This window comes from Leptolyngbya sp. FACHB-671, assembly GCF_014695745.1.
GTDB lineage: Bacteria > Cyanobacteriota > Cyanobacteriia > Elainellales > Elainellaceae > JAAUTN01.
Window position 1 is genome coordinate 114019 of sequence record NZ_JACJOV010000164.1, and the last position, 57671, is coordinate 171689.

44 protein-coding genes and 1 pseudogene (2 of these 45 only partly in view) are annotated in these 57671 nt (G+C 48.5%); 25 read left to right on the top strand and 20 right to left on the bottom strand.

All coding sequences use genetic code 11. The features are described 5' to 3' along the window. Positions 1–1298, bottom strand: partial view of a phosphoenolpyruvate synthase gene (gene ppsA, locus H6F93_RS31310; protein ID WP_190689689.1) — the 5' portion only. It extends 1234 nt beyond the left edge of the window; 1298 of the gene's 2532 nt are visible here — the first part of the coding sequence; its start codon is at positions 1296–1298; its stop codon lies beyond the left edge, outside the window. Between the two features lie 580 nt (positions 1299–1878). Here ppsA and ptsP point away from each other — a divergent pair. From ptsP to H6F93_RS31325, 3 genes are read left to right on the top strand one after another with little or no spacing between them, the layout of a single operon-like run. Further along, on the top strand, positions 1879–4347 hold the full coding sequence (ptsP, locus tag H6F93_RS31315; RefSeq protein ID WP_190689692.1) for a phosphoenolpyruvate--protein phosphotransferase: 2469 nt from the start codon (positions 1879–1881) through the stop codon (positions 4345–4347). Positions 4348–4365: 18 nt separating this feature from the next. Next, positions 4366–5304, top strand: coding sequence for a 1-phosphofructokinase (gene pfkB / locus H6F93_RS31320; RefSeq protein WP_190689695.1), 939 nt, complete (start codon positions 4366–4368; stop codon positions 5302–5304). Between the two features lie 29 nt (positions 5305–5333). After that, the gene (locus H6F93_RS31325; RefSeq protein ID WP_199314236.1) at positions 5334–7178 is read left to right on the top strand and encodes a PTS fructose-like transporter subunit IIB; all 1845 of its coding nucleotides are present in this window, start codon (positions 5334–5336) and stop codon (positions 7176–7178) included. 70 nt (positions 7179–7248) lie between these two features. Here the strand turns inward: H6F93_RS31325 and H6F93_RS31330 are convergent, their stop codons facing one another. Together H6F93_RS31330 and H6F93_RS31335 are read right to left on the bottom strand one after the other, a co-directional pair. Next, a complete protein-coding gene (locus H6F93_RS31330) occupies positions 7249–8562 on the bottom strand; it encodes an FGGY-family carbohydrate kinase (protein ID WP_190689697.1) in 1314 nt (437 codons plus the stop codon). Then, entirely contained in the window at positions 8537–8746 is a 210-nt protein-coding gene (locus H6F93_RS31335) for a hypothetical protein (protein WP_190689700.1), read from the bottom strand. Before H6F93_RS31335 ends, H6F93_RS31330 begins: the two co-directional genes overlap by 26 nt. Positions 8747–8906: 160 nt before the next feature. On the opposite strand from H6F93_RS31335, the gene H6F93_RS31340 reads away from it, so the two are divergent. Genes H6F93_RS31340 through H6F93_RS31350 form a run of 3 tightly spaced genes read left to right on the top strand, consistent with a single transcriptional unit; the run spans position 8907 to position 11659 of the window. Beyond that, positions 8907–10010 (top strand): aliphatic sulfonate ABC transporter substrate-binding protein, encoded by a 1104-nt coding sequence (locus tag H6F93_RS31340; RefSeq protein ID WP_190689703.1) that lies wholly within the window; start codon positions 8907–8909, stop codon positions 10008–10010. Continuing rightward, the gene (locus tag H6F93_RS31345; protein WP_190642376.1) at positions 10007–10873 is read left to right on the top strand and encodes an ABC transporter permease; all 867 of its coding nucleotides are present in this window, start codon (positions 10007–10009) and stop codon (positions 10871–10873) included. The genes H6F93_RS31340 and H6F93_RS31345 overlap by 4 nt, the downstream gene beginning before the upstream one ends. Before the next feature lie 42 nt (positions 10874–10915). Continuing rightward, positions 10916–11659: an ABC transporter ATP-binding protein gene (locus H6F93_RS31350; RefSeq protein ID WP_190642375.1), complete on the top strand. Its 744-nt coding sequence runs from the start codon at positions 10916–10918 to the stop codon at positions 11657–11659. Positions 11660–11758: 99 nt separating this feature from the next. Here H6F93_RS31350 and H6F93_RS31355 read toward each other — a convergent pair whose 3' ends face one another. Continuing rightward, positions 11759–12319: an IS630 family transposase gene (locus tag H6F93_RS31355; protein ID WP_190689705.1), complete on the bottom strand. Its 561-nt coding sequence runs from the start codon at positions 12317–12319 to the stop codon at positions 11759–11761. Positions 12320–12330: 11 nt separating this feature from the next. Beyond that, a complete protein-coding gene (locus H6F93_RS31360) occupies positions 12331–12834 on the bottom strand; it encodes a helix-turn-helix domain-containing protein (RefSeq protein WP_190689709.1) in 504 nt (167 codons plus the stop codon). A 132-nt stretch (positions 12835–12966) separates the two neighbouring features. On the opposite strand from H6F93_RS31360, the pseudogene H6F93_RS31365 reads away from it, so the two are divergent. Continuing rightward, positions 12967–14155 (top strand): annotated as a pseudogene (locus H6F93_RS31365) (IS701 family transposase). Positions 14156–14612: 457 nt separating this feature from the next. Here H6F93_RS31365 and H6F93_RS31370 read toward each other — a convergent pair. The 8 genes from H6F93_RS31370 to H6F93_RS31405 all read right to left on the bottom strand — a co-directional run bounded on the left by H6F93_RS31370 (position 14613) and on the right by H6F93_RS31405 (position 21102). Further along, on the bottom strand, positions 14613–15269 hold the full coding sequence (locus H6F93_RS31370; RefSeq protein WP_190689713.1) for a methionine ABC transporter permease: 657 nt from the start codon (positions 15267–15269) through the stop codon (positions 14613–14615). Next, a complete protein-coding gene (locus H6F93_RS31375; RefSeq protein ID WP_190689716.1) occupies positions 15269–16252 on the bottom strand; it encodes an ATP-binding cassette domain-containing protein in 984 nt (327 codons plus the stop codon). The genes H6F93_RS31370 and H6F93_RS31375 overlap by 1 nt, the downstream gene beginning before the upstream one ends. A gap of 117 nt (positions 16253–16369) precedes the next feature. Then, on the bottom strand, positions 16370–17251 hold the full coding sequence (locus H6F93_RS31380; RefSeq protein WP_190689720.1) for a MetQ/NlpA family ABC transporter substrate-binding protein: 882 nt from the start codon (positions 17249–17251) through the stop codon (positions 16370–16372). A gap of 5 nt (positions 17252–17256) precedes the next feature. Next, positions 17257–17415, bottom strand: a complete 159-nt coding sequence (locus H6F93_RS31385) for a hypothetical protein (protein WP_190689723.1) — start codon at positions 17413–17415, stop codon at positions 17257–17259. A 22-nt stretch (positions 17416–17437) separates the two neighbouring features. Continuing rightward, a complete protein-coding gene (locus tag H6F93_RS31390; RefSeq protein ID WP_190689724.1) occupies positions 17438–18640 on the bottom strand; it encodes an acyl-CoA dehydrogenase family protein in 1203 nt (400 codons plus the stop codon). 120 nt (positions 18641–18760) lie between these two features. Then, the gene (locus H6F93_RS31395; protein WP_190689727.1) at positions 18761–19792 is read right to left on the bottom strand and encodes an NADP(H)-dependent aldo-keto reductase; all 1032 of its coding nucleotides are present in this window, start codon (positions 19790–19792) and stop codon (positions 18761–18763) included. Between the two features lie 150 nt (positions 19793–19942). Then, the gene (locus H6F93_RS31400; protein ID WP_190689731.1) at positions 19943–20389 is read right to left on the bottom strand and encodes a hypothetical protein; all 447 of its coding nucleotides are present in this window, start codon (positions 20387–20389) and stop codon (positions 19943–19945) included. A 98-nt stretch (positions 20390–20487) separates the two neighbouring features. Continuing rightward, positions 20488–21102, bottom strand: coding sequence for a peroxidase-related enzyme (locus tag H6F93_RS31405; RefSeq protein WP_190642366.1), 615 nt, complete (start codon positions 21100–21102; stop codon positions 20488–20490). A 303-nt stretch (positions 21103–21405) separates the two neighbouring features. On the opposite strand from H6F93_RS31405, the gene H6F93_RS35525 reads away from it, so the two are divergent. Together H6F93_RS35525 and H6F93_RS31415 are read left to right on the top strand one after the other, a co-directional pair. Next, complete coding sequence (locus tag H6F93_RS35525; RefSeq protein WP_190689734.1) at positions 21406–22398, top strand: isopenicillin N synthase family dioxygenase; 993 nt, start codon at positions 21406–21408, stop codon at positions 22396–22398. A gap of 17 nt (positions 22399–22415) precedes the next feature. Next, a complete protein-coding gene (locus H6F93_RS31415; RefSeq protein ID WP_190689738.1) occupies positions 22416–23351 on the top strand; it encodes a prohibitin family protein in 936 nt (311 codons plus the stop codon). On the opposite strand, the gene H6F93_RS31420 is transcribed toward H6F93_RS31415, so the two are convergent. Continuing rightward, positions 23252–24271 carry a LysR substrate-binding domain-containing protein gene (locus H6F93_RS31420; protein WP_190689740.1) on the bottom strand — a complete coding sequence of 340 codons (1020 nt, stop codon included), beginning with the start codon at positions 24269–24271 and terminating at the stop codon, positions 23252–23254. The genes H6F93_RS31415 and H6F93_RS31420 overlap by 100 nt on opposite strands. Positions 24272–24843: 572 nt before the next feature. Between H6F93_RS31420 and H6F93_RS31425 the strand changes: the two genes are divergently transcribed. The 6 genes from H6F93_RS31425 (at position 24844) to H6F93_RS31450 (ending at position 29859) form a co-directional block, all read left to right on the top strand. Beyond that, complete coding sequence (locus H6F93_RS31425; RefSeq protein ID WP_190689744.1) at positions 24844–26367, top strand: APC family permease; 1524 nt, start codon at positions 24844–24846, stop codon at positions 26365–26367. A 12-nt stretch (positions 26368–26379) separates the two neighbouring features. Next, the gene (locus H6F93_RS31430; RefSeq protein ID WP_190689747.1) at positions 26380–27105 is read left to right on the top strand and encodes a cadmium resistance transporter; all 726 of its coding nucleotides are present in this window, start codon (positions 26380–26382) and stop codon (positions 27103–27105) included. A gap of 29 nt (positions 27106–27134) precedes the next feature. Then, the gene (locus H6F93_RS31435; RefSeq protein WP_190689749.1) at positions 27135–27797 is read left to right on the top strand and encodes a cadmium resistance transporter; all 663 of its coding nucleotides are present in this window, start codon (positions 27135–27137) and stop codon (positions 27795–27797) included. Positions 27798–27821: 24 nt separating this feature from the next. Continuing rightward, entirely contained in the window at positions 27822–28439 is a 618-nt protein-coding gene (locus H6F93_RS31440; protein ID WP_190689753.1) for a hypothetical protein, read from the top strand. Between the two features lie 102 nt (positions 28440–28541). After that, positions 28542–29348 carry a sulfite exporter TauE/SafE family protein gene (locus H6F93_RS31445; protein WP_524538049.1) on the top strand — a complete coding sequence of 269 codons (807 nt, stop codon included), beginning with the start codon at positions 28542–28544 and terminating at the stop codon, positions 29346–29348. 1 nt (position 29349) lies between these two features. Then, on the top strand, positions 29350–29859 hold the full coding sequence (locus H6F93_RS31450) for a DUF1634 domain-containing protein (protein WP_190642358.1): 510 nt from the start codon (positions 29350–29352) through the stop codon (positions 29857–29859). 10 nt (positions 29860–29869) lie between these two features. Here the strand turns inward: H6F93_RS31450 and H6F93_RS31455 are convergent, their stop codons facing one another. The 3 genes from H6F93_RS31455 to H6F93_RS31465 all read right to left on the bottom strand — a co-directional run bounded on the left by H6F93_RS31455 (position 29870) and on the right by H6F93_RS31465 (position 32030). Then, entirely contained in the window at positions 29870–30664 is a 795-nt protein-coding gene (locus tag H6F93_RS31455; protein ID WP_190689755.1) for a sulfite exporter TauE/SafE family protein, read from the bottom strand. Between the two features lies 1 nt (position 30665). Next, positions 30666–31142: a DUF7980 family protein gene (locus H6F93_RS31460; protein WP_190689758.1), complete on the bottom strand. Its 477-nt coding sequence runs from the start codon at positions 31140–31142 to the stop codon at positions 30666–30668. A gap of 93 nt (positions 31143–31235) precedes the next feature. After that, positions 31236–32030, bottom strand: a complete 795-nt coding sequence (locus H6F93_RS31465; protein ID WP_190689761.1) for an SDR family NAD(P)-dependent oxidoreductase — start codon at positions 32028–32030, stop codon at positions 31236–31238. Between the two features lie 314 nt (positions 32031–32344). On the opposite strand from H6F93_RS31465, the gene H6F93_RS31470 reads away from it, so the two are divergent. From H6F93_RS31470 to H6F93_RS31485, 4 genes are all read left to right on the top strand, one after another. Beyond that, entirely contained in the window at positions 32345–33307 is a 963-nt protein-coding gene (locus H6F93_RS31470; protein WP_190689764.1) for a glycosyltransferase family 2 protein, read from the top strand. Continuing rightward, positions 33304–34722, top strand: coding sequence for a Coenzyme F420 hydrogenase/dehydrogenase, beta subunit C-terminal domain (locus H6F93_RS31475; protein WP_199314237.1), 1419 nt, complete (start codon positions 33304–33306; stop codon positions 34720–34722). The genes H6F93_RS31470 and H6F93_RS31475 overlap by 4 nt, the downstream gene beginning before the upstream one ends. A 113-nt stretch (positions 34723–34835) precedes the next feature. After that, positions 34836–36428 (top strand): hypothetical protein, encoded by a 1593-nt coding sequence (locus H6F93_RS31480; RefSeq protein WP_190689767.1) that lies wholly within the window; start codon positions 34836–34838, stop codon positions 36426–36428. Then, positions 36425–37417 carry a lysylphosphatidylglycerol synthase transmembrane domain-containing protein gene (locus H6F93_RS31485; protein ID WP_190689770.1) on the top strand — a complete coding sequence of 331 codons (993 nt, stop codon included), beginning with the start codon at positions 36425–36427 and terminating at the stop codon, positions 37415–37417. Before H6F93_RS31480 ends, H6F93_RS31485 begins: the two co-directional genes overlap by 4 nt. Positions 37418–37562: 145 nt before the next feature. Here H6F93_RS31485 and H6F93_RS31490 read toward each other — a convergent pair whose 3' ends face one another. Beyond that, positions 37563–37991, bottom strand: a complete 429-nt coding sequence (locus H6F93_RS31490) for a gamma-glutamylcyclotransferase family protein (RefSeq protein ID WP_190642351.1) — start codon at positions 37989–37991, stop codon at positions 37563–37565. Positions 37992–38187: 196 nt separating this feature from the next. Here H6F93_RS31490 and leuS point away from each other — a divergent pair, with 196 nt between their 5' ends. After that, on the top strand, positions 38188–40767 hold the full coding sequence (gene leuS / locus H6F93_RS31495; protein WP_190642350.1) for a leucine--tRNA ligase: 2580 nt from the start codon (positions 38188–38190) through the stop codon (positions 40765–40767). Positions 40768–40887: 120 nt separating this feature from the next. Further along, positions 40888–41571, top strand: coding sequence for a hypothetical protein (locus tag H6F93_RS31500; RefSeq protein ID WP_190689773.1), 684 nt, complete (start codon positions 40888–40890; stop codon positions 41569–41571). A gap of 87 nt (positions 41572–41658) precedes the next feature. Here the strand turns inward: H6F93_RS31500 and H6F93_RS31505 are convergent, their stop codons facing one another. Next, on the bottom strand, positions 41659–50556 hold the full coding sequence (locus H6F93_RS31505) for a beta strand repeat-containing protein (RefSeq protein ID WP_190689778.1): 8898 nt from the start codon (positions 50554–50556) through the stop codon (positions 41659–41661). Positions 50557–51313: 757 nt separating this feature from the next. On the opposite strand from H6F93_RS31505, the gene pcrA reads away from it, so the two are divergent. The 3 genes from pcrA to H6F93_RS31520 all read left to right on the top strand — a co-directional run bounded on the left by pcrA (position 51314) and on the right by H6F93_RS31520 (position 55964). Next, entirely contained in the window at positions 51314–53662 is a 2349-nt protein-coding gene (pcrA, locus tag H6F93_RS31510; protein WP_190689781.1) for a DNA helicase PcrA, read from the top strand. 123 nt (positions 53663–53785) lie between these two features. After that, positions 53786–55087 carry a glycoside hydrolase family 3 N-terminal domain-containing protein gene (locus H6F93_RS31515; protein WP_190689784.1) on the top strand — a complete coding sequence of 434 codons (1302 nt, stop codon included), beginning with the start codon at positions 53786–53788 and terminating at the stop codon, positions 55085–55087. A gap of 103 nt (positions 55088–55190) precedes the next feature. Beyond that, positions 55191–55964, top strand: a complete 774-nt coding sequence (locus H6F93_RS31520) for a TPM domain-containing protein (RefSeq protein WP_190689786.1) — start codon at positions 55191–55193, stop codon at positions 55962–55964. Between the two features lie 54 nt (positions 55965–56018). Here the strand turns inward: H6F93_RS31520 and H6F93_RS31525 are convergent, their stop codons facing one another. Then, positions 56019–56759, bottom strand: coding sequence for an SDR family oxidoreductase (locus tag H6F93_RS31525; protein WP_190689788.1), 741 nt, complete (start codon positions 56757–56759; stop codon positions 56019–56021). Positions 56760–57008: 249 nt separating this feature from the next. Between H6F93_RS31525 and H6F93_RS31530 the strand changes: the two genes are divergently transcribed. Continuing rightward, positions 57009–57671 carry the 5' portion of an AraC family transcriptional regulator gene (locus H6F93_RS31530; protein WP_190642343.1) on the top strand. The gene runs 306 nt beyond the window's last position, so 663 of the gene's 969 nt are visible here — the first part of the coding sequence; the start codon lies at positions 57009–57011; the stop codon falls past the right edge of the window.

The window sequence follows — 57671 nt, forward strand, 5'->3', positions numbered from 1 at the left end:
ACTTCTCCTTCCTGAAACTCATCTAGCTTACGGATATCAATAATGGTTCGTACCTTACCCTGACCAATCATTTCACCGACTGCACGACCTCTGAGCAACGGTTCTGCTTTTTGTTTTGCCGTGAGTTTATAGGTCTTTAAAACATTGTTTCCCTTTTGGGAGTGCACCGTTTCGGGACGAGCCTGCACGACAAACAGTTCACCTGTTGTGCCATCTTTTGCCCATTCCACATCCATTGGGCTGTATGCATCTCGCACGTTAGAGTAATGGTCTTCAATGATGCAAGCCCATTCTGCCAACTTCAGAATTTCATCATCTTCCAGAGCATATTTTCCCTGATCGACTTTAGGCACGGGCAGGTTTGTGGTGGGTCTGCTGCCACCAATGTCATACACCATTTTGATTTCTTTACTACCCAGACGCTTTTCTAGAATTGGGCGAAAACCTTGTTTCAACGTGGGTTTGAACACAATGTATTCATCTGGGTTAACCACTCCCTGCACCACGTTTTCACCTAATCCATAGGCAGCCGTGACAAGTGCCGCATTTTTAAAGCCACTTTCCGTATCGATTGAAAACATTACACCTGCCGATGCCAGGTCAGAGCGCACCATTTTTTGCACGCCAACGGATAGAGCAACCTCAAAATGGTCAAAGTTTTTAATTGTGCGATAAGAAATGGCGCGATCGGTAAACAGAGAGGCAAAACACATATGGCAGGCTTCTAAAACGCCATTAATGCCATTGATGTTGAGATAAGTGTCTTGCTGTCCGGCAAAGCTTGCATCCGGCAAATCTTCAGCAGTAGCACTGGAGCGGACAGCTACATCAACGCCACTGTAGCGACTGAGGCAAGCCTGTCGCTCTGCTCCATTCAATGCTTCACACATTTCGATATCGACGTCATATCGCGCTGAAAGCTGCACGTAGGCATCTACGATCGCCTCCTCTAGCTCCGATGGAAAGGGTGTGTCTAAAATCAACGTGCGGGCTTGTCGTCCTCGTTCCCGTAAGTTGTTGATGTTTTCTACATCTAGGTCAGCCAATAAACGTTGAAGCCGAGCTTTTAGCCCTGCTTTCTCCATGAAATAACGGAAGGCATGAGCCGTTGTGGCAAAGCCCGTTGGAACGTTCACTCCTTTGGGTGTGAGTTGCTGGATCATCTCTCCCAGAGATGCATTTTTGCCGCCTACTAGGGGTACATCACCAATGCCAACCTGCTCAAACCAAAGCACAAGTTCCTGTTCTTTTAGCTCTTGATTCAAGGGAGAAATATCTAGTTTTCTGGTTGTAATCATGTTATTTACTCCACAGAGTTCAGTAGAGAAGCAGCTATTTTGTTAATCAGATTTGTTAGCCAAAAGTAAAATTCTTGCCGATAAAAACTTATTTTTATCTAGCTTTTGAAAGGTGTAGGGAAGGAGATTAATGTAGTTTTTGCGGGTTGGGTTAATACTAGCGTAGCTCAACAAATGATGAGGTTGCCTTTTTCTGTTTAATCAACTTCACATAGCAATCCTAAATAGGTTATGGAAGGGTATGCCTCGCACAGTTCGATCCTTCTATAATCCACTTAGAATGGCGCTAACTTTACTGCCACGAGTCATAAAACAGGTGTTAAGGCGCTTAAAGTTTTATTTTGATCTATGAAGGGATCTCGCCTAGTCGAGGATATTTTCTGATTTAAGATTAAGAAATGAATTTATCAACACATTTTTGCGGCCATGTTTAGTAATGTATGTATCAATAATCTAATTGTTGTAAGCAACAGATATTCCTTCACATCCTCTTCCTAAAGATAGAAGAAATGAGGGGTTTTTCTCATTCTATTAAAAGCTTGCTTTGCTTAAATCGTTAATATCTGACTTTTGAAAAGACATGATTAACCTGAGCCAAAAAAGCATCAAGATAAAGGCCGAAGCTGTTAATAAAGCAGATGCAATTTCTCAAGCGGGGAAGCTGCTGATTGAGAATGGCAATATGCAGCCGGGATACATCAGCTCGATGATGGAACGAGAGAAGGTTGCTCATACCTATTTGGGAAACGGGATTGCGATTCCGCATGGGCTGCCCAAAGATCGAGATTTGATTTTAGAAACGGGCATTTCGGTCGTGCAAATTCCGGCTGGGGTGGAGTGGAATCCGGGGGAGCAGGTCTATCTCGTGGTAGGAATTGCGGCGAAGTCTGACGAACACCTGGAAATTCTCTCTAACCTGACTCATGTTTTGGATGATGAGCCAACAATTCAGCGGTTATCCAAAACGACAAATCCCGATGACATCATTGCTTGCCTGACCAATCAAACTTCTAATGGCAATGGGGCAAGTGCTACTGAGACGGATCTCGCGAAGAACGACTTTGCTAAGGCGGTAGATGTAACTATTCCTGGCAAAACAGGACTTCATGCCCGTCCAGCTACCGTTCTGGTGAATGCGGCGAAGGAATTTGAATCTGAAATTCAGATGCGCTATGGAAGTCAGACTGCTAATGCCAAAAGTTTGGTGTCGTTGCTGAAGCTGGGTGTGGAAGGAGGACAAACCGTTCGCCTAATGGCACAGGGCAAGGATGAGGATGCAGCACTGGCGTCCCTCAGGCGGGAGATTGAGGCAGGTTTGGGAGAGGAAGCGGAGGAAACCTCAACCGTTACTTTAGGACGAGCTTTAACCTTTGAGTCGCTTGCGGTTCCTGGGATTGCAGCTTCACCGGGGTTGGCGATCGCCCCCTTATTCCAATTCAAGCGCGGCAAGATCGTGTTTGAACATACGGCAAAAGATCCAGTGGTAGAAGAAACTCGACTGCGGCAAGCCGTTGAAACTGGCAAAGCACAACTGCAAGACCTGTATGAAGAGGTAAAAGCGCGATCGGGTGCGGGTAAAGCAGCTATCTTTTTAGCGCATCAGGAGTTTTTGGGTGATCCCGAACTCTTAGCGGATGTAGTGAATCACCTCAAAGACCAGCGCAGTGCAGCCTGGGCATGGCAACAGGTTTATGAGCAGCGGGCGAGTGCGCTAGAACAGCTTAAAGATCCATTGCTAGCGGGTCGAGCAGCCGATTTGCGCGATGTAGGGCGTCGAGTGCTGCGGCTGCTTGCCGATACGGTTGAAGATGAGCCTGTGTTGCCTTCTGCTCCGGTGATTTTGATTGCCGAAGACCTGACTCCATCAGATACGGCAGGACTTGATCCAACCCTTATTTTGGGTTTCTGCACAGCTTATGGTGGACCAACTTCACACAGTGCGATTATTGCGCGATCGCTTGATATTCCGGCGCTCGTTGGTGCAGGTCCAGCCGTCCTTGACTTAACTGATGGCACTCGCTGCATTCTAGATGGCGAAAGCGGCAACCTCTATCCCCGTCCGTCTGAAGTTGACCTGGGGACCGCCAGAGTCGCCCAGCAAGACTTGCAGGCATTACGCGAACAGGAACAGCTTGCTCGATTCCAGCCCGCTATTATGACCGATGGGCATCGGCTGGAAGTGGTGGCAAATATTGGTGCTGCTGTTGAAGCAGAACAGGCAGTGAATGCAGGCGCAGAAGGCGTTGGACTACTTCGCACCGAGTTTCTATTTTTGAATCGTTCGGAGCCTCCTTCAGAAGAGGAGCAGTTTGCTGCTTACACGCAAATGACTCAGGCGTTAAACGGTTTGCCACTAATTATTCGGACTTTGGATATTGGTGGCGATAAGTCTGTGCCTTATCTGAACCTGCCGTCTGAAGAAAATCCATTTTTGGGGGTGCGTGGGATTCGGCTGTGTTTGCAGCGTCCTGACCTGTTCCGTCCTCAACTGCGGGCAATCTATCGGGCTGCTCAAACGGGTTCGGTCAAGATCATGTTTCCCATGATCGCGACGCTAGAAGAACTTCAAGCAGCCAAGCAAATTGCGGAAGAAGTGCGGGTGGCGATCGGCGCACCGCCGGTAGACATCGGCATGATGATCGAAGTGCCTTCGGCAGTATTAATGGCAAATGAGTTTGCTCAAGAAGTTGATTTCTTCTCCATCGGTACTAATGATCTGACGCAATACGTTTTGGCGATGGATCGCGGTCATCCTGTCCTAGCAAAACAGGCAGATGGACTGCATCCAGCCGTGCTGCGAATGATTCACCAAACCGTACAGGCAGCAACGGCGGCAGGTAAATGGGTGGGAGTCTGCGGCGGCATGGCTGGTGACCCCAAAGGAGCGGCAATCTTGGCAGGGTTGGGCGTAGCGGAACTGAGCATCAGCATCCCCAGTGTGGCGGCTGTCAAAGCCAAACTTCGCAGCCTTTCTTTTTCTCAAACTCAGGACTTAGCAAAACGGGCGCTGAACTGCCGCAACGCCCAGGAAGTCCGCAATTTAGTGTAATTACCTTGTGCATCTCCTATGCATTCCAACATTGCTACTATTACTCTTAATCCGGCCGTTGACCAGACGGCTTCCATTTCCCATTTCAGGGCAGGTGAAGTGAATCGGGTGGAATGGGAGCAGGCAGACCCCGGCGGCAAAGGGGTAAATGTAGCCTCATTTCTCACCGATTTTGGCTTTTCGGTCAGCGTTTCTGGCTTTTTAGGGAAGGAAAATGCGGAGCTATTCGATCATTTCTTTACCCAAAAAGGTATTCAAAACCAATTTGTTACCATTCCTGGAAAAACTCGCGTCAATGTCAAGATTATTGATGCTGCTCAAAAACAAGTCACTGATATTAACTTCCCGGGACAGCCACCGACAGAAAGTGATATTGCTAAGCTGCGTCAGGCGATCGCCACTCTAACCCAAGACCACGACTGGTTTGTGCTATCGGGCAGCGTTCCCGCTGGGCTATCCAGCGATATCTACGGAAAACTGGTATCTGAGCTAAAAGCACAAAACAAAACCGTTGTATTAGATGCTAGTGGTGAGAGCTTGCGGCAGGCAATTCCCTTTGCGCCTTACGCAATTAAGCCCAATATTGATGAGTTACAGGAATTGGTCGGTTATCCGTTGGAAGGGGAAGAGGCGATCGCCCAGTCTGCCCAAACCCTCTTGGAGAAAGGAATTCACTCTGTCGTCGTCTCAATGGGAGCCCAAGGAGCCATTTTCGCAGAACAAGAGGCGATCGTGGTCGCCCGACCACCTCAAATTGAAGTGGTCAGCACCGTTGGTGCAGGCGATGCAATGGTATCTGGCTTTATCACTGGTAAGCTGCGCGGACTCACTTTAGCAGACTGTGCTCGACTTGCAACTGCTTTCTCCATTGGCGCACTTAGCCAGGTTGGACCACGGCTACCTCCACCCGAAACAGTTGAATCTTACATGAGTAAGGTTGATGTGCAGGTTCTGTAGGTTTCATCATTTAACAACTTCTAATAATCATGAAAACAATCAAAAGAATTGCGGCTGTCACAGCCTGTCCAACCGGAATTGCTCACACCTTTATGGCAGCCGAAGCGCTGCGAAAAACCGCCGAAGTGATGGGTTATGACATCAAAGTTGAAACTCAAGGATCTGAAGGAGTTAAAACACCGTTGTCGGCAGGTGATATCGCCGATGCAGATTTAGTCATTATTGGAGCTGATATTCACGTCGATCCGTCTCGCTTTGTCGGAAAACCTGTTTATGCGACTTCTACCAGTCGCACCATTCGCAGTACCAAAGCAGTGATTGAAGAGGCAGTTTCCGAAGCACAGCACGAGTCAGAAACACAGCAAGAATCAGAAGTGGATGTGCCTGCTCCTCCGGTTGCAGCAACCGTTTCATCTGCTGCTACTTCGGTTGCCTCAACCTCACCTTCTAATGGTTTAAAACATTTAGTGGGTATTACCTCTTGCCCAACTGGAATTGCTCATACCTTTATGGCGGCTGAGGCTTTACGCAAAGCAGCGGTGGAGTTGGGACATGAGATTAAGGTAGAAACACAGGGTTCTGTTGGGGCAAAAAATCAACTCACACCAGAAGATATCGCACAGGCGGATGCAGTGGTGATTGCGGCAGATACCTATGTGGATCTGACCCGGTTTAAGGGGAAGCGGGTCTATGAAACCTCAACAAAACAGGCTTTGAAGGCAGGTAAAGGAGTTATCAATGATGCTCTGACTTTGCCAGAACCCGAAGTCCAAGCTACGAGCGGAAATGGTAGAGATTATCTACAGTCAGTTCAGCAGGTAAAAGCAGACCGAAGTGCGAAGCGATCGGGTCCTTATCGTCACTTGTTAACAGGCGTATCTTACATGCTGCCTGTAATTGTGGCAGGTGGTTTGATCATTGCTTTGTCGTTTGTGTTTGGGCTGGAGCCGGAAGAGGGAAGTTTTGGCGCTGCTTTAATGCAAATTGGCGGTGAGTCTGCCTTTGCATTAATTGTTCCAGTTCTTTCTGGCTTCATTGCCTTTTCCATCGCCGATCGCCCCGGTTTAGCACCAGGACTAATTGGCGGCATGTTGGCGGCTAATCTCGGAATGGGTTTTTTAGGCGGCATTCTCTCTGGCTTTTTAGCAGGATATATTGCTTTACTGGTGCGCGATAAGATCAACTTGCCAGCTAATCTGGAAGGACTCAAACCTGTTCTGGTGATTCCTCTACTCTCCACTTTAGCGGTCGGATTACTGCTAGTTTATGTCTTTGGAGCGCCCGTCAAAGCAATTTTGGATGGACTCACCGCTTTTCTACAAAACATGGGTCAAACCAACGCGGTCATTCTCGGTTTAATTTTGGGCGGCATGATGGCAGTAGACATGGGCGGTCCAGTCAACAAAGCCGCTTATACCTTTGCAGTCGGTTTGTTAGCGAGCAGTGTGTTTGAGCCCATGGCAGCGGTGATGGCGGCGGGCATGACTCCTCCTTTGGGGCTAGCACTGGGAACTTTACTGGCGAAACGTCAGTTTACTGACGAGGAAAAGGATGCAGGCAAGGTTGCAACGGTACTGGGCATTGCGTTTATCACGGAAGGGGCAATTCCATTTGCGGCAAAAGATCCGGTTCGAGTGTTGCCTGCCTGCATTGCTGGGTCAGCCGTTACCGGGGCACTCTCGATGCTGTTTGGCTGCACCCTCCGCGCTCCTCATGGCGGCATCTTTGTACTGGCGATTCCCAATGCGGTGACTCAAGGTGGACTGTATGTGGTGGCGATCGCTGCTGGCACCTTAGTTACGGCAGTGGCGATCGCTCAACTTAAGCGCTGGCAGCCTAAAGCTAAAGCAGCCGTAGCTGAACCACAAAGCTAAAGATACATATCACTTATCGCTGAGTTCCTGGATCTCCAAATTCTCAAGGAATTTGGAGATTTTTAATATTTCACCTGTCCAGGTATGGCGTTTGCCTGCTTGCTAATAGTGCAGTTCCGTAGGCTGCTTCAGTTTGGGCAGAGGGAAGGACAGGTACCTGTAAGTGGCGCGATCGCATCTCAGCCCAAATCAGATTTTTTGCACCACCGCCCGCTGTATAGACTTGAGATAGCGGGGTTGCGCCTAATTCTTGCAGCAGCCGATAGCCCCTCGCTTCAATTCGAGCAATACCTTCTAGCAGACCGCGCAGAAATTCTACGGGGCGATCGGGTCGAGGGTCTAATCGAGGTTGAAGTTGGGGATCGTTAATCGGAAAGCGTTCGCCAGGTGTGAGCAGCGGGTAGTAATCAAGCGAACTGGCTTGCGCGGGTTGAATTTGCTCACTTAAATGCTTCAGTTCTGCATCGGTGAAGAACTGTTTTAGTACGGCTCCGCCTGTGTTGGATGCGCCACCCACTAGCCACAAATCTCCCAGACGATGGCTGTAAATGCCATATCGAGCATCGTCCACACGAGTTTCGCTGAGCAGCTTTAGCACCAGAGTAGAGCCGAGAGATGTGACGGCCTCACCAGGAAACTGAACTCCACTAGCAAGAAAGGCAGCAATGCTATCGGTCGTTCCTGCACACACTAAGCAGTCGGCAGGCAAATGGAATTGCGTGACAATTTCCCTTTTTACCACTCCAATCGGTGTTCCCGGAGCAATAACCTGCGGCAGCTTGAAAGAGGTTGGTAACTCTTGCATCCAGTCGGGATAACGTAACTCACCTACGTTATATCCTAATTTCAGGGCATTGTGATAGTCACTGATACCCAGTTGACCGTGCAACAGAAATGCAAGCCAATCTGCTTGATGTAGAAAATAGGCTTCAGAAGAAACACACAGCACCTCTGTGCAAGTAGCCCACCATAGCAGTTTAGCAAGGCTGGAGGTGGCGCTAATTACGGTGTGATTGGGCGGGGCGATCGTTTTCACCTGATCCATCACCGCCATTCCACGCGCATCGTTGTAGAGAATTGGCTGATCGAGCGGAATTCCCTGAGCATCACAAACTAGCACCGTGGAAGAGGTGCCATTGATGGCGATCGCCTTTAACTGTTGACGAATTTCTACAGGAAGCTGTTCAAGTAGGGTGAACAGTGCCGTTTGCCAGATCGTTGCCAAATCCTGATCATCTTCAAATCGAAAACTGGTTTGAGCCTGAATTTGGTTGTGGCTGTCAATGGCGATCGCCCGTGCGCCTGAAGTACCAAAATCGATGCCCAAATAAGAACCGAACACTCCAGGCGAGGTGCTATCAGAATGTGTGTAATCTAGTGCCATGAAACGCTAGAACCAGAAGTTGGAGAGAAATTAGGACTAGGGGTAAGCCTGTCAGTTCCAACAATGCCATACATCCGGCAATTTCCGTCAAGGTCGTCACGCCGCTACCGATCAACGCAACAGATTGCTCAACCTTTAAGCAAAATTTTGTCTCCATCTTGCCTGCGTCTACAAAAGTATGCAATGATTCTCCAAGAATTTACGGTAACTCGGTAGAGATACAGTAATTTTGAAATTCTATTCATTCTAATTTCTGGTGAAGCGGCTGAGCCTTTTCACTTCAAGCTTTGCGTTTTTTGTAAGGACTGTTCCCTGAATCGGTTTTATTTTTGAGGAAGTATCCCATGATTGCTAACAGCAGACGCACACTGATACCCCGTTGGGTGAGAGGCTTTAGAGCACTGAATCCAAGGCAGGTTCCTGGCTTTGCGTTCCTGTTCTCGCTAGTCTTCAGCCTAATTTTGGTAACGAGCAGTTGCAGTGCTCCCGCTGGAGACAATCCGGGCACGATCAAGCTCGATTTTGCTTACTACAATCCGGTTAGCCTGGTACTCAAGGAGAAGGGCTGGCTAGAAGAAGAGTTAGCTCAAGATAACGTCAGCGTTGAGTGGGTTCAGAGTTTGGGCAGCAACAAAGCCCTAGAATTGCTCAACAGCCGCAGTATTGATTTTGGCTCTACGGCTGGTGCTGCCGCCTTGCTGGGCAAAGCGAATGGCAATCCGATTAAGTCGGTTTACATTTACTCAAGGCCGGAGTGGACTGCCTTGGTAACAACGGCTGATTCTGATATCAACACGGTTGAAGACCTTCAGGGACGGAAAGTTGCGGTGACCCGAGGAACTGATCCTCACATTTTCTTACTGCGGGCACTGGATCAAGTCGGTTTATCAGAACAGGATATTGAGGTTGTCCAACTTCAGCATGCAGACGGCAAAACTGCACTGGAGCGAGGAGATGTTGATGCTTGGGCGGGGCTTGACCCTCACATGGCGCAAACTGAGTTAGAAAAGGGTTCTCGCTTATTTTTCCGCGATCCTGACTTAAATACCTATGGCTTTTTGAATGTGAGAGAAGCATTTGCCCAGCAATACCCCGATTATGTAGAACGGGTGCTGGCAGTGTATGAACGGGCAAGGCAGTGGTCTTTGGAAAATCCAAATGAGTTAAAAGCGATTTTGCAGAAGGAAGCGAAACTTAGCGATGCAGTTGCAACCAAGCAATTAGAACGAACAGATTTATCCAATGCGGTGATTGGTCAGGTGCATAAAGACACGATTGTTGCGGCAGGAGATGTGCTTAAGAGCAGTGGTGTCATTCCTGGCTCAATTGATGTCAATCAGGTTGCTGATGAACTGGTCGATCCACAGTTTGTTGAAAAGGTTGCTAGTCACCAGAGAGTTATCAGTCACCAGAAAGTTGTCCATCACCCGCAGCACTCACACTCATGAATTATCCGTCGCCTCCCAAACGCCTAAATTCTGCAACGCTTGCGCCTGTTCAGCGAACTCGATCTCAGTCCCGTCGGCGACGACTAGGTTTAAGAGGACACTGGACGCTGGGTTTCATTCTGCCTGTTGGGTTACTGGTTGTTTGGGAACTGTTGTCTCGAATCGGTGTGTTTCCTCCCAACCTGTTGCCTGCACCCTCTGCGATCGCCCTCACTTTGTGGACACTCACCCTCAGCGGTGAACTGTTGATTCACATTGGAATCACGCTCTATCGTGTTTTTCTAGGATTTCTCATTGGTGGAGTTCTCGCCACAATTCTGGGGGCATTGACTGGATACTCGCGTGTCGCAAATCAACTGCTCGATCCATTGTTTCAGGCATTGAGAAACATTCCATCACTAGCCTGGGTGCCCTTGTTTATTCTGTGGCTAGGAATTGCTGAAACATCCAAAATTGCTCTGATCGCCGTTGGTGTGTTTTTCCCCGTTTATCTGACGCTGATGGCGGGCATTCAGCAGGTCGACCGCAAACTGGTAGAGGTGGGGCGGGTCTATCGCTTTAGTCAAGCTCAGTTAATCTGGCGAGTCTTCTTGCCTGCCACATTACCTTCCTACATCGTGGGCTTGCGAAATGGCTTAGGTTTGGGCTGGATGTTTGTGGTGGCGGCTGAAATTATGGGAGCCAGTCGAGGGCTGGGCTTTCTCCTAATTGATGGTCAAACGACGGGTCGCCCAGACATCATCATTGCTAGCATTCTCCTGTTTGCCATCATGGGTAAGCTGACAGATACAGGATTGGTGGCGATCGGCAGACGGTTGGTGAGTTGGCAAGACTCCTACAGTTTGCAAGCCCAAAAGAATTAAGCAGAAAAAAGGTTGTGATATAAATCCGGGGAAGAACCAGGAATGTTGCGAGTCGAAAATGTCTACAAGCAATTTGACAACAGTTTTTTGGCGCTAGACGCAGTCAACTTAGAAGTTCATCCTGGGGAAATTGTCAGCCTGGTGGGAACAAGTGGCTGCGGCAAGAGTACGCTACTGCGAATCATATCAGGACTAGATTTTCCCAGTGAAGGGGATGTCTGGATTGACAATGAACCGATCGCCAATCCTCATCCTGAAGTAGGCATGATTTTTCAGGAACCCCGGTTAATGCCCTGGTTAACTGTAAAGGACAATGTCCGGTTTGGACTGGAGCAAGCAGCAGATAGTGAAGCAGCGATCGCCACAACGCTGGTAAAAGTAGGATTAGCTGACTTTGCGAATGCGCTGCCGCGCCAACTTTCAGGTGGCATGGCTCAGCGAGTGGCGATCGCTCGTGCCCTGATTACACAACCTTCAATCCTTCTATTAGATGAGCCGTTTAGTGCGCTCGATGCCTTTACCCGCACTAAATTGCAAGATCATCTGCTGCACATTTGGGAATACGACCGTCCGACGATGTTACTTGTTACCCATGATATCGAGGAAGCTCTGGTGTTAAGCGATCGCATTATTGTGATGAGAAGCAACCCAGGACGAATCCATCGAGAATTCGTTTTGGATCTCCCCCGTCCTCGCAAACGCACAGATACTCATCTACAACAGTGGAAAGAGCGACTGTTAAACGAGTTGGATTTGTCATTGGTGCGATCGCTCACAGGGGTATAGATAACGCACACCAAAGAGGAGAATTATGGGAGTTTTATCTGAGGTTTTAGCAGCAAACCAGATTTATGTTGAGAGCTGAATAACTGTTGTCATACCAATTTAAACAGTAGTCAGGGCAGATAAGGCATCGAGGATGAAGGGGTAACCTGTAATCGAAGCAATTGCATCAGGCGTTAATTGAGCCAGAAGTTGATCCACTTTGGCTTGCAGTTGATTGAGCGTCATGAACCTCGCCCACTTGAGGTCGGCTTTGAGGTGTTGCCACAAGCGCTCGATCGGATTTAGCTCTGGGCAGTACGGTGGCTGAAACAGCAAGATGATGTTTTCTGGCACAACCAAATCCTGACCACTGTGAAACCGTCCGTTATCGACTTGTAGGATGTTGAGACTGTCGGGGTATGCCTGAGAAAACTCATCCAAAAACCGTTGGTAGCACACGGTATCGACATGCGAAAACTGCAAGAAGAATGCTTCCCCTGTAGCAGGTTCAACTGCCCCATAAAGCCAAAAGGCTTTGAACAACCACTGCCATTGCCCAATTGGTTTGACTCCACAGGCGGTAATCAATCGTCCCGTCATCGTCTTGAGACCAAAGCGGCTCTCATCCTGAGCAAAGTAGCGTATCGGTCTTGGGTCTTGCCGCACTTGGCGACAATACAAGCTCAGTAAACTCAAGTCGTCCGCAAGGTTTGCTCAAAAGCCGTTCGCTGCCTGCTATCTTGCTTACAGTTCTGCGGACGAGCGACCTTCAGTTTTGCCTTCAGGCGATACCGGGTCATTTGATAGACCGCATGATACTCAGCTTCTACCCCCAATGTCTCGGCTAACCACTGCTGCACTTGCCCATAACTCTTGAACCCGTGATTTGGCTCTTGTAGCCGTTTTGCCAAGCTTTGTTCCGCCCACTGAGGAATCACGCGCACTCCGCCTGGTGATTTCTTGACCTGCAACATGTCCTCGATGCCGCCGCTTCGGTACAGCGACAACCAGGTTTGCAGCGTGTTGCGATGTTTGCCGATGGCTTTGGCAATCACACTGATACTCGGTGCATTCTCCTGTTTAAGCCAGTAGAGGACTTGCAAGCGTTCCTTCGCCGTTGAAGTTTCGGCTTGTCGCAACTGTTCGCTCAGATCATCCAAAGTTTCCTTCACCTCAATCGAGGTCACACCAGCCATTTTCTACAGTTGCAGATTGCGTAATACAGAGTTAGCGTGAACGTAAGTTGAGACAGACAAAGTCAGGAGGACTGTATGTCTGTACCTACCTCGCCTCATCTTTTGTGTCCTGATTCACCAACTCCAACTCACTTGAATGTTGATACTTCTCCCCGGTGGCAGGCTGAACTAGACCAACTCTGCCGCCGCATTAGCGGTCGCTTTGCTCGCGTCGAAGCTAAAGCCAGAGCGAGAGCTTACCTGGTCGGATTGCTGAGTGAAGTTGAACGCAAGAACGCCTGGCAACTTGCCGAAGAGCTAGGAGACACTCATCCCTACGGCATCCAGCATTTTCTCGGTCGCGCCCAGTGGGAGGCAGACTTAGTTCGAGATGACCTGCGGGCTTATGTGCTCTCTCGCTTAGCAGACCCTGAAGCCGTTTTAGTCATCGATGAAACTGGGTTTCTCAAAAAAGGCAACCATTCGGTCGGGGTACAACGACAATACTATGGCACCACTGGACAGATCGAGAATTGTCAAGTCGGAGTGTTTCTGGTCTATGCCACTCCTCGAAACTATACGTTTCTAGACCGAGCACTCTACTTACCCGAACGCTGGGCAAGCGATACTCAACGACGACAAGAAGTGGGCATTCCAGAGACAGTTCAATTTGCCACCAAAGCCCAACTCGCTCGGCAACTGTTGGAGCGCACTTTAGAGGCTGGGGTGAGCGCAGCCTGGGTCAGCGCAGATGAAGTATATGGGCATGACTACTCTTTGCGCCTGTGGTTGGAGCAATATCGCCAAGCTTATGTGCTGACCGTACCGACTAGTACACAGGTGTGGGTCGATGCCCTGAACTGCCGCATCGATGAGTTAGCTGCAAGTTGGCCCGAGGAAGAGTGGGTACGGCTCAGTTGCGGAGAGGGGTCGAAGGGTCCACGTGAGTATGAATGGATTGCCATGCCCCTCAGTGGTTCCCCTGCTCCAACTTGGCAACGATGGGATTGGTCAGACGCAAATGCAATCAACCTCAAGAACTAGACTATTTCCTGGTCTTTGCCCCAGCTAATACCACTTTGCAGGCAATGGTGGAGGGGGGGGGCGGCGCTGGACGATTGAAACCTGTTTTGAAACGGCCAAGGGGGAAGTGGGACTCGACCAGTATGAGGTGCGCTCTTGGCAGGGATGGTACCGTCACATCACGATGGCAATGCTGGCTCATGCTTATCTCACAGTTATGCAAGCTGATGAACCAACCCATCATCTGCAAAAAAGGGGGGCGTTATCCTCTCTACTTCCGCCTCGCCTCTCCAGCTACCCTTTACCCCAATTCGCTTGATTCCACTCACGCTGCCTGAGATCCGCCGCTTGCTTTGGCGCTTAGTTTTTCGGGTGTTGCCTTCCCTCAATCAGATTTTGCACTGGTCTTACTGGCGACGACGACATCAGGCCATCGCGCGGCTCTGTCATTATAAGCGCCGCTTATGCTCATCTCCTACATAAATACAACTGTAGAGCATTGGTAAAGTGCGCTAAATGACAAGGCTTAGTTTAGCGCATCTGCCCTATAGGCAATTTAAATTGGTATCAGTACAGCAACAAAGGCTAGGTTGGGTTCCGCTTTGCTTCACCCAACCTACAAGTTAGTCCCTTGCCACTCACCGATGCGAAGCACGTTCTGCCACAAATTCACAGACCTTTGCGGAGGGGGTGTGGGGGACGAGCACGTCCCCTGCTGGGGGGTTGGGGGAAACCCCCAAGGCTGTTTGGCTGTTCTCCAAGAAACTTCCCAAAAACTATTGCTTTCTCAAGCGAATAGCGAGGCGATCGCCTACATATTGAGCAATCTGCACCAAAATAATCAGTAATACTACCGTCACAACCATTACCGTCGTATCAAACCGTTGATACCCATAGCGAATTGCCAAATCGCCCAAACCTCCTCCCCCTACAACACCCGCCATTGCCGAATAGCTCAACAGGCTAATCACCATAATTGTGATCCCTAAGATTAAGCTAGGCAAAGCCTCAGGAATGAGTACTTTGAGGACAATCTGCCAGTGATTACAGCCCATTGCTTGTGCTGCTTCAATCAAGCCGCGATCGACTTCCAACAGTGCAGTTTCAGCGACTCTGGCGAAAAAAGGAATTGCTGCAATCGTGAGTGGCACCAGTGCCGCCGTGCTGCCGATGGTAGTACCCACAACCAGCCGAGTAAAGGGAATAATCGCCACTAATAAAATGATGAACGGGATCGATCGTCCCACGTTTACAATCGACCCCAGAACCTTCTGAATTGCAGAATTTGGCAGGATATGATTAGGAGCAGTAATCACAAGTAGTAGTCCTAGAGGTAAGCCAAACAGAACGGCTAACAGAGCTGAAATTCCTACCATGTAGAAAGTTTCGACCGTCGCTTGCCAAAGGCTTTCCATTAATACGGGATCAAGCATCAATGCACCTCATAGCTTAAATTTTGAGCCTGAAGATATTCCACCGCTGAGCTTACATCTTTGCCTGACAACTCAATGTGAAGCTGTCCAACTCGCTGACCACCGACAGTATCCACAGTGCCACTGATAATATTGGCATCGACATCAAATCGTTTTGCCAAATTAGAAATGAGTGGCTGATCTGCCGTCTCACCTCGAAAGGCGATCGTGACCAAGACGGATCCGGGACGAGGCTTAAACCCATTACGTTGAGGAAACAGTTCTCTAGCAATAAAGGAATCGGGCTGAGCTGCCAACTCACTTACGGTTCCCTGCTCTATCACTTTTCCGGCTTCAAGAATGGCAACGCGATCGCATATTTGTTTAACCACACCCATCTCATGGGTAATCAGCAAAATGGTTAAACCCATGTGGCGATTTAAGTCTCGCAGTAGCTCTAAAATAGAACGAGTTGTTTGTGGGTCTAGAGCCGAAGTGGCCTCATCGCAAAGCAATACATTGGGATTACCTGCTAGCGCTCTGGCGATGCCAACTCGTTGTTTTTGTCCACCCGATAGTTGAGCCGGATAGGCATCTCCTCTGCCTTCTAGCCCCACTAGTGCTAGCAGTTGTTCCACCCGTGCCCGTCGCTTTAAGCGGCTGTAGCTCATTAATTCCAGGGGAAATGCAATGTTTTCAGCAGCAGTACGAGAACTGAGCAAGTTAAAGTGCTGGAAGATCATGCCGATCCGCTGACGGGCTTTTCGCAACCTTGCACCCGATAGAGCAGTAATTTCCTCATTTCCAACCCATACTGAGCCTGAAGTGGGCTTTTCCAGACAATTGACACAGCGAATCAGAGTACTTTTGCCTGCACCACTCTGCCCTAAAACGCCGAATACCTCTCCTGCTTTTACCTCAAGGCTAATGCCATCCAGAGCGGTAATTTTTCCTTCTCCTCTCTGATAAGTGTAAATTTTGTATAGGTCGCGGATGCTAATCACGGGTGTAGGGTGTGGGGCTATTAGAAAACAGGGATGACAGCTCCGTCACATTTTTCTTCGATGAATTCGCGCACTTGGGGATCAACCAGAAGTTCGTTGAGGGTTTGAATACGATCTCTACAATGCAGGGATCACGGAACCTTGATATTTCTCCTCAATGAACTGTTTCACTTCTTCTGAAGTGAGTAATTCAGCTAGCTTTTGCACATTTGGATCTTGCTCCCGGTCAGGTAAAACGGTGAGTACATTAGAGTAGGGATTGTCCTCAGCAGTTTCTAGGGCAAGAGCATCTTCACCCGGGGACAAATTCGCTTGCAGAGCATAGTTGCCGTTGATAATCGCAAGTTCTACATCCTCCAGAGCACGAGGCAGTTGAGCAGCTTCTAGTTCCGCAAACTCAAGGTTTTTGGGGTTTTCTTCAATGTCTTGTATCGTGGCTTCTACGCCTGCACCTTCCCGCAAGATGAGTAGACCTTGATCTTCTAGTAGCTTGAGCGATCGCCCCAAGTTCGTTGCATCATTGGGAATGGCGATCGTTGCTCCATCAGGAACCTGTTCCAGGGATTCAATTTCATTCGAGTAAATGCCCAATGGCTCAATGTGAACGGGCGCGACAGCCACCATTTCAATTCCCCGTTCAGACCCAAAGTCTTCCATGTAGGGAACATGTTGGAAATAGTTAGCATCAATTTGCTCGTCGTTTAATGCCAAGTTAGGCTGCACGTAGTCTGAGAACTCCACGATTTCAATCTCTAAACCTGCTTCCTCTGCCAAATTGTCTTTGACATATTGCAAGATCTCAGCGTGGGGAACTGGACTCACGCCAATGGTTAGCGTTCCCCCTTCTGCTTGTTCTGCTGCGGGCGTTTCACTCCCAGCCGATTCACTCACTTCTTGAGAAGGAGCGCAGCTTGAAATGATAGTTGTAGCCGCGAAGGCACCTGCTGCAGCTAAAAGAAATCGACGGCTGAGTGGAAGACGGACATTCTGGATTTTCATGATGGTCATACCTCAACAGGCTGCCTCACAGTGGGCAGTTGTAAATGTTCTCGCAGTGTGGCGGTGGTGTATTCCGAGCGAAACAGTCCCCGGTGCTGTAGCTCTGGTACAACCCAATCAACAAATTCGGTAAACGTTCCGGGTAAGTGAGCCGGGGAAATCACAAATCTATCGGATGCAGTGTACTCATGAGTAATAGTCAGGCTTAGGAAGCTGTTGGTTAAGTGCCCAGTCACCCATCGCCCGAATCTTGTAATCTACCGGATCGTGTAAGGTAAACGTGCGAAGGTTGCGCCAGTAGCGATCGAACCTATATCTAGAAGCCGTTGAGCGAGTACCCATTACTTCAAAAATGCGGCTTGTCACATCCAGTCCAACTTTGGTCGCGAGAATCTTGGCAGAAGCGATCGCCACCGCACATTTCCCTCTTTCCTCTGCTGTAAGCTGATCACCTCGCTCCCAAGTCGCTTGCACCTGTTGATTTGCCTGATTAGTGAGAGCGATCGCCCCCTGCAAATTTACCCACATCTCACCGTAGTGATGTAACGTGTAAGGATCTTGCGTCGCCTGCTCAACCCCAGAAGTCAACCATGCTCTGCCCTGTGTCCGGGTATATTCTTGAGCCGCTTCCAAAGCTCCCAGCGCAATGCCGAGATAGATATTGGCAAAAGTGATTTGAGTCAAGCAAGAGCGAATGGTTTTAAACACACCGCTACTCAAATCAGGGCGTAAGATCTCCTCAGGCTGAACAAGTACATTATTAAAGGTGATGCTGCCACTATCGGTTTGCCGCTGTCCCATATTGTCCCAATCCCTATTTACCGTCACTCCCTCACGAGCAGTGGGGACAATGGCGATCGCAAACCCCTCCACTCCAGGCAACACAGCACTCACTGGAATCAGGTTGGAATCAACGGAACCCGAACAAAAACTCTTGATGCCATTTAACCGGAAGTGATCTGCCTCTGGGGTAAGTGAGACACGACGGTCAAGCGGATTAAACCCGTTACACCAGAACCAGTTATTCTCTGCCGTAAGTTTGTAATATCGCTCTTTTTGTTCTGCCGTTCCAAAAATGTGGGGAGCAGCCACCCCTAAATGGTGATAGGAAAACAGATGAGCAATGGAGCTATCTACTTTAGCAAAGTCTCGCGTAATCTGAAGAGCCGTTGTCCAGCGATCGCCAATTCCGCCATATTCCTGGGGAATCACCAGCCTGAGCAAACCGCTCTGCCGCAGCTTGTCGCGCTCGGTTTGGGGCGTGCCCCCCTTTGCATCCCGCTCAACGGCAGTTGCAGCAAACTCTTGAGCCAGTGATGTGGCGATCGCCCGGTAGTCCACTGCTTGAGAATTTTGAGAATTTACAGCTTGCTCGACTGCTAATGACATGCTTCCAATGTTATTCCGTGCAATGGACTGAATCTGTAGCTCCACGACAATCTACAGTAAATTGATAGATTTACCGTATTAATTCATCATGATTTCACAAGCACCGTCAAAAATCAAGCCTTACGGTGCTGGATTGGGATAGCGGTGATGTACTGCTTCAATTTCTACTAATATCTCATCACTCAGAATCACTTCCAGGCTGTCTAAATTTTCCTGCAACTGTTCCAAGGTGGTTGCGCCAATGACGGTACTGGTGACAAACCAACGGCTTTGCACGAAGGCGATCGCCAGTTGAGCCGGAGTAAGATTATAGCGCTGAGCAATGTCAACGTAGGCAACCACAGCTTCCTTTACATTCGTTTTGAGATAACGCTGTCCAAACCCTTTGAATTGTGTAATTCTGGCTTTCTCAGGTTGTTTAGAAAGGTACTTCCCAGACAGCATCCCAAACGCCAGCGGGCTGTAAGCCAACAGTCCTACGTTTTCATAGTGACAGGTTTCTGCTAGCGCCCAATCAAACACGCGATTGAGCAAATTGTAAGCGTTTTGAATTGACGCCACTTTAGGCAATCCTAATTTCTTTGCAGCATGACTGAACTCAGAGACTCCCCAAGGCGTTTCATTACTCAAGCCGACATAACGAATCTTGCCTGCTTGAATCAAATCTGCAAATACAGATAGCTGCTCGGCAATGGCTACCGTTTCCCTTTCCTGAGTGGGATCGTACACAGATTGCCCAAACAGTGGAACATAGCGATCGGGCCAGTGAATCTGATACAGGTCAATGTAGTCAGTCTGCAACCGCTTCAAACTATTATCAACCGATTGTTTGAGGTTCTCCCGGTCAATCGCTTTTGCTCCATTACGCACCCATTTCATGCCTCGACCCGGCCCCGCAATTTTGGTAGCAATAATCAGGCGATCGCGCTTCTGTTTCTTTAACCATTTACCGATGTAAGTTTCAGTTGCGCCATAGGTTTCAGCTCGGGGTGGTACGGGATACATCTCCGCTGTGTCGATGAAATTGATGCCCTGGGCGATCGCATAATCTAACTGTTGATGAGCCTCTTCAAGAGTATTTTGCTGTCCATAGGTCATCGTTCCCAGACAAACTTCAGAAACCTTGAGATCTCCCAACTCTCGGTATTGCATAGCTCCCCTCAAACTCCTCCAAAACTGTAAATGTACTTCCCTCTACTTCACTATTCCACTATCTCACCACTCTACTGCCCAGAAGAAGAGCTATGGCAATCCTATTTGATTGAAGTTTTTGAGATTGCAGGAGTTACGCAGAAGCAAGAGCTAATTCAACACAGTTTGTCTGGACAGGAGTTTCCATAACCAGGCTGTACCAATTCCCCACGTGCCGTTGATCAGTAGTGCCGTAATAATTGCGGTGGGATTTCCCCCAGCGGCGATGGGCTGCCCCTTGAGCGGAGCCACAATGAAGAAGGTAACAAGGGTGGGAACAATCGCGCCAAATAAGAATGTGGCAAACCAGAAGCGGCGATCGCCAGGTAAATAAGGAGAAATGGCAGCCAAAATCAATCCCCACACGCCACCCCAAAATGATAACGACCACACTTGAGGAATTCCGAAGGGCTGAGTTGGGTCAATAGAATAAGGCGCACGGGATGAGAAGTTTATACTATACAACAACGCTAATACACCTTGATGAAAAACTAACACTGCAATAAATCCAGCGGCAAAGGCAAACGCGAGTTGTAGTGACTGAGTTCTTTGAGCCATAGTATAGATACTCCAATGATTGATATATAGGAAAGGGTAAAGAACAAAAAACAGACGCACTGCTGCGCCTGTAACTTAGGAGAAACGGGAAACGGAAACTAATCTAGAATTTTGAGCTGACCCGGTTTTACCTTCCAACCAAATGCTTTAGACAAACGATTGGAAAGGCTGAATTGTCCAGCAACTTCACCCAATTCTAGAATTTCCTCATCGGATAATCCTTGATTGCGTAACAGTTCTAGGTCGTTGGGTGATAAGTCACTGTCTAACCGAGTGAGTTTTACGGCAAAGTCTAGAATGGCATGTTCGCGATCGGTTAAATGGGCTGTGCGATAGTCATTGGCAACGGCATTGGTGAGCGCGCGATCGCCCGTCACTGACAATAACTGAGCCTGGTGAGTCAACACGCAAGATTCACACCGATTGGTTGCAGAAACCACCACTGCAATCAACTCTCGCTCTCGATGGGATAACCCTCCAGCACTGTGTTGAATCGCATTGTAATAGTGCCACCACCGCAAGAAATGCTCAGGGTTAAGCGCATATCCATAGAAATAGGGATGGACAAATCCATAGGCATCGCGCTGTTGCTGAAATAGGGTTTTGATTTCATCCGGCAGCTTTGCTTCATCGGGCAATGCCAACCAGGATGCAGATGCATCATTCAGCTCTGTAGAAAGCTCCAAAACATTGACATCGCTGGAATTTGACATAGGAATTCCTTGAGGTTGTTAGAACAATTTTTCTCATTACCCGCGTTCAACGCTGACCCAATCGTGGCTATCAACAGCCATTAACAGTGCCAGAGCTGGAAAAACTTATGTCCAAAATACGATTAATAAAGTACGGCAAGTCAATCAAGATACCGTATTTACTTTGAAATATTCGCATACCTATTCAGAAAGCGCAAGCAGGCTGGCTGCTGTAAAATTAATCTACGGCAGTCTGATTGATGTACCGCGTTTTGCCCTAATGCCATCAATGTGGCTAATAGAACTTAAAGAGGTAGGTAGTCCGTGTCTCCGATTCCAGTCGTTAATATCCAACCCCTCATCACTGGAATTGGTGATCGCATTTTAGTTGCTGAGCAAATCCGGCAAGCCTGCCAAGACTGGGGCTTCTTCTACATTACGGAGCACGGAGTAGAAGAGCAGTTGCAACACGACTTAGAAGAACTCAGTCACCAATTTTTTGCTCAAGATTTCGACACCAAGATGCAAATCCGCATGGAGTTGGGCGGTCGAGCGTGGCGAGGCTATTTCCCGGTTGGGGATGAATTGACCTCTGGCAAACCCGACCAGAAAGAAGGGATTTATTTTGGGGCTGAGTTAGATGAGGCTCATCCGTTGGTCAGGGCAAGCACTCCGATGCATGGCGCAAACTTATTCCCGGATACGATTCCGCTGCTGCGTCAGACAGTGCTGGACTATATGAATGCCATGACTCAACTAGGGCATACCCTGATGACAGGAATTGCCCTCAGTCTAGAGTTAGAGGAAACTTATTTTAGCGATCGCTACACTTATGACCCGCTGATTCTATTTCGCATTTTTAACTATCCGTTCAACTCTTCAACTATTGATAAGCACTCCCTTTGGGGTGTTGGTGAACACACCGATTACGGCATTCTGACGATTCTCAAACAGGATAGCTGTGGTGGATTGCAAATCAAATCCAACGCTCAGTGGATCGATGCCCCCCCTCTCCCTAACACCTTTATTTGTAATACTGGCGATATGCTCGATCGTATGACGGGTGGTCTATATCGCTCTACACCACATCGAGTGTTGAATCAATCAGGGCGCGATCGCCTCTCCTTTCCTTTCTTTTTTGATCCAAACTTTAACGCCGAAGTTAAACCAATCCAACATCTTTCACTTCATCAAAACGACAATAAATATGAACGTTGGGATCAAGCCAGCGTTCATGAATTTCGTGGAACCTATGGAGATTACGTGTTAAACAAAGTGTCCAAAGTGTTCCCGATGCTGCGTCAAGCAGTGTTATAGATTGGCAAGGGGTAAAGATGGATTTAAAGACACTCAATAAGGTGAATACGTCTCAGCTCAGTCGCTCCTCAAAACGAGATCTTAGCGTTGCGAGTAAAGTATTTGCTACATTGATCATTTTAGTCCTGCTCTCCAGTTTTTTTGTGATTGTGAACGCGGGAGAACGAGGAGTTTTAATGCGGTTTGGGCAGGTTCAGCCGCAAGTGTTAGATGAAGGGCTGCACACGATTATTCCTATTGTAAATACGGTGCAGAAGTTGAGTGTTCGCGTGCAAAATCAGGAGATTTCAGCCGAAGCCTCTTCTAAGGATTTGCAGGAAGTTTACACCGATGTAGCGTTGAATTGGCATATTGTTCCAACAGAAGCAAACGTGATTTTTCAGGAAATTGGAGACAGACTTGCTATCGTCGAACGGATTATCAATCCTGCAGTTGAAGAAGTCCTTAAAGCGGTGATGGCGAAATATACTGCTGAGGAAATTGTGACTCGACGAAATGAGGTAAAAGCAGAGGTTGATGATTTATTGACAGAACGGTTAGCGGCTTATCACATTGCGGTAGATGACATTTCTTTGGTACATGTGCGTTTCTCAAATCGCTTTAGAGATGCGGTCGAGGCAAAACAAATTGCTGAACAAGAAGCCAAGCGGGCAGAATTTGTTGCCCTGAAAGCCAAACAGGAAGCAGAAGCACAGCTTAATTTGGCAAAAGGAGAAGCAGAAGCACAGCGCTTGTTGCGGGAAAATTTAACGCCAGAGATGCTGCAAAGACAGGCGATCGCCAAATGGAATGGCACCTTACCTCTCATTGTTGGCAGTGAAGGACCAAAACTTTTGGATTTGAATCGATTAATTCAACAAAGTGCCGGATTACCAACAGCTGGATCATCTAGTGTTGGATCACCTACTGCCGAGCCTTCTACCGCTGCGTCCTCCGCCGCTGCGTCCTCTTGAGCAGTTTGGTTCATTAACATTTGCTCAAAAGCGACTGCCGCTCGGCTTTGAAAGCGTTCTCGATGTTTGAGCTTCCACACGGGCTGAACAATGTCTAAAGTGGTCAGGCTTCCCTCTTGTTGAGTCACAGCGATCGCCCGTAGCGTTCCTAACTGCAATTCTTTCTGCACCATTAGGGCTGAAATTGCGGCGGCACCAATTCCCCCCTCAACAACAGATCTCACCATTTCACTGCTGGTTAAAACTAATACTACATTGAGTTGGAACGGCTTAATACCCAATCGCTCCAGGGTTTGCTCAAACACTTGCTGAACACCAGAACCCGGCTCTCGCATCACCCACTGCGTGGTGAGTAATTCCTCTACCTCAATTTTGCTGCGGCTGTACCAGGGATGAGTTTTTCCGACCACAATTTGGAGGCGATCGATCCCGACTTCCTCCTGCTCCAGCAAATTCCGCAACGTGGGTTTGACCTCTCCATTCACTAGCCCCAAATCAAACAGTCCTGATGCGGTTCCTTCACAAATTTCCTCGGCGTTGGCCAGGGTGCAATTGACCACAATCCCTGGATATTCTTGCTTGAATTGAGTAATTCGTTTTGGTAACCAGTAGTTCCCTACGGTGAGACTTGATCCCAGCCGCAACTCCCCTCGCTGCAAGCTGTTGAGTTCTCGCAATCCACGTTCAGTTAAAACTACCTGGTCGAGAATCTTTTGCGCTTCTGCTTCTAGCAGTTTTCCGGCTTCGGTAATTTCGATGTGTCGCCCAACGCGGTGAAACAGGCGTATTCCATACTCTTTTTCCAAAGTACTGATAGCGGCACTGACGGCAGGCTGAGTAATGTAGAGTTCTTCCGCAGCACGAGTAAAGTGTAAATGTTCTGCGACAGCCAGAAAAATTCGCAATTGCTCAAACGTCATCAATCTGTACGTGCCTTACTTTCTAAGCATTAAATCCGGTAAATCAATCGAAATTTAGTACTTTAAATAATGCCATAACCTTTCCTACAACGCAATCCTAGTAGCTTCAAAGCTTTCTCAAAAAATGGATGCCTTAATACCAACAGCAAAATTCTGAATTATTTTAATGTTTGAAAAATGTTTCCAAGCTACCTTTGATCTGAATTTGTAGTGCAAAAAAGAAGACGATCGCCACTATTTCTCAATAGAAATAGCGAACTATGCTTTTCACTTTTTCACTAAAAAAGAAAGATAAACCTATTTCCCTATGTAAAAATCGGAGAATTGAACACTGCTATGGAAAATTAACTTCACGCTGTTTGAGCTATTGTCAAACCTGCTCCAGGCAAGAGCTTTAAGCGTTCATAAATTACTTTTATCAATTCAAAAAGAAAGAGTATTTGATCCTATTCCTGCTTATCTCTACATTAGAGTTCATGCTCTTCGCAACGGATCCTTGCTGAGGCAAACCAATCAGTTTATGCAGAAGCGGTCGCGCTTTGTTTTTACATCAAACTACTGGAACTTGCCTAATGGTGAATCAATCAAACTCAAAGCCTACTCGCAGCACGCATGGCTTAAAGCCTGACTGTCTGCCATTTGGAGAGGTGCTGGCACAATCCTTTGCTGTAATTGCTCCGACTACAATTCCGGCATCCAACCTTGGGTTGATTGTTGCCTTGGCAGGAAGTGGAACCTGGCTTAGCCTTCTCATCGGCATGGTTGGGTTACTGTTTGTCAGCGTCAATATCAATCAGTTTGCCAGCCGTTCTGCATCACCGGGTTCGCTCTATTCCTACATTGCCAAGGGGCTGGGTCCAACTGCAGGCGTAGTATGTGGCTGGAGTCTGGTACTGGCTTACTTGTTTACAGGAATGTCGGTGCTGTGCGGCTTTGCTAACTTTAGCGACATGCTGCTGGGGCATTTAGGAATTCATTTCTCTGCAATTACCTGGCTAACTCTGGGAGCGGCGATCGCCTGGTATGCCGCCTACAAAGACATCCAGCTTTCAGCAATGGCGATGCTGTGGATGGAAGGCGCGTCTATCGTTTTGATTTTGGTTTTGGCGTTGATTATTTGGACACACACGGGTTTTGCCCTGGATTGGTCGCAGTTAACCTTGCACGATGCGACACCGGGCGGAGTGACGATGGGGTTAGTGCTAGTCCTGTTTGCCTTTTCTGGATTTGAAAGCGCCACTTCCCTAGGTGATGAAGCAAAAAATCCGCTGCGGAGCATTCCCAGGGCTGTGATAGGCAGCGCAATTATGGCAGGGCTATTCTTTATTGTGACTGCCTACATTGAAATCTTAGGATTTAGCAGCACAGGCACGTTAATCACCACCACAGAAGAACCTCTCGGTTTTCTTGCCCATCAAGTGGGTGTGGGGTTTTTGGGAGATCTGGTGGCATTTAGTGCGCTGTTTAGCTTTTTTGCCTGTGTGTTAGGCAGCATCAATCCAGCGGCACGAGTGTTTTTCACAATGGCGCGTCATGGGCTGTTTCCCTCAATGTTGGGTGAGGCACATAGTTTCAATCGCACTCCCCATGTGGCAATCTCACTGTGTTCGCTGCTGATGTTTTTGGTGCCTGCGGGGCTGTCACTCTTTCACATTCCCTTATTCGCAATGATGGGATATCTGGGGGCGATCGCCAGCTATGGCTTCTTAACGGTTTATATTTTGATTTCCGTTGCAGCTCCCGTCTATTTGACGCAGATCAACAAACTTCGTTCACGCGATGTGGTGTTTTCGGTGGTGGGCGTTGGCTTCATGAGTTTACCTGTGTTGGGCAGTGTAGGAATTCCGGGAAGCAATCTGTTCCCTGTTCCTGAAGCCCCCTACAACCTGTTTCCCTACTTATTTTTGCTCTACCTCGCTATCACCTGCGGTTCGTTCGTTGTTCAGCGCCTTCGCTCTCCTCGCACAGTTTTGATTATGGAGCGCAGTATCAATGAAATTCATGAACGATTTACTGCCTTCGAACCAGTCGTGGTGCCATCTTCAGGAACTGGTCCACTACCCTCTTCCCCGTTTCCCTTACCTCCCGATCATTGAGGACTATCATCTGTGAATGAGTTACTGAAAGCCATTTCAACTGGATTTACAGCATTTACTGCCACTAACCTGGATGACATTTTGATCCTGCTTCTGTTCTTTTCTCAAGTTAATTCAGTGTTTCGACGACGACACATTGTTGCAGGGCAATATTTAGGATTTGTGGCACTGGTTGCAATCAGTCTCCCCGGCTTCTTTAGCAGTATGGTGCTGCCTCGCCCCTGGATTGGCATGTTAGGAATTGTCCCGATTGTGATTGGGTTGAGCCGTTTAATCAATCCCGTTCAGGATGAGGATGAAGAAGCCGAAGCGCCACAGTCGCCTGAGCGTTCTTGGTACTCTAGCTTGCTCTCACCTCAAGCCTATGGCGTGGCGGCCGTGACGTTTGCGAATGGAGGTGACAATATCGGCATCTATGTCCCCCTATTTGCCAGCAGCAATGGACTCACTTTGTCAGTCATTTTGGCAGTTTTCTTTGTGCTGGTAGGAGTTTGGTGTTTTGCTGCCTATCGCCTAATGCAAGTGCCTGCGATCGCCAAATCGCTCACCGATTATGGTAATCAACTCGTTCCATTTGTGCTGATTGGCTTAGGAATTCTGATTTTGATTGATAGCCACACTCTAGAAAATCGTGGTCTAGCAGTGCTGACGCTAGTAATTAGTGGTCTGTTTGGGCTACACCTGTTTCGCAGTGCAGCACGTCCCAACGTTGCGGTGACCAATCTCAAGCAAAATTAAAGGAGTCACTATGAATACCTAAATACATCATGGGCTGGATCGTACAAGCCATCACGACAGGCATCGCTGCCTTTGCTGCCACTAACATTGACGACATCATCATCTTGATGCTCTTCTTTGCCCAGGTCAATGCAATCCTCCGCCCTTATCACATTGTTGCAGGTCAATATCTAGGGTTTTTGGTATTGATTTTGGCGAGCCTTCCTGGCTTTATAGGTGGATTATTGATTCCAAAAGCATGGATCGGGCTACTGGGAATTCTGCCAATCATCATTGGAGTGAGTCAGCTTCTCAATCGCGATAAACCAGATACCGATGTTCAGACCTTATCGCATCAGTCAGGCTCGACCTCAGAGCGATCGCCCTCATCTAAACTGGCAGCGCTACTCACCCCGCAAACCTACAGTGTGGCAGCCGTCACCCTCGCCAATGGAGGAGACAACATCGGCATCTATGTTCCCTTATTTGCCAGTTGTGATTTGCCCATGTTGCTGCTAATTCTTACCGTTTTTTTCGTGCTGATTGGAGTGTGGTGTTATGTTGCTTATCGCTTAGCCCGATTTCCGGCGATCGCCCATCTTCTAACCCGCTATGGACATGCGATCGTCCCGTTTGTGTTGATTGGTTTAGGGATGTTCATTTTACTTGAAAGCAAAACTTATCAACTGTTCACATCTGCCCCATTGTTTTAGTTCTAAACTCGAAGGAGATTGACCATGAAACTGTTCAAATTGCTGCTGATTGGATTGATGCTTTTCCTCAACATCGCCGTTGCTCAACCCGCTCTCGCCGATCCACCTCCTTTAGATCAAAATCCTGACTACGCTCAAATTACTGAGACGTTAGTCAACTTGACTCAAGCACAAGATACCGACACTCCCCCTGAAGGAATGACGATGGAGCAAGTGCAACAGCAAATTGCGGATTTGCAATACCAAAAATACATCATGGAAACGGGCGAAGACACGATATGCCGCAATGATACGGCTCAAGCGATCGCCGTCTATGGTGACAAGTCTAAAACATCAACTTCCACCTTTGATCAGGTCATGTACCTCCTGCCCGCAGGAGCAGAAACCGATGATGATTGGGCTTGCAAAGGAATCTACTTGCCTAATGATGTCAAAGTAGCAGGGTTGAATGTCGGCAGCGCAGCCGCTATTAAAGTTCTGCAAGGAACACAGTTGATCGCGACAGAAAATCCTGATACAGGAGCGATCGAGTTAAATCTTCCCGCAACCCAACTCTTCAAGTCTGGAGATTTGAATTGGGAAATTCCCGATTTAACTCAGGCAGACCTGACCACTCAATTTCCCGCTGCACCCTTAGATTAAGCAACTTCAGGTCTCCGACTTCCTTGAGAAGTCGGAGACCTGAACGACTAAACTGGTTCATTCAGGAGTAAGCATCTGAATATTCTAGAATTTTCCGTATTAGTGTGGGCTGGCTCGTTCCTGGCAGGATTTTTGGGAGCGTTGACGGGTTTAGGTGGCGGTGTGGTGATCGTTCCGCTGCTGACCTCTGTATTTGGCGTGGATATCCGCTATGCGATTGGGGCATCGCTCGTCTCAGTGATTGCAACCTCCTGTGCAGCAGCATCCACCTACATTCGCCAGGGCTATGCCAATTTAAGGTTGGGTATGTTTCTGGAAGTGGCTACCACTATTGGAGCCATTGTAGGAGCACTACTGGCAACCATGATTTCGATCAAGCTATTAACGCTGGTGCTGGCGATCGTACTGCTCTACTCCGCATACTTGGCGCAGCAACCCCGGTCAGAAGTGCTGACCGATGACGCAGAAGAAGCGCTGACTCAACAACTACAATTGCATGGCACCTATCCAACCCCTGATGGACTAATGAGCTATCAGGCTTACTCGGTGCCACTGGGATTTGGGCTAATGTCGATCGCAGGCGTTCTATCTGGACTATTGGGAATTGGCTCTGGTGCGTTGAAAGTGCTAGCAATGGACCAGGTCATGCGCCTACCGTTTAAAGTATCGACTACCACCAGCAGTTTCACGATCGGCGTAACGGCGGCTGTTTCTGCGGGTGTGTATCTGGCGCGAGGCTATATTGATCCAGGATTGTCAATGCCTGTAATGTTAGGGGTGTTTCCTGGTGCCTGGTTGGGTGCAAAAGCGTTGATGGGTACAAAAGTGAGTGTGTTGCGGGTCGTATTTAGTGTCGTCCTGGTCGTGATGTCGTTCAAGATGGTTTACAACGCATTTGGAGAGATGTGAGATGCCTCCCGAGTCCGAAGTTCAAATACCTACCTCAACCGTAACCGCCCAAGCCCTGTCGATCGCCCTTGAGCATCCTCCAGTCGTTGTTGATCTGTCGGTCAGTTGTCAGGACTATCCCCAGCACCAGTTAGACGAGCGATCGCCTGATTGCCGATTAGGAATAATCCTCAGCAATCTACTGAAGTATGGTGTGTGGCTTGCCACTGCAATAGTTTTATTGGGCGGCATTCTATATCTTGTCCGACACGGTATGGAACCCGTTAACTACCATATTTTTCAGGGCGAACCTGATATGTTTCGATCGCCTGCCGGAGTAATCGATGCAGTACTTTCCGGTCGTCGTCGCGGCATTGTGCAGCTAGGGCTATTATTCTTAATTGCAACCCCCGTCCTGCGGGTTCTAGTGTCTTTTATCTTCTTTATTAAGCAGCGCGATATTCCCTATGTAATCATAACGGGCTTAGTCATTAGTGGCTTGCTCTACAGTTTGCTGGGAGCCTATTTCTAATACACTTCATTCATGCAGAATGGGCTAACTTCCAACTCACCATCACTAGGATCAGGTAAACAGCAAATCGCAACGCTTTCTGAGGTGCGGCTTGACAGAGTTTTGCCCCTATCAACACACCCGGAATTGATCCAACCCAGATGGGAAGAACTAAGCTCCAGTCCACTGTCCCTAGCGTTAAATGTCCTAAAGAGGTGACGCTAAGGAGAATTGCCGCCTGAGTTAAATCAGTGCCCACTAATTTCTTAGCATCTAGTTGAAACAGGGCGATTAATACCAGGGCAAACATTGAACCAGATGAAACGCTGGTAATGCCAACCATGCAGCCTAATATTGCACCAACCGCGATCGCGATCGCCCTTCCATTCAAAGTATCTAGATTCAGCTTGGGTAAGGAGGGCAATTTCAGCGACGGAGCCACCATCATCAGGATCAGTTGCAGGAGTGCCACCAGCGTGATCATCAGAATGGCAATGCCCAGTAATCGCAGCAGTAGACTATCTAAATTAATGTCACTTTGTCGAATGGAATGCAGCAGACCAACCCCAACGAGGGAACCCGGCACACTGCCTGAAGCTAACCATTTCACCGCCTGTACATCAACCGTCTGCTGCCGCCAGTGTTTTACCCCACCCACAATTTTCATCAACGTTGCGGCAACTACGTCAGAGCTAACTGCTATCGAAGCAGGCACCTGAAACACAACGATGAGCATGGGTGTGATCAGAGAAGCACCACCGATTCCTGTCAGCCCCACAATAATTCCAACTACAAAACTGAGGGATGAAAGCAGTAGGTAGTTCATCTTAGCGATCGCCTCCAAAGGGCCACAGCACACTCAAGCTAAACGAACTTCCTTCTAGGTCTAAGCCAGGAGTTTCCAAAATGTGGAGATGAATTAACCCCAAAATAATTAAGGTGTAGACCGTGGAGGAAACTACACCTGTAATCAGTTCTTTCTTAAGATTGCGCTCTTTTGCCTCACCCTGGAAGACATCCATAATCCCCAGTTGCATCAGCAGGATTCCCGCTACATTAGAGAGCCAGTACCCGGCGATCGCCGCAGGCAAGAAGAAATCAGGCGAAAAGCGGCTCGCTAAGTAGCCCAACCCGTAGGCAAACGGTAGGTTAAAAAATAGATCGTTCCACCAGGAGAGCGGCGACAGCAAATACCCTAAGACTAATAAAAAGCCACCCCGCAGGCGTTTGAGGGGAGTCGGTTGTTCTGGGCTAAATGACGAAGTTGAATCAAGGGGCGCATCCGGTTCTGACAGACGTTCCATAAAATACGGTAATTTGACGTAGTTACCGTATTTTATACCGTGCTGGACGAAAAACTGCAAATTTGCAGTTCCAGCACTTAACCTTTACACGATTCAAACAATTGAACGCACCACTCCGCCATCTACTCGCAGTGCGGCTCCATTTGTGGCAGAGGATAGAGGGCTAGCGACAAATGCAACTAACGCAGCAACTTCTTTGGTCGTCGCAAAGCGTTGAATTAGAGAAGAGGGGCGCGTTTTCTCAAAAAACTCCTTCTCCACCTGCTCTGGTGAAATCTTTTGCTCTGTTCCCAATCCTTGAATAAACTCTTCTACCCCTTCTGAGCGCGTGGGTCCTGGTAGCACTGAGTTTACGGTGACATTGGTCCCGACTGTTGTTTCGGCTAACCCTCGTGCTAGAGATACCTGAGCAGTTTTTGTCACCCCATAGTGAATCATTTCAGCGGGAATATTCACGGCAGACTCACTGGAGATAAAGATGATTCTCCCCCAGTTTTTCTGCATCATCTTAGGCAAGTAATGTCGAGAGAGCCGAACGCCACTCATGACGTTTACTTCCAGGAATTTTAGCCACTCATCATCTGAAATTTCGCTAAAGGCTTTTGCACCATAAATGCCCAGGTTGTTGACTAGAATGTCAACCTCTGGAACTTTGTGAAACAAAGCGTTTGCGCCATCAGCAGTACCTAGGTCAGCAGCTAGTCCTTGCAGTTTGACATCAGGTGACTTTTGTTTGATCTGATCAATCGCTGCATTTACTCGTGCTTCAGTGCGTCCGTTGACAATGACGGCTGCTCCTTCTTGAGCCAAGGTGGTGGCGATCGCCAGTCCAATTCCAGCCGTCGAACCACTCACTACTGCGACTTTGCCAGTCAGTTGAAGATCCATAGTCTTGAATGTCCTAGAAATCGACTGGAAACTCAGACTATTTGAACGGTTTCTAGCGACTTAGGTCATCCCTCGGACGAGGGGAAAAGGGGCGATTGCATCAAATTGCTTCATCAGTTCCAATGATTTTGCATCCTCTGCATAATCGCGTGCACACGCTATATTGACCTCTTGCGATAGATGACTAATGATGAATTTGCTCTCTGCCTAACTTGAAATCTGCTCCGATGTGCTGCGATTAAAAGTAAAGTTTGGGTAAAGGGCGTTTTATTCTAGAGTCTGATTCACTCTGATCCGAGCGTTGAAATCTGCTGATGACCAAACTGATTATTCAAATTCCTTGCTACAACGAGGAAGCCACCTTAGGAATGACGCTAGCTGAGCTACCGCGCCAGATTCCTGGCATCGATCAGGTGGAATGGCTGATTATCAACGATGGCAGCAGCGATCGCACCGTTGAAGTAGCGCTAGCCAATGGAGTAGATCATGTCGTCAGCTTTGCCCGCAATCAAGGATTAGCTCATGCCTTCATGGCAGGGTTAGAAGCGTGCCTTAAGGCGGGGGCAGACATCATTGTAAATACGGATGCAGACAATCAGTACTGTGCGGCTGACATTCCCAGGTTGGTCGAGCCGATTTTGCAAGGCGAAGCAGACATCGTGGTAGGGGCGCGACCGATTCGGCAAATTAAGCATTTTTCGCCCATCAAAAAGCTGCTGCAAGGGTTTGGCAGTTGGGTGGTTCGGCTAGCCAGCAAAACGAATGTCGTAGACGCGCCAAGCGGCTTTCGGGCAATCAGTCGAGAGGCAGCGCTGCGACTAAATGTGTTTAACGAGTACACCTACACTCTGGAGACCATTATTCAGGCAGGGCGGCAAGGGATGGCAATTAAGTCAGTGCCGATTCGCACAAACGGCTATTTGCGTCCCTCGCGGTTGGTGAAAAGCATTCCCTCGTATGTGAAGCGATCGCTTCTTACCATTCTGCGAATCTCAATGACCTACAAGCCGCTACGTTTTTTCGCGGTCTTGGGTAGTATTCCCTTTTCTATGGGCTTTTTGCTGGGAGTTCGCTGGCTAGTCTTGTTCTTTCTTGAGAATGGGACGCGATCGCGCGCGCCTAGTCTGATTCTGGCGGCAATCTTGATTCTGATTGGCTTTCAACTGTGGATGTTTGGCTTAGTCGCAGACCTGATGGCGGTCAACCGCAAAGTATTAGAAGATATTCAATTGCGCCTGCGTCGAGCAGAACTGAATTCCAACCAAAAAGAGCGATGAAAATGGGGAACGGGATAAAACACAGCTTCTGGAGCCGCTTTCAAACACAGGTGATTCAACCCAAGAATTGCACGCACTGTGGCGCATGTGTAGGACTGCATCCAGAGCTGCTGGAGTTTCGGGAAACCCCATCTGGGCCACTGCCCTTTTTGCGTCGAGCTTTGACTGATGCAGAAGACCAATCGCTGGCATTGGCGTGGGCGGTTTGCTCTGGGCGTGGCGTTCCCTATCCTGACCTGCTGGCATACCTGAACGATGGCAAGCCTAACAGTCCGCTGCTGGGTGCTTATCGGCAGGTGTTTACGGGCTATGCGGCTGACCCAGCCGTTCGACGGCGCGGTGCATCGGGCGGAGTAATCAGCCGAGTCCTGATTCATTTGCTAGAAAGCGGTCAAATTGAGGGAGCCGTCGTGCTGCGTCAGGGCTTGCATTCCCCAGAAGCCGCGACCCCGGTAATCGCTACCAGTCGAGAAGAAATTCTTGCAGCGGCTCAAAGTGTCTATGCCGTCACTCCGACGCTGACGATTTTGCCTGAAATCGCAGCATTCCCTGGTCGTCTGGCGTTTGTTGGGCTCCCCGAACAGGTCACTGCACTGCGAATGCTCCAGGCAGCAGGACATCCTGCTGCTCAGAAGGTCGTATTTGTGGCTGGTCCTTATACAGGGACGAACATGTATGCGGGAGCAGTACGGGCGTTTTTGCGGATGCAGGGGGTGAAGGATGCGATCGCCATTACCTCACTCCAATGGCGAGCAGGCGAATGGCCTGGCTACCTTCAGGTTGAAACCGCTGATGGGCGTGTCTTCAAAGCCCAAAAGTTTTACTACAACTACCTAATTCCTTTCTACATTTCGCGCAACTGCCAGATCACGCCCGACTTCACCAACGAGGCCACCGATTTATCGGTCGGGGATGCCTGGTCGCCCCAATTTGAGCAGGCAGGGGGTGGACATTCTGTGATCGTGGCTCGAAGTGAATTTGCTGAAAAAGTTCTGTTTGCGATGCAGCAATCTGGCGAACTGACGCTAGAGCCAATTCCCGTCAATCAAGCATTGGGAATGCACGGTCATATGCTCGACTTCAAAAAGCGAGGCAGCTTCATCCGACTAGCCGTGCAGCAGCGACAGGGCATTCCTGTTCCTGACTTTGGCTACCGTCCTGAAAAAATTCCCCTCAGTCGCTGGCTCGTCGAAGTTGTAATCAGCGGTTCTTTTCTAATTGGTCGTCAAGCTTGGGCAAGATGGCTAGTTTCTAAACTGCCAATGGAGCTCGTTGGTCCAACCTTTAACTTCTTGCGTAAAACCTGGAAGGGGTTGTCTAAGCCAACTAAGCGGAAGGGGTTGGCTGAGGTGAGGTTTGTTGAGGAGGGGGGGAGCGATCGCTGGCAAGAAATCCAGTCCAGTGTAAAAGGGTAGAGTGCTATAGGATCAAACTAAACCAGACTATCAGTAAGATTTGGTGAGGGTGATACGCTTTTATAGCAGTTCTTCAGAACTCCTAACTCGTTGTGCGATCGCCCTCAACCTCAATGTCTGACTTGCCTTCCCAATTTCGCCACTACGTCAACTGCCAGATGGCGCGGGTATTGACCCAGATGGATCGTGACCCTGATTCACCCACTTTTGGCTGTTTCGATCGCAACTATTGGCATTACAAAATTCGTGATTTTCCCTCAGCCATTCTTCAGCAGGGCGTTTTTACTTTAGAGGCAGTACGAGCTGGACAAATCGCTGTCAACGTTTCCTCTGATGTAATCGAGCGCTGGTGTGTCGGTGCAGTGAATGCGCTGGCACGGCAGGTCGATCGCCACGGTGGAGTAGACGAGTACTATCCGTTTGAGCGCAGCTATCCGGCTTCGGCGTTTGGACTGTACGGGGCAAGTCGAGTGCTGTATGACTGGCAAACCAACGCTCCGCATTTACTCAATTCTGTAAATGAGGCTCCCCTGAAGCGACTAGCGCAAAAGCTGGCAGGGCGGATAGAGCAAAAGGCAATGAATCAACAGGCAGCGGGACTAGCGGGGATTGCGCTGGCTGCAAAGGTGGGAATCATTGCCCCAAGCGCCATTCAGCCGATCGCCGATCGCCTCTTCCAGTCGCAGCACCCCGAAGGTTGGTTCAACGAGTATGGTGGGCCAGATTTCGGCTATCTGACCGTCACTCTGGATGCACTAGCCGATTATCATGACGTAACTCACGATGAGCGAGCGATTCAGGCAACGGATAGGGCGATCGCCTTCCTCGCTCGACTGGTAGGCGCTGACGGTCGATTGCCTTCTACTTTGAACTGTCGCAACACTGATTATGTGGTGCCTTACGGATTGGTTCGGGCTGCATCCCGCAATCCTCTAGCAAGCTGGTTAGTTGAAACGCTATTTCGCGATTTAGGACAACCCAGCCATCCGATCTGGGCAACAGATGACCGCTACCACTGTCATTATGTATTCGCCAGTATTGTAAGAAGTTTGCCTTACTTAGACGCAATGCAAGCAGCTCAGGCTCCAACTTTTCGACCTGAAGTTTGGTTGGAGGGTTGTGGTTATTGGGTTTACTGGTCAAGCGATCGCCAGTGGACTACCTACGTTGCAGCGCGCAAAGGTGGCTTAGTCAGAATTCATCGTCAGAATCAGTCGCCTGTTGTTGACCACGGTTGGCGAATTGAGGCAAAAGGCGGACTCTGGACAAGCAACTGGTGGTCAGATGAGTGGTCGATTCAGCGGCAGGGACAGGAAATTTGCATTCGCGGCAACTGTCAGAAAACTCAGTTTCATGTTGCTAGCCCTGTCAAACATGCCGTTCTGCGGCTGTTGGCTTGGCTGTTTGGTGAAAAGCTGGTCCCGTTTTTGAAGCAAAAAATGATTTTTCGACCAGGTAAAGCAGACGGGCCGCAGTTTGAACGACGGGTGCAGATTAGTTCCAGTGGAGTGCAGCTTCAGGATCAGATAGAAGCACGGGCAGGGGCGATCGCCACGACTAGCCCACGCCAAAACCTGCGCCACGTTGCCAGTGCAGACAGCTTTAGCCCTGAAGAATGGCAGCCTGCGTTACTTCCCCCAACTCGTCAAGCGCTGGATCGCAAGCTGCAAGTTAGTGCTAATTGGGCGGCAGGCTCGGATCTATGAAACGGCTGGTTTCTCTGGCGGTTAGCCTACTCATCCTGGGTGTGATTTACTGGCAAATCGACACTCGTGGACTGGTGCAGGTATTTCAGCAGAGCGATCGCCTCTGGTTGGGAATCAGTCTGGGAATGGTCGTGCCGCTGACGCTGATGACGGGCTGGCGGCTTCAGCAACTCATGCCCCACGAGCGAGACAAGCAGCAAGCAACCTCTCCACCTTTGCCGTTTTGGGAAGCAAATCGCTTAATTCTGGTTGCCTGTGTGTTGAACATGGTGCTGCCCTCAAAAATGGGCGACATTGCTAAAGCTTACTTCATGCGCGATCGCGGTCATCTGGATGGCTCTCTCGCCGTTTCCCTGGTGGTATTTGAAAAAGCCTGCGATTTGCTGTCCCTGTTACTGTGGTGCGCTCTGGGATTGGTGCTTTACCCGCAAAAGGGCTGGATCTTTTGGGTAATGACTCTCAGTGTCGTATCGGGGCTGATTGTAGGACTGCTGCTGTTAGGGTCGCGCAAATTTGCTCAGTTCTTCTTTCAGCTAGGTCAGTTCATTGCTCCCAAAAAAACAAAAGCCAACCTTGAAGCTTTAGGTAAAGCCTGGGAAACCATGCACGCCTATTTTTGGGGCGATCGCCTGCACCTGCTCAAGATTGTTGGCACTTCAATTCTGATCTGGTTTTTTCATCTACTGCAAATCTGGTTTTTTATCTTCGCTCTCAAAGCCTGGACACCGTTTTTGGCGAATCTAGCACTGGCTCCGTTGGCAATTTTGGCAGGATTGCTGCCACTTACCTTTGCTGGAGTGGGTACCCGTGATGCAGCGATTATTGCTTTTTATCAACCCTTTATCGACACACCAACTGCTGCTGCATTAGGACTGTTGTGTACATCACGCTACTTGTTACCTGCGATCGCTGGACTCCCCTTCCTTAGCGAATATTTAGGTAAACTGCGTCGTTTAAAGAGAACAGCTAGTAACCCAGAAAACCTTTAGGAAAGCAACAGCCTTGATACGATGGGTAAACTTCTCCTCGACGAAAATAACTCGATAAAAATAAAGCGATCGCAACGGATGGAAAAAGGGCATTGCTGATCTGATGTATGAATTTCGTAGGGTCATGGCATTGCCATGACCCTAACTAGAAACTGCTCCAGTGCCCTTCAGGGAGCAAAACACCACCCCAGTGCTTTGCCTGCTCAAGGGACATTCGATAGACCCAGGCTTTACCTACTGGTTGGCGATCGCTCCCCCAGACTTCAATCTCCTCCCGCTGATATTCGTTTTCCTCAGCAGGGCGATCGGGGGCATAGTTCTCCCATTCATCCAGATCCTTTAGGACAGTTGAGTCAGCAAAGGTCAGCAAAAATCCGTAAACCCAACCCTTTCCTAGCGTCATTGCCGGATAGCCCATTGGTAGCGCAAACAGTTGACCGGAGGCGATCGCTTCACACACCGCCACTACTTTCCCCGCACAATATCTTTGATAGGATGCTTCATCCGGTTTCAACGTTCCGTAGACGAATACTCTAACTAGAGGTGAGTCACAGCCCTGTTGAGCCTGGAGCATAGGAAGTAGACAGAGATCTAAGTTAACTGGCTCAAGATTCTATAACGTCGTCGTCATCCATGACCGATCGCCCATTACCAATTACGATGACTGCTAGCCCCGGTTAGCCCCACGAATTTGAGTAGCTAGGCTATTTCCGGGAAGTCACCATTTAGAATGGTGTAAATACTTAACGTTTGAATCAGGAGACCTGTGCGTGGAATCCCGTTATAACCCAGCGGCGATTGAGGAAAAATGGCAGCAAGTTTGGGCAGAGCAAGCGCTGTATCAGGCACTAGACGACAGCGACAAGCCCAAGTTTTACGCGCTGTCGATGTTCCCTTACCCGTCGGGCAACCTGCACATGGGACACGTCCGCGTCTACACGATTACCGACGTGATTGCTCGGCTCAAGCGAATGCAGGGGCATCGCGTTCTCAACCCAATGGGCTGGGATGCGTTTGGGCTACCCGCAGAGAATGCTGCCATTGATCGGGGCATTCATCCGGCAAAGTGGACGTATCAAAATATTGCTCAGATGCGAGCGCAGCTTCAGCGGTTGGGCATCTCCTTTGACTGGGAACGTGAGCTAGCAACCTGCTCGCCCGACTACTATCACTGGACGCAGTGGATTTTCTTAGAGTTCTTCCAGGCAGGGCTAGCCTACCAAAAAGAAGCAACGGTTAACTGGGACCCGATTGACCAAACCGTTTTGGCAAACGAACAGGTGGATAGTGAAGGGCGTTCTTGGCGATCGGGCGCTATGGTCGAGCGTCGCCTTTTGCGTCAGTGGTTCCTCAAAATCACCGCTTACGCTGAGCAGTTGCTCAAGGATTTGGATCAGCTTTCTGGTTGGCCCGAGCGGGTCAAGCTGATGCAGGAAAACTGGATCGGCAAATCTACTGGTGCTGAAGTCGTTTTCAAAACGGAAACTGGAGAGGCTTTGCCCATCTTCACCACTCGCCCTGACACGCTCTGGGGTGCAACCTTCATGGTGCTCTCACCAGAGCATCCTTTAGTAGAAAAGTTGACCACTTCAGAGCAAGCGGAAACTATTCAAGCCTATCAAGCTGCCGCTGCCGCTCAAAGCGAAATTGACCGCACGGCTGAGGATCGCGAGAAAACAGGCGTTTGGACAGGTAGTTATGCAGTCAATCCAGTCAATGGCGAGAAGTTGCCCATCTGGATTGCAGACTACGTGCTGATGGGCTACGGTACGGGCGCAATTATGGCAGTTCCCGCCCATGACCAGCGTGACTTTGAGTTTGCCAGAAAGTTTAATTTGCCAATTAAAGTCGTTGTTCAGCCAAACGACCAGACTCTTGATGCGGATAGCATGACCGCAGCCTTTGTCGGTGAAGGGGTAATCGTTCACTCTGAAGACTTGAATGGGGTTGCGGCTGGGAAAGCCCCAGGGCAAAGTGTTGAAGCGGCTGTTCAATGGCTGGAGAAAAACGGCAAAGGCAAAGGCACCGCAACCTATCGCCTGCGCGACTGGCTGATTTCTCGTCAGCGCTATTGGGGCGCACCCATTCCGATCATTCATTGTCCCAACTGTGGAGCTGTTCCGGTTCCAGCAGCAGATTTGCCTGTGCAGTTGCCAGAAGACGTAGAGTTTTCGGGACGTGGACCTTCCCCCCTAGCACAGTTAGAATCCTGGATTAACGTGCCCTGCCCCAGTTGCGGCACCCCGGCAAAGCGCGAAACAGATACGATGGACACGTTCATCGATTCCTCGTGGTATTTCTTGCGCTACCCAGATGCCAAGAATGGACAGCAGGCGTTTGATCCGGCAAAGGTGAATGGCTGGATGCCCGTTGACCAGTACGTGGGCGGCATTGAACACGCGATTTTACATTTGCTATATTCGCGGTTCTTTACAAAAGTGTTGCGCGATCGCAACCTGCTCAATTTCGACGAACCCTTCCAACGTCTATTGACTCAGGGTATGGTCCAGGCGGCTGCTTACAAAAATCGGACTACAGGTAAATACATTCCTCCGAGTCAGATTAACCCTGCCGACCCTAAAGATCCTGAAACAGGTGAGCCGCTGGAAGTCTCCTACGAGAAGATGTCAAAGTCAAAGTACAACGGCATCGATCCAGAACAGGTTTTGGCAAAATACGGCGCGGATACTGCTCGGATGTTCATTCTATTTAAGGCTCCACCCGAAAAGGATCTGGAGTGGGATGATGCGGATGTCGAAGGTCAGTTTCGCTTCTTAAACCGAGTTTGGCGCTTGGTGGCAGAGTTTGCTGAAAAGGGGCGATCGCCTGCCGCGTCTCCAACTCCAGCAGCCGAGTTAACCAAGCCTGAAAAGGAACTGCGATTTGCCATCCATTACGCCATCAAAGAGGTCAGTGAAGATCTGGAAGGCGAATATCAATTCAACACTGCGGTTTCGGAATTGATGAAGCTGAGCAATGCTTTAGCAGATTCCACTTGCAAAGACTCACCTATTTACGCAGAAGGAATCAACGCTTTAGTTCTGCTCCTGGCTCCCTTTGCGCCTCACATCGCAGATGAAGCATGGAAAGTGTTGGGACATTCTGGCTCAGTGCATCAGCAAAGCTGGCTTACGCCTGATCCAGCGGCACTGGTTGTGGACGAAATTCCGTTAGTGATTCAAATTAACGGCAAAACGCGAGGTACGATTCAGGTGCCTGCCCAAGCAGACAAGCCTGCCCTGGAACAGTACGCTCGTGAGTCAGAGATCGCCCAGCGCTACATCACTGATAAGGAAGTTAAAAAAGTGATTGTAGTGCCTGGGAAACTGGTGAACTTTGTAGTGGTCTAAACCCAATCGAATTAACTCTAATTGGCTGGCAAACAGTTTCTGACCGAGGCAGGATGTAGCTCATTTTGCCTTATGTCATTGTAGAGACAGGATCAGCAGCCATTCAAACGGGACAAACTCATGAAACTACAAAATTTAGGACATATATTGACTGGAGTTCTTTTGGCTGCTGTAGTTGCCTGCGCTCCTCCATCAACCCAAACGCCCTCTGCAAGCCAGGATATCCAACTTGAAAGTGAAGCTTCTTCAGATGAATCATCCCCTGAAGCTCAAAGCTATAGCGAGTCATCTGCCCCTGAGACTAAAACGGCTCAACTTAGTGTAGAAGGGGAAACAACTGAAATCGAGCTAGAACGCTTTGTCTCAGAGTCTTCACCTTTTATCACTTACTTTCCCGCTGAGGACTTCATGCCAGAGGTAGCAGGAGGAAGCAAAGAAGAGGGCGATCGCTTCTACTTCAGCCCAACGGGTACGCCAGACCAAAAAGCCTACGTCCAGATCGTTTTTCCAGAAGGGGCTTCTAGCTCTGAGGACGTGAAGGAACTAGTTTTGGGCGGTAAAGGCTTGTTAGCAGCCAACAATTGGGATGAAGTTAGTCAAAACAGTTCTTCTGCCTATCCCTGGGCAGTAGAGGAAATCATTTATGAGCAAGATACTGAAGCCGAAATCTACACAGGCGTTGTTTACATTGGCGAACAGAACGGTGAAGCTTTCTACGTAATAACTCACGCTCCGGTTGAATACGGTGATGGCTTTGATCCAAGAGCAAACATGATCTTAGAAAACTTAGAAGTCAGTAATTAGAAAATTGACAAGAACCATCAAAAGCAGAGAGGGAAGGGCGATCGCCCTTCCCTCTCTGCTTTTTCATCCTAAGGTGACTCTATTCCATCATGCTCGAATCTCAAAATCATTCGCCGTAATGGATGGAATTGAGCCAGTGTTTGTAGTTAACTGTGCAAACTGAACACCTGTGTAGAACAAGTTTCCAGTACCCAAGCTGTAGACAATGTTGGCACTGCCTGCTCCTGCGTCAGTTTCAACAATTGCAAAATCGCTCTCTTGGCTAAAAGCTAAACCTGGCCCGCTTTGCAGGCTAAAGGTAGTTTTATCCAACACAATTTTGTCGGTGTTGGATTGGAATCCTTCAATTCGGTCTGATCCCACATCGCCAGTTGCAAACACACTGCCGGTGTCATAGACAAAACGGTCAATTCCAGTCCCACCTTTGAGAACATCATTTCCTGCGCCCCCATTGAGGATGTCATCCCCGTTGTCGCCGTTCAAAATGTCATTCCCAGCTCCTCCAAATAGGAGGTCATTTCCTTCACTGCCAGAGATATCGTCATTTCCACCCAAACCAGAGAGTGTGTTGTTACCTCCATTTCCAGTAATGGTGTTGCTGGAATTATTGCCCGTACCGATGAGGGCATCACCAGTTAGAGATAGGTTTTCCAGGTTATCACTCAAAGTGAAATTAAAAGTAGATTGAACGGTATCTAATCCTCCATCGGTTGCCTCAAAGATAGTGTCAAGGTCATCAACGATGTAGGTATCATTGCCGCCACCGCCTTCCAAGATGTCAGCGCCATCGCCTCCAGTCAAAATGTTGTCACCTTGATTACCAATAATGCGGTTAGTAAGTCCATTGCCTGTGCCGTTGATGTTGCCTGCGCCCGACGCTAGGGTCAGGTTTTCAACGCCTGCTCCTAAAGTAAAGGTAACTTTAGAGATGACTAAATCAGCTCCAGAACCACCCATTTCATCAACTTGGTCGAGCAGACTATCAACATAGTAAGTGTCATTGCCTGCACCACCCATTAGAACATCGTTACCGGCACCACCATCTAGTCTGTTGTTACCAGCATTGCCAATGATAGTGTTTCTGAGGGCATTACCTGTACCGTCAATGTTGTCTTCTCCAGTCAGGGTCAGGTTCTCAACATCATCACCCAGCACAAAGGTGAATCCTGCTACAACGGTGTCGATGCCGCCGCCAGGGAGTTCGACGACGCGATCGCCTGCATCATCAATGAAGTAAGTATCGTTGCCCAAACCACCACTCATTTCATCAGCGCCTGCTCGACCATCCAAAATGTTGTCACCGCTATTGCCGATAATGGTGTTAGCTAAAGCGTTACCTGTACCGTTGATAGAAGCTGACCCAGTTAAAGTCAAGTTTTCGACGAAGTTGCCCAGCGTATACGTAACGCTAGAGTTTACTTGGTCAGTTCCCTGAGCCTCTAGTTCAACGATGACATCACCACCGTTGTCCACAATGTAGAGGTCATTTCCTGCTCCACCAGTCAGTCGATCTGCACCAGCACCACCATCTAACCTGTTGTTGCCTGTATTCCCTGTTATCGTGTTGGCAAGCTCATTACCAGTACCGTTAATGTCGCCAGCTCCAGCAGTCAAGGTCAGGTTTTCGATATTGCCCCCCAAAGCGAAGTTAACGCTAGAGCGAACTAGATCCAGCCCATCCCCGGCTTCAGTAACGGTATCTCCTAAATTGTCCACGATGTAGGTGTCATTGCCTTCTCCACCACTCATTGTGTCTGCTCCAGTTCCGCCGTCAATGAAGTCATCACCTGCGCCGCCGCCCAAGACGTTATTGCCCTCATTGCCGACAATGGTGTTATTCAAGGCGTTGCCATTGCCAGCAATATTGCCAGCTCCAGCAGTCAGGATGAGGTTTTCAACGTTATCACTCAAGCTAATGGAGACACTGGAACGAACGGTATCGATTCCCTGGTTAGCTTCCTCAAAAACGGTGTCGCTCAGGTCGTCGATGATGTAGGTGTCATCACCTGCTCCACCTCTCAAATGATCTACGCCTGCTCCTCCATTCAGGATATTGTTGCCTTCGTTACCTGTGATCGTGTTGTTTTCGGCGTTGCCTGTACCGTTGATGTTTCCGGCACCGATTGCCAAAGTGAGATTTTCAATGTTGGCACCGCTGGCATTGCTCAAGTCAAAGGAAATGCTTGAAACAATCGTATCTATTCCACCTTGAGCACCACCAATCGTTTCAGAAACAACGTCGCCTGTGTTGTCTGCAAAATAGGTATCGTTACCTGCTCCACCACTTAACAGGTCGGCACCAGCTCTACCATCCAAGATGTTGTTGCCTGCATTACCTGTGATGGTATTGGTAAATTCATTGCCTCTACCATCAATATTCTCAGTACCTGTTAGAAATAGATTCTCTACCGAGGTGCCTGCACCCAAAGTGTAAGATGCTCTAGAGAAAATAGCATCAACGCCTTCCCCAGCGTTTTCGGTAACGATATCGCCACTGTTATCAACGAAGTAAGTATCGTCGCCTACTCCACCAACTAACGTATCAGCGCCTTCACCGCCGTCTAAAATATCATTACCGACTCGTCCTTCTAGACGGTTATTGCCGCTGTTACCCAGGATTGTGTTTGCTTCGGCATTGCCAATCCCATCAATGTTAGTTGAACCGGTCAGTGTCAAGTTTTCTAGATTAGTGGCGAGGGTATAGGTGATGCTGGCTTCAACAGTGTCGATGCCTGTAGTTTCAGTGATGCGATCGCCCGCATTATCCACCACGTAGGTATCATTTCCTGCTCCGCCAATCAGTTCATCGGCACCCACACCACCATCTAGCCTGTTGTCTCCTTCATTTCCAGTGATTGTGTTGACAGAACCGTTGCCTGTACCGTTGATGTTGCCTGCACCTGTTAGAAGAACTAAGTTCTCAACGTTGTTGCTCAGGGTAAAGCTGACACTAGATTCAACGGTGTCGATGCCTGCATTGAGTTCTTCAACTACAGTATCGGCAACAGTGTCAACTACATAGGTGTCGTTACCGTTGCCCCCTCTCATTACATCAGCACCTACACCACCGTTAATTCGGTTGTTGCCGCTGTTGCCACTGATGGTGTTATTGAGAACATTACCTGTGCCATCGATATTTGCAGTCCCTGTTAGAGTCAGGTTTTCTAGATTGTTGCCCAGAATGTATGTAACGCTGGCTTCAACGGTATCGATTCCGGTGCCGGTTTCGATGACGCGATCGCCTAAATTATCGACCACATAGGTATCATCGCCGTCCCCACCAATCAGTTCATCAATGCCTGCGCTACCGTCTAAGCGGTTGCTGCTTTCATTGCCTCGAATGGTGTTATTTTCAGCATTGCCTATGCCGTTGATGTCACCTGCCCCTGCGACCAAAGTCAGGTTTTCTAGATTTGCCCCAAGGGTATAGGTGATATCAGACTCAACAGTGTCATTGCCAGCGTTAGATAGTTCGATAATGATGTCGCCTGCGTTGTCAACCACATAGATGTCAGCGCCCAATCCACCGCTCAGGTTGTCTACCCCTGCCCCGCCGTCAATTCGGTTATTGCCGCTGTTACCAACGATGGTGTTTGCCAGTCCGTTCCCTGTACCGTTAATATTTCCGGTTCCGGTCAGTGTCAGGTTTTCGACGTTTTCACTCAGAGTGAAGTTGACGCTAGACTCAACTGCATCAATTCCAGCGTTTTCTGCTTCGATGGCGGTATCGCCAATGTCGTCCACCACATAAGTATCACTGCCAGCTCCACCACTCATTACGTCAGCGCCAGTACCCCCATCCAATCGGTTGTTGCTGCCGTTACCGATGATTGTGTTTCTGAGCGCGTTACCTGTACCGTTAGTAGCTGTTCCAGTTAGGGTCAGGTTCTCGAAATTAGCCCCCAGCGTGAAATTAACACTGGATTCAACTCGGTCAATGCCCGCGTCTGCGTCTTCAAACACAGTGTCGCTGAGGTTATCGATGCCATAAATGTCGTCGCCCAGCCCGCCGCGCATAACATCAATGCCTGCGCCACCATTGAGAATATCGTTTCCGGCTCCACCTTCCAGAGTATCGTTGCCTGCCAAGCCAGAGAGGATATTGTTGGCTCCGTTGCCGATGATGGTGTTGTCGCCCGTGTTGCCAATACCATCAATGTTTCCGACACCGATGAGTTCCAGGTTTTCAAGGTTAGAAGCGAGGGTGGAGGTAATACTAGAACGAACTGTATCAATTCCTGTCCCTACTTCATTAATGACATCACCCTCGTTGTCAGTGATGTAGAGGTCGTTGCCATCGCCGCCGCTGAGCAGGTCGGCACCTGTGCCACCATCTAGAACATCGCTGCCAATACCTCCTTCTAAGACATCGTTGCCAGCCTCGCCTCTGAGGATGTTGTTGCCGGCATTGCCTCTGATAGTGTTGCCGAGTTCGTTCCCTGCGCCATCAATATTGCTGGTTCCAGTTAGAGTCAGATTTTCCAGGTTGTCTCCTAGTGTCAGGGTAACGCTGGATTCGACAGTATCTAGTCCTGTACCAATTTCAATGATGCGATCGCCTACATTGTCAATCACGTAGGTATCGCTGCCATCGCCACCCACCAACTCATCCGCGCCAGCACCACCATCTAATCTGTTGTTCCCAGAATTACCGATGATCGTGTTAACCCCAGAATTACCTGTACCGTTGATGTTTTCTGTTCCGGTCAGCGTCAAGTTCTCAACGCTGTCACCTAGTGTGAAAGTAATACTTGATTGAACCAAGTCAACGCCTTCGTTGAGCAATTCAGTAACAGTATCGCCAGCGTTGTCAACAATGAAGATGTCATTGCCTGCGCCACCACTCATGATGTCTGCGCCAGCAGCACCATCAATTCGGTTATTGCCGCTGTTGCCTCTGATTGTATTATTGCCTGCGTTACCTGTACCGTTGATGTCCAGTGTGCCTGTTAGATTCAGGTTCTCAAGGTCGGTTCCCAAAACAAAGGTGACACTTGATTCAACAGTGTCAATGCCTGCATTGGAAGCTTCGATGATTGTGTCGCCCAGATTGTCTACGACGTAGGTGTCGTTTCCTAAGCCACCAGTCATCTCATCTGCGCCAGCACCACCATCAATCCGGTTATTGCCGCTATTGCCAATGATGATATTGTTGAGGGCGTTGCCGGTGCCGTTAATGTTGCCTGTCCCAGTCAAGGTCAGGTTTTCAAGGTTGTTGCCTAAAGCAAAGCTGACACTAGATTCTACGAAGTCAATTCCAGCATCTAGAAGCTCAGTGACGCGATCGCCTGCATTATCAACAATATAAGTGTCATTTCCTGCGCCACCATTAAGGCTATCTGCTCCGGTTCCTCCATCGAGTCTGTTATTGCCACTGTTGCCCATGATGGTGTTGTTCAAGGCGTTACCAATACCATCAATGTTATCCGAACCCGTGAGGAAGAGGTTTTCAACGAATTCGCCATTGGTTGCTAGATTGAACGAGACGCTGGATTCAACTGCGTCGATGCCAACACCAGAGACTTCCTGAATGCGATCGCCCACATTATCCACAATGTAAGTATCGTTTCCTAAGCCACCAATTAGTAGGTCGGTTCCAGCACCACCATCCAGGATATTGTCGCCATCAGTACCAGTAATGGTATTGGCACCAGCATTACCCGTACCATTGAGGTTCCCAGATCCTGTCAAGGTGAGATTTTCAAGGTTATTACCGAGCGTATAGTTGACATTGGATCTGACCGTGTCAAGTCCTTCGTTAGAGTTTTCTGAGATAAGGTCGTTAATGCTGTCAACAATGTAGGTGTCATCACCTGCACCGCCACTCATCACATCATTACCTGCACCACCGTCTAGAGTATCGTTGCCGCCGTTGCCAAAGAATGTGTCATTGCCACCCAAACCATTCAACGTATTGTTACCGTTGTTGCCAGTAATGGTGTTAGCTACATCATTACCTGTTCCATTGACGTTAGCGGAGCCAGTTAAGGTCAGATTTTCAAAGTTTGCAGCTAGGGCAAAACCAATACTAGAGTTGACTGTATCAATCCCTTCGCTAGTTGCTTCAGTAACAACATCACCAGCAGCATCGATAAAGTAGGTATCATCTCCGATGCCACCTACCATCGAGTCGTTGCCTACGCCTCCGTCCAGGATGTCGTTACCCGCACCACCAACTAGGACATCATCTTGCCCACCACCGCCGAGGGTATTGTTGCCGCTGTTGCCAATGATTGTGTTTACACTCTCATTACCTGTACCATTGATGTTCCCTGTACTAGCTAGGGTCAGGTTTTCTAACCCAGCACTCAGGGTGAAATTAACACTAGCATTTACGGTATCCGTTCCCTCATTAACATTTTCAGAAACAACATCGCCTGCATTATCTACAACGTAGGTGTCATTTCCCAAGCCACCCCTTAATGCATCTGCTCCAAGTCCACCATCTAAAATATTGTTGCCGCTGTTCCCAATGATGGTGTTGTTCAGGTCATTACCTGTACCGTTGAAGTTTCCTGTTCCTTCTAGGGTCAAGTTTTCAATGTTCGCAACTAGAGTAAAGGTACTTCCTGCCAGGATAGTATCAGTGCCTTCTCCAGCCAGTTCAGTCACAACATCGGTAGACGCGTCAACAATGTAAGTATCGTTGCCCGCGCCTCCAGTCATTGTGTCGTTACCTACGCCTCCGTCTAGGAGATCATTTCCTAATCCACCTAGCAACGTGTCATCACCAGCACCGCCACTAAGGACATCGTTACCTGCCAAACCACTGATTGTATTGCTGCCGTCATTACCCGTTATTGTGTTAGCAAGGTCGTTGCCTGTACCGTTTAGATTGACTGTGCCGCCCAAAGTCAGGTTTTCTAGGTTACCACTGAGGGTAAAGGTGGTGCCATTAGCTGCGCTTGTGGCAAAGACGGTGTCTGTTCCTTCATTTATGTTTTCGATGGCGCGATCGCCCACAGCATCAAAGAAATAGACATCATTGCCTATACCACCCAACATCGTGTCACTGCCTACACCACCATCGAGAACATCATTACCTGCACCACCGTTCAGAGTGTTGTTACCGTTGTTGCCTGTAATTGAGTTCCCTAGAGCATTGCCTGTTCCATTGATGTTGGCGTTGCCAGTCAACGTCAGATTTTCTAAGTTGGCACCTAGCGTGAAAGAGACGCTGGAATTAACCAAATCGGTTCCTTCTTCAGCATTTTCGACTACTGTGTCGCCAATGCCATCGATGGTGTAAATATCATCGCCAGCCCCACCTCGCATAATATCATTGCCAACACCGCCCTCTAAGGTATCATTGCCAACGCCACCCTCTAAGGTGTCATTGCCAGCACCACCCGTTAGGATGTTATTGCCGCTGTTGCCAACTATGCTGTTAGCAGCAGCATCGCCTGTTCCATTGATATCAGCCTCGCTGTTAAGGACTAAATTTTCCAGGTTGTTGCTAAGAGTAAAAGTATCGATAGAAACGACCGTATCAATTCCACCGCCTGCTGCTTCAACGATAGTGTCACTCGTGTCGTTAACAATGTAGAGGTCATTCCCTGCACCACCGATTAGGGTGTCCGTTCCGTCACCACCATCTAAAGTATCGTCACCAGTGCCGCCAGTGAGGGTGTCATCTCCACCGCCACCACTTAAACTGTTGTCACCACTGTTTCCTGTAATTCGGTTGTTCAGGTCATTACCTGTGCCTTCAATCCCATCTGTTCCACCCAGGACAAGATTCTCAACATTGTCAGCCAGAGTGTAGGCACGGAGTGCGGAGATTACAGTATCATCGCCGCCATCGGTGTTTTCGGTGACAATGTCTCCTTCGTTATCAATGACATAGGTATCATCCCCATCATCACCTGCTAAGGTGTCAGTTCCTTCACCACCATTGAGATAGTCGTTTCCTGCGCGCCCTTCTAATGTGTTGGCACCACTGTTACCAATGATAGTGTTATTCAAGGCATTACCGATGCCGTTGAGGTTGGTAGTACCCGTTAGAATCAGATTCTCGACCTCGTCGCCCAAAACAAAATCAATGCTGGAAATAACTCTATCAACGCCACCACCAGGAGTTTCATTAATAGTGTCATTAAGGCTGTCAACGATGTAAGTATCATTACCAGCTCCACCCGCCATGCTGTCGTCACCAATGCCGCCATCCAGGAAGTCATTGCCATCACCACCTTGTAAGATGTCGTTACCTGCTGCACCTCTGAGGGAATCGTCACCCAGCCCACCCGTGAGAATGTTGCTGCCACCATTGCCAATGATGGTGTTGTTGAGACTGTTACCTGTTCCACTGATGGCTGCGCTGCCTGTAAGGGTCAAGTTTTCAACATTGCTTCCCAAGGTAAAGGAAACAGTCGCGTTGACGGTATCCGTTCCTGCATTAGCACCTTCGATAGCGGTGTCTCTGACATTGTCAATAAAATAGAGGTCGTTACCCACGCCCCCTCTCATTGCATCAATGCCAATTCCGCCATTCAGGGTATCATTACCTGCATCTCCCTGAAGGATGTCATTGCCACTGTTACCGATGAGGCTATCATTACCCGCACCGCCTATCACGATGTCGTTGCCTGCTCCACCGTTCAGAATATTGTTGGAGGTATTTCCAGTGATTCTATTGTTGAGGGCGTTACCTGTTCCTCTGATTGCCCTGCCTGTTAAGGTGAGATTCTCCAAGTTACTGCCTAACGCCCAACTGGCAGATGCTTGAACCGTATCTATACCCTGGTTACTTCCCTCAATAATTCTGTCACTGGCACTATCTACTACGTAGATATCGTTACCAGCACCGCCTCTGAGGGTGTTTGTACCTGTACCACCATCGAGGGTGTCACTACCGTCACCGCCATCTAGCAGGTCGTTGCCATCTAAACCAAACAGTACATCGTTACCGGCAAGCCCAAATACAGAGTCAGCACTATTAGTGCCCCGAAGTGAATTGCTTCTGGAATTGCCATTGATAGTTGCCATGTTTAATCACCCTCGACCAGGATTAGTATTTGACTGAAAAGCAAAAGGAAGTGTTGATTTTAAGATTTCCGCTCTCAAAATCAGTTAAAGTTCTCGCAGTGTGAGAATGCTCTATAAGAGAGTTCTTCTCCATCAGAAAGATCACTTAACTAGGTGAAGAAACTCTGATGTGCTTAAGAAGTTCTCAGGATTTTCACTAGGATCGTGTTTCGTAAAGTTGCTACTGCTACGGATATACATTCATGCTGTAGAGCTTTGGATCGTCTCTGATACACCTTTAAACTGAGGCTTTGATTAGAGTACCCATCCCCTCTTGGTAATTCGCACAATCCGTTTTTTTACAGAAGATGAAACTGATGGGGAACTGACTACGGGCAGTTTCGTTCATGAAGTAAATTTACAGAGGAATTTTTCACTCTCGGTATCTGTGCTGATTTGGTACTGCTAAAATGCAAATTTGTGTTGGTTAACGTGAATTAAAGTGAGCAATTTGAAGGGTTGACGACTTTGCCCTAATAGACTTTTTGGTTTGTTCGATTCAACAAATTGGACTGCATCTACTAGCCCACAAAATTTCCTCAAATTTGTGGGTCAATCAAAAGCGTTCAGTATTTCCGTGGAGGCGCTGGTACTTGTCTGCTGTGGAGATACTGGCGAATAGGCGATCGCCCTGCCTCCGCCATGAAGCTTATAAATACGATACTCTTGACTAGAAGCAACTTCTCTTTAAGTCGCTTGACTGTCGTTCTAGCCATCCATGACCCAAACCATCGATTATCTCAGTCATCTCAATCCATCTCAGCGTCAAGCAGTTGAACATTTTTGCGGTCCGCTGCTGGTTGTAGCAGGGGCAGGTTCTGGCAAAACGCGGGCACTGACTTACCGAATCGCCAATCTAGTGCAGACGCATCGAGTTGACCCGGAAAATATCTTGGCCGTTACCTTCACGAATAAGGCGGCACGGGAGATGAAGGAACGGATTGAGAAACTGTTTGCCGACCGGGAGGCGCAGGCAAAGTATGGCAAGCCTCTAGAAGCTCTGCCTGAGCGAGATCAGGTAAAGCTGCGATCGCACGTCTACAAAACCATTACCAAAGAACTGTGGATCGGCACCTTTCACGCCCTCTGCTCCCGGATTTTGCGGTTTGACATCGATAAGTATCAAGACCCGCAGGGACGAAGCTGGAAGAAAAACTTTTCAATCTTTGACGAATCGGATGCTCAAAGCCTGGTCAAAGATATTGTCGTGAACCAGCTCAACCTGGATGACAAGAAGTTTGATCCGCGTTCCGTTCGCTATGCCATCAGCAATGCCAAAAACCAGGGCTGGTCGCCTGCTGATATGGAGCGGGAGCAAGCCAATTTTCGGGGACGCACGATCGCCAACGTCTATTCTATGTATCAGAGTGCGCTGGTTGAAAACAACGCTCTCGATTTTGACGACCTGATTTTGATTCCGGTGCAGCTTTTCCGCCAGAATGAGCAGGTTTTGGCATACTGGCACAAGCGATTTCGTCACATTTTAGTAGACGAATACCAGGATACTAACCGCACCCAGTACAACTTGATCAGCTTACTGGTGACCAACGGTGCAGATTCGCGCAAATTTAATGACTGGAACTACCGATCTATCTTTGTGGTGGGCGATGCGGATCAGTCAATCTATTCTTTTCGGATGGCGGACTTCACTATTCTGCTAGACTTTCAGCAAGATTTTGGTGATGGCTTGCCCGATGACGACACCCGCACAATGGTAAAGCTAGAGGAAAACTACCGCTCTACTGAAAACATTCTGCAAGTTGCCAACCACCTGATTGAAAATAACACTGAGCGGATTGATAAGGTGTTGCGTCCAACACGGGGAGCAGGCGAAACGATTTTTTGCTTTCGAGCGGACGATGAAGTCGCCGAAGCAGAGTTTGTAATTGGTCAAATGCAGCAGATGGAGTCCCAGAATCCAGAATTGAACTGGGGCAGTTTTGCCATTCTCTATCGCACTAATGCTCAATCTCGCTCGTTTGAGGATTCGCTACTAAAGCGCAGCATTCCCTACACGGTTGTGGGTGGGCTGCGATTCTACGATCGTAAGGAAATTAAGGATGTGTTGGCGTATTTGAGGGCGATCGCCAACCCTGCCGACACTGTGAGTCTGAAGCGCATCATCAACACCCCTCGTCGCGGCATTGGTAAATCTACGATTGACCGACTTGAGACTGCTTCCAGAGAGTTGAACGTACCGCTGTGGGAAATTCTTAGCGATGAGACTTCTGTAAAGACTCTGGCAGGACGGTCTTCTAAATCCGTCCTTAACTTCGCTCAGGTCATCCAATCCTGGCAGGAAAAAGCCGATTCTTTGCCTGCTTCCCAAATTGTTCAGGGCATTTTAGATGACTCTAGCTATTTGCAAGACCTGAAGATTCAGGGCACCGACGAAGCAGAAGAGCGCCTGGGCAACGTTCTAGAACTTTACAACGCGGTTCTGCAATTTGAAGAAGATACCGAGGACGCGAACTTATCGTCCTTTCTGGCAAATGCCTCACTTGCTTCTGACCTGGATAACTTGCAGGAAGAGCAGCAGTCCAAAGTTTCGCTGATGACGTTACATTCCTCTAAGGGACTGGAGTTTCCAGTTGTCTTTCTGGTAGGCATGGAGCAGGGGTTGTTTCCCAACTTCCGCTCTCTGGAAGACCCTGCCGCGATTGAGGAAGAACGCCGTCTCTGCTATGTGGGCATTACTCGTGCGAAGGAACGGCTGTTTCTCACTCACGCCCGTGAACGACGGCTGTATGGCTCTCGTGAACCTGCCAGTCCGTCGTTGTTTTTGGCAGAGCTGCCTCGTGACATGCTGCTCTCAAATAGTGCGAAGGCAATTCCTGTGCGCTGGACGCAGCCGAATGCCGAGATTAAGCAAAAAGTCGCTGATTTGCCCAACACCCATGAGGATGACTGGACAGTGGGCGATCGCATTATTCACAAAGCCTTTGGAGAAGGCAAAGTCACTCACATCTTCGGTGCAGGTAACAAAATCTGCCTCGCTGTCAAGTTTCCTGGCATCAGCCAAAAAATCATCGACCCCAAAATTACTTCAATCCAACGTGTGGAATAGGAAACTTATATCTCGTGAAGAGGTGAGCTTGGAAAAATACCTACCATGGGTCGCTGTTGAATTGCGAAAGAGCAGCCAGGAGGTTGTATCTAAAATAGAGCAATCTTTGGTTGATTTGTCTTCATGTTTTTTCTGCTTAAAAGTTTAAAGCTGCTTCTGGCGATCGCCACATTATTCTTTGCCTGTATCTTCAGAACTCCTTTTGCTGCGGGATGGAGAGGATGGACTTTTGGGTTAATTCTTTTCATGAGCTTAGGAATTATTGCTTCTGAACTCATTACCTGGAAAGGAGAAAGAACAAAAACAAAACTCATTATTCAGTTTTTGGTGGTGGCGATCGCCAGTTCTGGCTTTTTCATTGCAACCGGTACAGAAGCCAGATTCAACTGGATTAAACAGAGCGTACTCAACACAGAAATTATCCGATTAGAGAATTTAGGTCAGCATTTTGTGGTGGGGTATAGGAACTTTGATGAAGTTAGAGAGTTAGTTTCTAAGCGGGCGATCGGAGGAGTTTTTATCACTGCTCGTAATGTGCAAAACAAAACAAAGGACGAAATCAAGCAGGAGATTCAGACCTTACAAACAATTCGCCAAGGTCAAGGATTGCTTCCTCTATGGATTGCTACCGATCAGGAAGGAGGCATGGTATCTCGATTGTCTCCGCCGCTGACGCTGCTACCTCAACTTTCAAGCCTGATTGACAGCGCAGCCATTGACCGAAGCAAAGACGAAGTTGTGAATTATGCAAAAACTCACGGTAGCGAGTTAGCCGAAGTTGGAGTTAATTTGAACTTTGCGCCAGTTGTGGATTTAAACAAAGGCGTTATTAACCCCAAAGATAAATTCTCACAAATTTATCAAAGAGCAATTTCTACAGATGCAAACATTATCACAAAGGTAGCTTCCTGGTACTGCCAAACTCTAGAAGAATATGGTGTGAGATGTACCTTAAAGCATTTTCCTGGACTGGGAAGAGTGGAGACAGATACTCACCTTGAAGATGCAGAGCTTCAGACTCCGGTTGAGGAGTTAGCCCGTGAAGATTGGATACCTTTTCGGACACTAATGTCTGATACACAAGCTTTTACCATGTTGAGTCATGCAAAACTAGTTGTGGTAGACCCTGAACACCCAACTTCATTTTCTAAATCAGTGGTGACAGGGATTTTGAGGAATGACTGGAATTATGATGGCATTTTGATTACGGACGATTTCAGTATGGGAGCCGTTTATCGCAGTAAAGACGGATTGAGAAATGCAACGGTTAAAGCGATTAATGCAGGAGTTGATCTCGTTCTCATTTCTTATGATAAAGATTTATATTATGAGGCGATGGATGCTTTGTTGAAGGCGGATTTAAGGAATGAGTTAGATCAGCAAGCTTTAGAAGAAAGTCGCAGAAGACTGGAGCCAATTTCATAGAGATACCCGTTTTGCCGCATTTCAAAGCATTCTATCGATACGGAGGACAAAGTCTGTTTAGAACCAGTAGGATCAAGCTATGAGGTTGCTGGCAGAACGATGAATGCTCAAGCGAATTTTTGGGATTGCTTTTTTGCTGCTATCACTCATGTTATTTACGCCAACTGCTCTGGCCGTTTCTTTGGATGCCGTACCCAATCTCCAGCAGCTTAATGGAAGGGTAACAGATATGGCTGAAATGCTTAGCCCTGACACAGAGGCAGAGTTGAATCAGCTTGTCTCAAAGTTAAATACTGAGAAGGGCAGTGAGGTGGTGATTATAACTGTGACAGAAACTCCAGCAGATATTACCTCAAAACAATTTGCTGCCAGCTTATTTGACCGTTGGGACATTGATCACTCGGCTCAAGTTCCTGGAGTTTTGCTACTGGTTTCTAGGGGCGATCGCCGCATTGAAATTCGGACTGGAATCAGAGCTATTGGAATGTTGCCAAATAGCCGCGTTCAGCGAATTATTGCACAGATGCAGTCATCTTTCAGGCTAGAGCGGTTTGACCGTGGAATTTTAGTTGGCGTTCAAGCGCTGGTTCAAGTCTTGCAAGGTTCTCGTCATACCTCGTTTCCAGCCTGGTTAGCTTTTTCTCTCCTATTTGCTGTAAGTGGTAGCATTGCCGTCTTCGGTTGGCTAAGAGGTTCGCCTAGAAGCACTTTTGAGGGTATCAGCGAAGATAACTTTCGGGAGTGCATTAACTACTATCGCAGCACTGGGAAAGATATCAGCACCATCTATGGCGGCAATGGAACTGATACCTATGGCGGTGGTGATGGTGGTAGCTGTGGCGGTAGTGATGGAGGCGGTGCTGGAGGGGGCTGGTAGTCGAACAACTTAGCCAAGAGGTATTGATTTCAACCCTCTAACATCAGTTAGTGCTTAGCTGCTCTGCCCGGTCGGTCGAACGATGATTTCATTCACATCTACATCTGCGGGCTGCTCGATCGCAAAGGCAATGGCACGGGCGATCGCCTCTGCTGGGATGATCGCCCCGCGAAATTCTTCTACCCACTGTGCTGCTTCAGCATCGGTGATAGTGTTGGGAAGTTCAGATTGGGTCACTCCAGGTGAGATCACCGTAACCCGGATATTCGTCGATTCTTGCCGCAGTCCTTCAGAGATGGCCCAGACTGCAAACTTGGTTGCACAGTACACGGCGGCTGTCGGATATACGTTGTGTCCGCCGATCGAGGATAGATTCACGAACTGCCCAGAGTGTTGCTGCTTAAAGGTCGGCAGGGCAGCAGCGATGCCGTGAAGGACACCACGAATGTTTACGTCAATCATGCTATTCCACTCGTCGATCTTTAACACGTCTAACTTAGAAAGCGGCATTATGCCTGCATTGTTCACCATTACATCAAGGCGACCAAACTTGTCTTTGGCAAACTCGACAAAGGCTTGCATCTCCTCAAGGCTAGTCACGTCCAGAGCGTGATATTCTGCTACGCCACCTTTCTCACGGATTTCGGAGGCGATCGCTTCGAGGCGATCGGTGCGTCGTGCCCCTAATACAACCCGTAAACCCTCACGAGCAAGTAATCTAGCAGTAGCTTCACCAATACCGCTACTCGCGCCTGTAATCAGCACAACTTTTTGGGTATTTTCGTTAGTTATCATGAGACTATCTCTCCTAAATGAAAGGGTGATAATTGCCGTTAAGATTTAGCTTCACCTACTAGTTAGCAGCTTGAAGAATAAACGCTTTTTGCTTTTTCACGGACAGGTTTATCGTAGGCTGAATCCGCTTTTGCCTAAATACACAGTCCTTGCAAATGATTGCCTAATCCTCTCAAGTAGGGCGTTAGTTAGAGAAAACATTCTCTATAATGAACCCATGAAAAGTGTTCCATCAGTCAGGAAATCAGCATGACGGTCAAGACACTAAACCATGAAGCTGCGATCGGCGCTTCTCCTAGTAGGGAGGCTTTGCTAGCGCAGCAGCGCTTGGCGATCGCCAAATGTGCAGAATTGGCGGCATTAGTTGATCGGCACACGAGCAGTGAGAGAAGCGGCTATTATCCAACCGCGATCGATCCTTTAGTGTTTGTGCGTTGTGATAATTCCAAAACTATACAGGATGTTAGTGAACCACTGTTTGCTATCGTGGTGCAGGGTGAAAAAAAGTTATCGCTCAATGACGAAGTCTTTCAGTATGGTGTTGCTCAATATTTGGTGATGTCGGTGGACTTGCCGCTGAGCGTCTGCATGATAGAAGCGACACCCGATCAACCTTATCTCGGCTTGAAGCTAAAGCTAGACCCCGTCCAACTCTGTGAGATTATTGCTCAAACGAATCCAGATATCGATAAGCAAGAAAACTCTGTGAGAGGATGGTGCGTTAGTGATGCCGGCCCGTCCTTGATTGATTGTGCCATTCGGTTAGCAACGTTGTTAGATACACCGCAGGATATTCCGTTTCTCGCTCCGATGATTGTCCGCGAAATCTATTACCGTCTACTCACCGATAAACAAGGTGAAGCGGTTCGTCAAATTGCCACCTCTGGCAGTAATATGCAACGCATTGCGGAA

Excerpts from the sequence above, each read along its gene's own strand:
- pcrA (WP_190689781.1), top strand. The coding sequence starts at position 51,314 with ATGACCCAAACCATCGATTATCTCAGTCATCTCAATCCATCTCAGCGT.
- H6F93_RS31505 (WP_190689778.1), bottom strand. The coding sequence starts at position 50,556 with ATGGCAACTATCAATGGCAATTCCAGAAGCAATTCACTTCGGGGCACT.
- H6F93_RS31325 (WP_199314236.1), top strand. The coding sequence starts at position 5,334 with ATGAAAACAATCAAAAGAATTGCGGCTGTCACAGCCTGTCCAACCGGA.
- H6F93_RS31515 (WP_190689784.1), top strand. The coding sequence starts at position 53,786 with ATGTTTTTTCTGCTTAAAAGTTTAAAGCTGCTTCTGGCGATCGCCACA.
- H6F93_RS31470 (WP_190689764.1), top strand. The coding sequence starts at position 32,345 with ATGACCAAACTGATTATTCAAATTCCTTGCTACAACGAGGAAGCCACC.
- H6F93_RS31350 (WP_190642375.1), top strand. The coding sequence starts at position 10,916 with ATGTTGCGAGTCGAAAATGTCTACAAGCAATTTGACAACAGTTTTTTG.
- H6F93_RS31400 (WP_190689731.1), bottom strand. The coding sequence starts at position 20,389 with ATGGCTCAAAGAACTCAGTCACTACAACTCGCGTTTGCCTTTGCCGCT.
- H6F93_RS31500 (WP_190689773.1), top strand. The coding sequence starts at position 40,888 with ATGAAACTACAAAATTTAGGACATATATTGACTGGAGTTCTTTTGGCT.
- H6F93_RS31440 (WP_190689753.1), top strand. The coding sequence starts at position 27,822 with ATGAAACTGTTCAAATTGCTGCTGATTGGATTGATGCTTTTCCTCAAC.
- H6F93_RS31380 (WP_190689720.1), bottom strand. The coding sequence starts at position 17,251 with ATGAAAATCCAGAATGTCCGTCTTCCACTCAGCCGTCGATTTCTTTTA.
- H6F93_RS31465 (WP_190689761.1), bottom strand. The coding sequence starts at position 32,030 with ATGGATCTTCAACTGACTGGCAAAGTCGCAGTAGTGAGTGGTTCGACG.
- H6F93_RS31360 (WP_190689709.1), bottom strand. The coding sequence starts at position 12,834 with ATGGCTGGTGTGACCTCGATTGAGGTGAAGGAAACTTTGGATGATCTG.
- H6F93_RS31395 (WP_190689727.1), bottom strand. The coding sequence starts at position 19,792 with ATGCAATACCGAGAGTTGGGAGATCTCAAGGTTTCTGAAGTTTGTCTG.
- H6F93_RS31415 (WP_190689738.1), top strand. The coding sequence starts at position 22,416 with ATGGATTTAAAGACACTCAATAAGGTGAATACGTCTCAGCTCAGTCGC.
- H6F93_RS31340 (WP_190689703.1), top strand. The coding sequence starts at position 8,907 with ATGATTGCTAACAGCAGACGCACACTGATACCCCGTTGGGTGAGAGGC.
- H6F93_RS31450 (WP_190642358.1), top strand. The coding sequence starts at position 29,350 with ATGCCTCCCGAGTCCGAAGTTCAAATACCTACCTCAACCGTAACCGCC.
- H6F93_RS31425 (WP_190689744.1), top strand. The coding sequence starts at position 24,844 with ATGGTGAATCAATCAAACTCAAAGCCTACTCGCAGCACGCATGGCTTA.
- ptsP (WP_190689692.1), top strand. The coding sequence starts at position 1,879 with ATGATTAACCTGAGCCAAAAAAGCATCAAGATAAAGGCCGAAGCTGTT.
- H6F93_RS31345 (WP_190642376.1), top strand. The coding sequence starts at position 10,007 with ATGAATTATCCGTCGCCTCCCAAACGCCTAAATTCTGCAACGCTTGCG.
- H6F93_RS31525 (WP_190689788.1), bottom strand. The coding sequence starts at position 56,759 with ATGATAACTAACGAAAATACCCAAAAAGTTGTGCTGATTACAGGCGCG.
- H6F93_RS31455 (WP_190689755.1), bottom strand. The coding sequence starts at position 30,664 with ATGAACTACCTACTGCTTTCATCCCTCAGTTTTGTAGTTGGAATTATT.
- H6F93_RS31435 (WP_190689749.1), top strand. The coding sequence starts at position 27,135 with ATGGGCTGGATCGTACAAGCCATCACGACAGGCATCGCTGCCTTTGCT.
- H6F93_RS31485 (WP_190689770.1), top strand. The coding sequence starts at position 36,425 with ATGAAACGGCTGGTTTCTCTGGCGGTTAGCCTACTCATCCTGGGTGTG.
- H6F93_RS31460 (WP_190689758.1), bottom strand. The coding sequence starts at position 31,142 with ATGGAACGTCTGTCAGAACCGGATGCGCCCCTTGATTCAACTTCGTCA.
- H6F93_RS31480 (WP_190689767.1), top strand. The coding sequence starts at position 34,836 with ATGTCTGACTTGCCTTCCCAATTTCGCCACTACGTCAACTGCCAGATG.
- H6F93_RS31330 (WP_190689697.1), bottom strand. The coding sequence starts at position 8,562 with ATGGCACTAGATTACACACATTCTGATAGCACCTCGCCTGGAGTGTTC.
- H6F93_RS31420 (WP_190689740.1), bottom strand. The coding sequence starts at position 24,271 with ATGACGTTTGAGCAATTGCGAATTTTTCTGGCTGTCGCAGAACATTTA.
- H6F93_RS31490 (WP_190642351.1), bottom strand. The coding sequence starts at position 37,991 with ATGCTCCAGGCTCAACAGGGCTGTGACTCACCTCTAGTTAGAGTATTC.
- H6F93_RS31405 (WP_190642366.1), bottom strand. The coding sequence starts at position 21,102 with ATGTCAAATTCCAGCGATGTCAATGTTTTGGAGCTTTCTACAGAGCTG.
- H6F93_RS31475 (WP_199314237.1), top strand. The coding sequence starts at position 33,304 with ATGAAAATGGGGAACGGGATAAAACACAGCTTCTGGAGCCGCTTTCAA.
- pfkB (WP_190689695.1), top strand. The coding sequence starts at position 4,366 with ATGCATTCCAACATTGCTACTATTACTCTTAATCCGGCCGTTGACCAG.
- H6F93_RS31370 (WP_190689713.1), bottom strand. The coding sequence starts at position 15,269 with ATGCTTGATCCCGTATTAATGGAAAGCCTTTGGCAAGCGACGGTCGAA.
- H6F93_RS31520 (WP_190689786.1), top strand. The coding sequence starts at position 55,191 with ATGCTCAAGCGAATTTTTGGGATTGCTTTTTTGCTGCTATCACTCATG.
- H6F93_RS31390 (WP_190689724.1), bottom strand. The coding sequence starts at position 18,640 with ATGTCATTAGCAGTCGAGCAAGCTGTAAATTCTCAAAATTCTCAAGCA.